Origin of the sequence: Serratia sp. (in: enterobacteria) (genome assembly GCF_051654945.1) — a bacterium.
GTDB lineage: Bacteria > Pseudomonadota > Gammaproteobacteria > Enterobacterales > Enterobacteriaceae > Chania.
In genome coordinates this window covers 57672-114287 of sequence record NZ_JBOFZA010000081.1, presented here as the reverse complement: position 1 = coordinate 114287, position 56616 = coordinate 57672, and the positions used below count along the sequence as shown (strand labels likewise).

Here is a 56616-nt window from a genome sequence, read left to right as displayed (position 1 = left end):
GAAGACGATGCCGAACAGTACGCCGCGCTGAGCGTCAATGCCAGCGACTACCTGCGCTCGGTGCTGGTGAAAGCCCTGGGTGAAGAACGGGCCAGCAGCCTGCTGGAGGATATTCTCGAATCACGGGAAGATACCTCCGGTATGGAAACGCTCAACTTTATGGAGCCACAGAGCGCTGCCGATCTGATCCGCGACGAACATCCGCAGATCATCGCCACCATCCTGGTGCACCTCAAACGCGGTCAGGCGGCGGATATCCTGGCGCAGTTCGACGAGCGCCTGCGCAACGATGTGATGCTGCGCATCGCCACCTTCGGCGGTGTCCAGCCGGACGCCTTGGCAGAACTGACCGAAGTGCTGAACAACCTGCTGGACGGCCAGAACCTCAAGCGCAGCAAAATGGGGGGCGTACGCACCGCAGCCGAGATTATCAACCTGATGAAATCACAACAGGAAGAAGCGGTTATCGATGCCATGCGCGAATACGACGGCGAGCTGGCACAGAAAATCATCGACGAGATGTTCCTGTTCGAAAACCTGGTCGAAGTGGACGATCGCAGCATCCAGCGTCTGTTGCAGGACGTGGAAAGCGAATCGCTGCTGATCGCGCTGAAAGGTGCCGAACAGCCGCTGCGCGAGAAGTTCCTCAAGAACATGTCGGCACGCGCCGCCGATATCCTGCGCGACGATCTGGCCAACCGTGGTCCAGTGCGCATGTCGCAGGTGGAGAACGAACAGAAGGCCATCCTGTTGGTAGTGCGCCGCCTGGCAGAAACCGGCGAAATGATCATCGGCGGTGGCGAGGACACTTATGTCTGATCGCCTTAACACCCTGCCCTGGCAACCCTGGGCGCTCAACGATCTGGCGGAGCCAAAACCGGTGCCAGCACCGGAAATCCCGCCGGAGGTGATCACGATCCCGCAGGACGACAACATCAACGAGCAGCAACGGCTGGAGATGTTACGTTTGCAAGCCCAGCAGCAAGGACAGCAACAAGGCTTCGCCGAAGGTCAACAAAAAGGCTATGACGCCGGTTTTCAGGCCGGGCTGGAGGAGGGCCGCCAGCAAGGCATTCTGGCGGGCCAACAGCAGCAGCAACCGATCACCGAACATTGGCAGCAGTTGGTGACCGAGTTCCAGCACACGCTGGACGCGCTCGACAGCGTGATTGCCTCACGCCTGATGCAACTGGCCCTGACGGCGGCCAAACAGGTGATCGGCCAAGCCCCGGTCTGCGACGGTACCGCCCTGCTCGGCCAGATCCAACAGTTGATCCAGCAGGAACCGATGTTCAGCGGCAAACCTCAGTTGCGTGTTCACCCGGATGATTATGAACGGGTGGAGCAACAGCTTGGCATGACCCTCAGCCTGCACGGTTGGCGGCTACTGGCCGACGGTCAGTTACACCCGGGTGGTTGCAAGGTCAGCGCAGAGGAAGGCGATCTGGATGCCAGCCTGGCCACCCGCTGGCATGAATTGTGCCGCCTGGCCGCCCCGGGAGAGCTGTGATGACCGTTCGTCTCGGCCGCTGGCTGAGCTCGCTGGACAGTCTGGAAAAACGCATTGCCCGTGCGCCCGCGGTGCGCCGCTATGGTCGCCTGACCCGCGCTACCGGGCTGGTGCTGGAAGCCACCGGTTTGCAGCTACCGTTAGGGGCAACCTGCCTGATCGAACGCCATGACAGCGGTGTGGTGCAGGAAGTCGAAAGTGAGGTGGTCGGATTCAACGGCCAGCGATTGTTCCTGATGCCGCTGGAAGAAGTTGACGGCATCGTGCCCGGAGCGCGTGTCTATGCTCGCGTCTCCCCCGAAGGGCAAAGCGCCAGCAAACAGTTACCGCTTGGCCCGGCGCTGCTTGGACGGGTACTCGACGGTGGTGCCAAACCGCTCGATGGTCTGCCAGCACCAGACACCGGCTATCGCGCACCGCTGATCACCGCCCCGTTCAACCCGTTGCAACGTACCCCGATCGAACAGGTACTCGACGTGGGGGTGCGCACCATTAACGGCTTGCTCACCGTGGGGCGTGGCCAGCGCATGGGGCTATTCGCCGGTTCCGGCGTCGGTAAAAGCGTGCTGCTCGGCATGATGGCTCGTTACACCCAAGCCGATGTGATCGTTGTCGGGCTGATCGGCGAACGTGGCCGCGAAGTGAAAGACTTTATCGAAAACATCCTCGGCCCCGAGGGACGCGCCCGCTCGGTGGTGATCGCCGCACCGGCAGACGTTTCCCCACTGCTGCGTATGCAGGGAGCCGCCTATGCCACCCGCATCGCCGAGGATTTCCGCGATCGCGGCCAGCACGTGTTGCTGATCATGGACTCCCTGACCCGCTACGCCATGGCACAGCGTGAAATCGCCCTGGCGATCGGTGAACCTCCGGCCACCAAAGGCTATCCGCCTTCAGTGTTCGCCAAGCTGCCTGCGCTGGTTGAACGTGCCGGTAACGGTATCAGCGGCGGTGGCTCCATCACCGCTTTCTATACGGTATTGACCGAGGGCGATGACCAGCAAGATCCGATTGCCGACTCGGCACGCGCCATTCTCGATGGCCATGTGGTGCTCTCCCGTCGGTTGGCGGAGGCAGGCCACTATCCGGCCATCGATATTGAAGCCTCAATCAGCCGCGCCATGACCTCGTTGATTGATGAAGAGCATTACCGCCGGGTACGAAACTTCAAACAGATGCTGGCCAGCTACCAGCGTAACCGCGATCTGATCAGTGTAGGTGCCTACGCCGCAGGCAGCGATCCGCTGCTGGACAAGGCCATGACGCTGTATCCGCAGATGGAAGCCTATCTGCAACAGGGCATTTTCGAGCGCAGCGGCTATGACGAAGCCTGCCAGCAATTACAGCAACTGATTGTTTAACCACGGAGCCTGAGCACCATGAAACCACAGTCACCGCTGATTATCCTGCGCGATCTGGCACAGGATGCCGTAGAACAGGCCGCACAACACCTCGGCCAGGCACGTCAGGCGCAACAGGCGGCAGAGCAGCAGCTTGCCATGCTGCTCAACTACCAGGATGAGTATCGGCAAAAGCTGAACAGCACCCTGTGTAGCGGGATGGGCTCCGCCAGTTGGCAAAACTACCAACAGTTTATCGGCACGCTCGAGCAGGCCATCAGCCAGCACCGCCAGCAATTGGTGCAGTGGAGCGAAAAAGTGGAACGGGCGGTCAAGCAGTGGCAAGACAAGCAGCAGCGGCTGAACGCGTTCGAAACGCTCAACACCCGCGCCCTCAGCGCCGAACTGATGCTGGAAAACAAGCGTGACCAAAAGCTGATGGATGAGTTCGCGCAACGCAGTTCACAAAGGAATCTGAATCCATGAATCTCAACGTTCTTTCTGGCCTGCCGCCGACCGCTGACGGTACGGAGACTGGCCTTGCCGCCTTGCCACTGGATGACGCCGGGCTGGCTGCCAGCTTTGCTCAACTGCTAGGCGAGCGCTTCATGCCCGACGGACAGCCGACTGGCAAGCCAAACGCGGCACAGTTACTGGCTGCGGATCCCAAAATCACGACCCTTGACCGTCAACGGCTTAATCAATTGCTGGCCTCATTTAGCGATCGTGAGCAGTTGCTGACCGCTCCGCAGGATCTGGACGTGGCAGAGGATAACCAGATCGATGACGAGCAATCCTTGCAGCCAGCCGACACTTTAGATGCGGCTACCTTGCAGGCCCTGTTTGCCATGCTGCCAGCCACCGTGATGCCGCCACAAGGGAATGGGAATGCCAGCACCGCTGAGTCAACCGGAGACGAAGCGCCGCTAGCCGCCACTTCATCACTGTTAGCCACCCTGAGCGACAAATCAGCGTTGCCAACCCCCAGCCTGACGGTTACCAAAGCATCGGCGAACATAGAAGACAAATCCACATCGACCGCTAAAGCGGACACGGCTGCGGTGTTGTCTTCTCAGACCGATGGCAGCCAGGACGACATCGCGACGCCACTGAAGCTGGCGGCGGAATCAGCACCATCGTCCTCGGTGCCACAACACACCGCCCCTGCCCCCGTTTCCAGCCCGGTTATCGCCAGCAACCCAATCAGCGCGACGGTGAGCGCACCGGCAACGCCGCAGTTGAACGCTCAGCTCGGCAGCCCGGAGTGGCAGCAGGCATTGAGTCAGCAGGTACTGATGTTCCAGCGCAACGGCCAACAGAGCGCCGAATTACGCCTGCACCCGCAGGAGTTAGGGGCTTTGCAAATCACGCTGAAGCTCGATGATAACCAGGCCCAGTTGCATATCGCTTCGGCACACAGCCAGGTCCGTGCTGCGGTCGAGGCGGCGCTGCCCCATCTGCGTCATGCACTGGCGGAAAGCGGTATCAACCTTGGCCAAAGCAGCGTTGGCGGCGAGTCGCTGCCCCAGCCGCAACAGTCACAGCAGCAGGCCTCTCACCAAGGTAGCCAACCTTCTTACCGCGAACAGCATGGCAGCGCCGAAACTGGCATTGAGGCCGTAACTGCGCCGGCAGCATTACAGGCGATGGCCCGCTCGGTTGATGGCGTTGATATTTTCGCCTGACGGCGTGCAAACGCCCAAGCTGGCACGCTTTTCCCCGCCTATTCTGGCTATTGCAGGCCGGAATACGCGGGATAATGGATTTACATGTAATGCGTGCAGCTTGTCAGCGCGCAGAGAACAGGATTTGGTTTAGCAATGTCTCAGAATTCCCTGCCAACAGCAGCAAAAAAGAAACGCCCGATACTGGTGATCCTGCTGGTACTGATCGCCCTGGGTGCCAGCGGTGCCGCAGGCTATAGCTGGTGGTTGATGCAACAACCTAAAGATGGTCAAGCCGCCGAGGCCAAACAACTGCCCCCTCCGGCACCGGTGTTTATGCCGTTGGATACCTTTACCGTCAATCTGGTGACGCCGGATAATAACCTCGATCGCGTACTGTATATCGGCCTGACGTTGCGCCTGCCCGATGAAGAGACGCGCCGCCGGCTGAACGATTTTCTGCCTGAGGTGCGTAGCCGTCTGCTAATGCTGCTTTCACGCCAGGAAGCCAGTCAACTGGCCAATGAGCAAGGCAAACAGCAACTGGTGACACAGATTAAAGATGTGCTCAGCCCACCGCTGGTGGCAGGACAACCGAAGCAAGTGGTCAGCGATGTGCTGTTCACCGCCTTCATACTGCGGTAATTAACCATGGGCGACAGTATTCTTTCACAGGCCGAGATCGACGCTTTGCTCAATGGCGACAGCGCGGCGGATGAACCCGCCGTCGTTGTCGGTCAGGAAAGCGAGGTCAAACCTTACGATCCCACGACCCAGCGTCGCGTGGTGCGTGAGCGCCTGCACGCGCTGGAAATCATTAACGAGCGTTTCGCCCGTCAGTTCCGCATGGGGCTGTTTAACCTGCTGCGCCGCAGCCCGGATATCACCGTAGGATCGATCAAGATCCAGCCTTACCATGAATTTGCCCGCAACCTGCCGGTGCCGACCAACCTGAACCTGGTGCATCTGAACCCGCTGCGCGGCACGGCATTGTTCGTGTTTGCCCCCAGCCTGGTGTTTATCGCCGTGGATAACCTGTTCGGCGGCGATGGCCGTTTCCCTACCAAGGTCGAAGGGCGGGAATTTACGCCGACCGAGCAACGGGTGATCAAACGCATGCTGCGGTTGGCGCTGGACGCCTACGGCGATGCCTGGAGTGCCATATACAAGATCAATGTGGAATACGTGCGCGCCGAAATGCAGGTCAAGTTCACCAATATCACCACCTCTCCCAACGATATCGTGGTGACCACGCCGTTCCAGGTGGAGATTGGTGCGCTGAGCGGCGAGTTCAATATCTGTATTCCGTTCGCCATGATCGAGCCACTACGTGAGCTGTTGACCAATCCGCCGCTGGAGAATGCCCGTCAGGAAGACAGCCAGTGGCGGGAAACGCTGGTGAAGCAGGTACAGCATTCCGAACTGGAATTGATCGCCAACTTTGTCGATATCCCGATGCGCCTGTCGAAAGTGCTGAAGCTACAGCCAGGCGACGTGTTACCGATTGATAAACCGGATCGCCTGATCGCCCACGTGGACGGCGTCCCGGTATTGACCAGCCAATACGGCACCTTGAACGGGCAGTACGCCCTGCGTGTTGAACATTTGATTAACCCTATTTTGAATGCCCTGAGTGAGGAACAGCCCAATGAGTGATCCTAAACAACCGTCTGGCGAAGAAGCGGGCTCCGTAGACGATCTGTGGGCTGATGCGTTTAACGAGCAACAGGCGAGCGAGAAATCCGCCTCTACCGAAGGCGTCTTCAAGACGCTGGAAGCTCAGGATGCGTTGGGTAGCCTGCAAGATATCGATCTGATCCTGGATATCCCGGTCAAGCTGACCGTGGAGTTGGGGCGCACCAAGATGACCATCAAAGAACTGCTGCGCCTGTCGCAGGGTTCGGTGGTGGCGTTGGACGGTCTGGCCGGTGAACCACTGGATATCCTGATCAATGGCTATCTGATTGCCCAAGGCGAAGTGGTAGTGGTCGGCGACAAATTTGGCGTACGTATCACCGATATCATCACCCCTTCCGAGCGCATGCGCCGCCTGAGCCGCTGATGAACCCCAACGCCAGCGTGCAGACACAAAGCATTCAGCAGCCCGCCGGTTCGCCGCTGCCCACCGGCTCGGTATTGATGCAGGTCAGCAGCGCGCTCGGCGCTATTTTGCTGCTGATCCTGCTCGCTGGCTGGCTGTTTCGTCGGCTGGGGCTGGCCCCGCAGGCCCGTGGCAATCAAAAATTGCTCAACCTGCGGGCCAGTTGCCAGGTTGGTCAACGCGAACGCGTGGTGGTCGTTGAAGTAGATAACACCTGGCTGGTGCTGGGCGTCACGGCTCAGCAGATCACCCCACTGCACACCCTGTCTGCGCCACCCGCGCAGGCGGCAACCGATACAAAATCACCGGCAGATTTCCGCCAGTTAATGCAAAACGTGTTAAAACGCCCGGATAAATCGGCATGAATTCATTTCCCCCTCGCCGGGCTATTGGCCCGCTGCTAGCCGCTGGCCTGCTACTACTCAGCCCAGCCGCTTTGGCTCAGTTGCCGGGGCTGATTAGCCAACCGACGGCCAACGGCGGCCAAAGCTGGACGCTGCCGGTACAAACGCTGGTCCTGATCACCTCACTCAGTTTCCTGCCCGCGATGCTGCTGATGATGACCAGTTTCACCCGCATCATCATCGTACTGGGGCTGCTGCGTAACGCCCTTGGCACCCCGTCGGCACCGCCCAATCAGGTGATGCTCGGGTTGGCGCTGTTTCTGACCTTCTTCATCATGTCACCGGTGTTCGACAAGGTGTATCAGGATGCCTACCTGCCGTTCAGCCAGGATAAGATCAGCATGGAGGTGGCGATCGACAAAGGTTCGCAACCGCTGCGCGAATTTATGCTGCGCCAAACGCGGGAAAGCGATCTCGCCCTGTACGCCAGGCTGGCTAACTTGCCCGCGTTGGAAGGCCCAGAGGCCGTGCCGATGCGTATTCTGTTGCCGGCCTATGTGACCAGTGAGCTGAAAACCGCCTTCCAGATTGGTTTTACCGTGTTTATTCCATTTCTGATCATCGATCTGGTAGTCGCCAGCGTGCTGATGGCGCTGGGGATGATGATGGTGCCACCTGCCACCATCTCGCTGCCGTTCAAACTGATGCTGTTTGTGTTGGTGGACGGCTGGCAACTGCTGCTGGGGTCGTTGGCACAGAGTTTTTATAGCTAGATCTTGAGTGGCCCCCTCACCCTAACCCCAAGGAGAGGAGACCTATCGAGTTTGCTGATGCTGTAGCGTTGTTGCCGAAGGCGCAGAGACTTATCAATAGCACCATTTAGCTCCCTCTCCCTTGGGAGAGGGTTGGGGTGAGGGGCTAAAAACTCCCCATATTGGAGAATAAAGATGACACCAGAATCGGTAATGGCGCTAGGTACGGAAGCGATGAAAGTGGCGCTGGCACTGGCCGCCCCACTGCTGCTGGCCGCGCTATTCAGCGGGCTGATCGTCAGCCTGTTGCAGGCCGCCACCCAGATCAACGAAATGACGCTGTCGTTTATTCCCAAAATTCTCTCCGTAGTCGCCACCCTGATTATCGCCGGGCCGTGGATGCTGAATCTGCTGCTGGACTATATGCGTATGCTGTTCAGCAACCTGCCAAACCTGATTGGCTAACCGTGCTGACCTTTGACAGTGCCCAGCTTACCGTCTGGCTCAGCCAGTTCTTCTGGCCACTCCTGCGCATACTGGCGCTGATTAGCACCGCCCCGCTGTTCAGCGAAAAACAGATCTCCAAGCGGGTGAAAATTGGCCTGGGCGGTCTGATCGTGTTGTTGATCGCCCCCACGCTGCCCACCAGCAATATCCCGCTGTTTTCCGCCACCGGCCTATGGCTGGCCGTGCAGCAGATCCTGATCGGCGTGGCGATCGGGTTGACCATGCAGTTCGCCTTTGCGGCGGTGCGCCTGGCGGGGGAAGTGATCGGCATGCAGATGGGGCTGTCCTTTGCCACCTTCTTCGATCCTTCCGGCGGCCCTAATACGCCGCTGCTGGCACGCCTGCTGAACCTGCTGGCGATGCTATTGTTCCTCAGCTTTGATGGTCACCTGTGGCTGATTTCACTGTTGGCAGACAGTTTCCATACATTGCCGATCCAGGCGCAACCGCTGAACGGCAACGGTTTCCTGGCGCTGACCCAGGCGGGCACGCTGATCTTCATTAACGGGATGATGCTGGCACTGCCGCTGATCTGCCTGCTGTTGACGCTGAACCTGGCGCTAGGCCTGCTTAACCGCGTCACGCCGCAGCTGTCGGTATTTGTTATCGGTTTTCCGGTAACCTTGACCATTGGAATGCTGACCCTCGGCATGATGATGCCGATGCTTGCCCCGTTCTGTGAACATCTGTTCGGTGAGTTTTTCGATCGGCTGGCGGTAGTGATCGGCGGCATGTCCCCGTAACGCCGGGGTGACCCGCAAGACAAACTAGCAGGGAACGATATTTTCCGAGATAAAAAGTTGAAAAAGGCAAATTAACCAGATTTAGCGGCGATTATCTGCCCGGGCTTGAATAATAAAATACCCACCTTAGAATGGCCTCATTAAATAAATCTCTCAGCGTCGCAATACGCTAAAAAAGCCATTGGTTTGGCTGGTGATTTATTGAAAACAACCAACAATCCGAAAAATAAAATACCGTGCCTGCGGGCAGCGGCATTTTATTTATCTCGCTTTTTCTACCTAAACTAGGCCAGGAGCATGGAATGAAGATGAAAAACAGGAAAGCACGCAGAGCCTTAGGCATGGCACATTGGGTCACCAATCGCATCCAGATCACGCCATCCGAGTGCGGTAAAATCTGGACCGTCGCCAAAAAGAAAAAATAACGCGCATTTAAGCGCGTAGTATTAAAAATAAAGGTCACTTATCCAGTCGGAATATCTTGACGTTTCCCGGCGTTAAATCAGGCTGTGTAAAAACGGCGCGGCGCTTTATATCCACTTTATAGAGCGCCGTGCCCTACTCAATGAATATAAGCCATCAAGAATTAATACCCTATGGATTTCAAGCTACAGCTAGGCGACAAGCTTGCTCATCCCCAGGAGCTTACGTTTTTGTAAGTGACTGGGGTGGGCAAGTGCAGGTAACAACGCTGTAGTTTGAAAGACGACGGGTATTAGCGGTTCATTTGGAACAGTGACATACCCTGCATATCGCTGAAGGTTTTATACGATGCCTGCAAGGCCGCCTGCTGCATGTAGTAGGACGAAATCGCCTCAACCACATCCGCATCCACCAGCGCGGTCAGTTGGTTTTGGTTCGCCGTATTATTTTCCACGCCGATGCTGTCCAATACATCCAACTCTTGCAACTGGGTCCCCAGTACCGCACTGGTGCTCAGCACGTTGTTGTAGCTGTTATCCAGCCCACGGCTTGCCTTGTCGAGATCGGCGGTAACCTGGGCGCGGGTAGCCTCATCGGCCCCCTGCAACGGGGTCTTCAACGCCTTCAACGCCAAGTCGATGCTTTTGAACACGTTGGTTTCCGAAGGGCTGCCATCTGGTTCCGGTTTCACGTTGCTGGTCAATGACATAAACACCGAGCTACCGGTGTGGCCCACGGTCATGGTGCGGTTGGCATCCACTTTTTGTTCAATGGCCGAATTGCTGCCCTGGTAAACCACCGTGCCGTTCTGATCGACAAACGGCGCTTTATCATTGGCAAAGCCAGCGAAAATAAACCGGCCGTTACCGTCGGTGCTGTTGGCCTGGCTAAGCAACTGATCTTTCAGCCCTTGCAGCTGAGTGGCCAAGGAGTCGCGGTCATTGTCGCTGATGGTGCCGTCACCGGCATTGACGATCAGCGTTTTCATGTCCTTGATACCGTCGGCAGCGCTACGCAGCACGGTTTCTTCCATCGAGATGTTTTGACGAGCGAAGGTGCGCGCCAACGCGTACTGGCTGTTTTCCGACATCGACTGCGAGATCATCACCGCCTGTGACGCCGCTAACGGATCGTCCGAAGGGTAAAGCACGCGCTTGCCGCTGGAAAGCTGCTGCCCGGACTGCATCCACAGAGACTGATTATTGGTGACCCCCGACAGATTCTGTTGGTAGATCATGCTGGTGCTCATGCGCATGGATTGGGTTCCTCAATAAGAGCTTCCACAGCCGGTATACCGGCTGCGATTAACGGTGATATCAACGGATATTCAGTATGGCGTCAAACAACGAGCTGGCGGTCTGGATCACCTGCGCATTGGCCATGTAATACTGCTGGAAACGCAACAGTTCGCCGTACTCTTCATCCAGGTTGACCCCGGAGATGGACTGCTGTTGGGTTTGCAACTGGGTCACAATATTGTTTTGTGAGGTGCTGTTGACCTTGGCGGTGGCGGTTTGGTTACCCACGCTGCTGACCAATCCGGCATAGGCTCCGCTCAAGGTTGCCTTGCCTTCCACCACTTTGGCAGTTTGCAGATCGAGCAGTTTCTTGACGTTGTCGTTATCGCCCTTACCACCATCCTCCGCCCCTGCGGCAGCAAACTTGGCCGAATCGCTGATGGCAACTTTCAGAGTGCCGGCCACATCGCTGACCGGTTTCACGGTAAAGCTGTCATTCTTATTCGCGCTGCCCGTTACTCCGACCTGTAGACCATCAAAGCTCAGCGTCGGTTTGCCATCCGCATCGGTGCCTGCGGTGGCGGGCACTTTGGCGTTGTCGGCCAGGCGCGTGACCTGCCAGTTGGCACCGTCAAACTCTACCCGATAATCACTGGCCTTGATCTTGCCGGTGTCGGTAAAGTCGACCGACAGCGAGGCGTTACCGGTGTTGTTGGTATTATTGACTGCGCGACCACCGGAAAAGCTGAAGAAATCCCCGCCCGCATCGCCGTTAATATCAAAACCTTCGCGATGCTGCTGGTTAAAGCTGTCGGCCAGCGCCAGGGCAAGTTGCCCTAACTGGTTACGTGCGCCATCCAATGATTCACTGCGGAATTTCAACACGCCACTGACGCTACCGCTGCCAATCTGGCTTTCCGGGATTTCGTTGGTGCCATTGCCGCGATCGTAACCAAGCGTCAGGCGGGACGGATCTTTGCTGGAAGGGATCGCCGCGACCTGATAGGAGGAATTGCCTTGTACCAGCGTCAAACCGTTGGCGAAGGTCACGGTATAAGCATCACCATCCTGCTGGGTGACCTGAACCCCCACCACCTTGTTAAGCTCCGTCACCAACTGATCGCGCTGATCCAGCAAGGCATTCGGCTCGCCGCCGCCGCTGCTGGCGCGCACCTGGGTGATTTCGTTATTCAAGCGGGCAATTTGCTGGCTGTAGGTATTGATCTGCGTGGCGCTGTCGCTCAGCTGCTGGTTGACGCCTGCATCCATATCGCGCAGATACTTATCCGCATTGTTGAACTGATTCACCAGGCCGTTGGCCTTGCCAAGCACGGTCTGACGGGCGGCATCATCCCCGGCATTGCTGACGACGTTTTGCAGGTTTTTGAAGAAATCTTCCATGCCCGACGCCAGGGTGTTGGTTTTCGACGCCAGCAGGTTGTCGATCTGGGAGACTTTCTCAAAGTAGCTGCTTTGGGCCGCAGCCTCGCTTTGCGCCCCGCGCAGCTGGGTCATGATGAACTGGTTATACTCGCGATTGACCGTAGTCACGGTGGCTCCGTTGCCGATAAAGCCGTTCATGGTACCCAGGCCGCCGTTTTGCGCCAGGATCGCGGTCTGGCGGTTATAGCCCGCCACGTTATAGTTGGAAATGTTGTTACTGACGGTGCTAAGCGCGACCTGCGCCGCATTCAGGCCACTCATCGCGGTATTGATTAAGCTGTTGGACATAGAGGTTCCTTATGCTGCGGTGCCATCGGCCCACAGAGGTCAAATAGTGTGCCGGGCGTTGCCATCCGGCCTGTTTGGGTTATCGGCCACGGCGGAAAAAGCTTGAGGGTGGGCATGAATGTTTTCCCCTCACCCCAACCCTCTGCCTGTACAGTGGGAGAGAGCTAGGGTGAGGGGTAACCTCAAAACAGATCCTGCAAATCGTGGGTATAGGCCTTGCTCACCTGCTCCCCGGCGTTTTTCATCTGCTGGATCATGCTGACCAGCTTTTTGGCATACAGCGGATCGGTCGCATAACCGGCCTTTTGCAGGGCGTGTGCTGCCTGCTCAGGGCTGGCGGCATTGGCAACGTTGGCATAGCGCGGGTTGTTGGTCAGCAGTTTGACGTAATCCCCAATCGCTTCCATATAGGAGCCATACACCCGGAAGCGAGCCTTGATCTTCTTCGCCACGCCTTCCTCAAATTCAGTGGTGGTGATTTCCGTTACCGGGCCATCCCAACTGCTACCCGCCTTGATGCCAAACAGGTTGTAACTGCGTGAGCCATCCGCTGCCGGGATCTCGCGTTGCCCCCAGCCGGACTCCAGCGCGGCCTGCGCCATAATCAGTTGGTGTGGAATACCGCTTCGCTGGCTGGCAACCCGTGCCGGAACAGACAACTGCGCGACAAAGTTGCCGTTGCTCAGCGGCAAAGAAGCTACTGGCGGCATTTTTGGCACCGCCCGGCGTACCATCTGTTCCAATGCCTGACGCGGTAAGGTTTGCAACACCTCGTTGTCCAGCGCCATGGGCACCGTCCCTGCGGTTTCGCTTGGGCGGCTGTTCCCGGCGGAGAGCTGTTTGACCATCATGTCCGCCAACCCCAGGCCTTTCTGCGACATCTGTTGGGCGATCTGCTGATCGTACATTGAGGTATACAGCCGCGTCTGGTCGCTGCTCAACACGCCATCCTGCGGCAACGCCGCACGCATGCTTTTCAGCATCATCTGCACGAACACTCCCTCCACCTGCTGGGCCACCTGCTTGATATTGCCCTGAGGATCGGCGGCGACGTCGCGCTTCAAACCGTTCAACGACTGGGTGTCATAGGCCGCCCCAGACATGGCCATCAGATCGCTGCTCATCAGATAATTTCCAACTTGGCGCGCAGGCAGCCTGCACTCTGCATGGCTTGCAGGATCGACATCAGGTCAATCGGCGTCGCCCCCAGTGCATTCAGCGCACGCACCACGTTATTGAGGTTGGCACTGGCATTCACTTTTTGCAGCGAACCGCCCTGCTGTTGCACGGAAATCTGGGTGTTCGGTGTCACCACGGTCTGGCCACCGCCGAATGGCGTATCCGGCTGGCTGACGGTGTTTTGCCGATCGACCACTACCGACAGGTTGCCTTGCGCCACCGCGCAGGAATCCAGCACCACATCGCGGTTCATCACCACCGAGCCGGTACGGGAGTTGATGATCACTTTGGCATCCATCGCCCCAACGTTAATGCTGATATTCTGAATATCCGCCAGGAAGCGCACCTGCGAGCTATTGCCACGCGGCACCAGCACCTGAACGGTACGGGAATCGAGCGGTGAGGCGGTACCGCCGCCTCGCTGGCGGTTGATGGCGTCGCTGATCTGCTGCGCCAACGTGAAATCATCGTCGTTCAGTTGCAGGTTGATCACGCCGTCCTGGCCGAAGGTAGTCGGCAACTCGCGTTCAATGGAAGCCCCGTTGCTGATGCGTCCACCGGCCAGCTGGTTGACCTGCACGCTACTGCCACCGGAGGAAGCACCGGCCCCGCCAACCAGCACGTTACCCTGCGCCAGTGCATACACCTGATTATCGACGCCCTTAAGCGGCGTCATCAGTAATGTCCCACCACGCAGGCTCTTGGCGTTACCCATCGAGGACACCACCACGTCAATATTCTGCCCCGCCCGTGAGAACGGTGGCAACTTGGCCGTCACCATCACCGCCGCCACGTTTTTCAACTGCATGTTGGTGCCCGGCGGTACGGTGATCCCCAGTTGCGACAGCATGTTGCTCAAGCTCTGAGTGGTAAAAGGGGTTTGCATGGTCTGGTCGCCGGAACCGTCCAGCCCCACCACCAGGCCGTAGCCAATCAAGGCGTTGTCACGCACGCCCTGTACCGTCACCAGGTCGCGGATGCGTTCCGCCGACGCCGGGAAACAAACCAGCATCATGGACAGTGTGAGAAATAACTTTTTCAGCATCGGTCAATCCTTAGAACGGTGAAACATTTAAGAAGAAGCGCTGTAGCCACCCCATGGTCTGCGCCTCATTGATATAGCCGTTACCGACGTATTCAATGCGTGCATCCGCCACCTGGGTGGACGTGACCGAGTTATTGCCACTGATGGTGCGGGGGTTAACCACACCGGAGAAACGAATGAATTCGGTACCCTGATTGATGGCGATCTGCTTTTCGCCCACCACGTGCAGGTTGCCGTTGGCCAGCACCTGATTGACCGTGACGGTGATGGTGCCGTTAAAGGTGTTGTTGGCGTTGGCCCCGCCTTTGCCACCAAAGGTGCTATCACCGGAGATATCCATGTCGGCTCGCGCATTACCAAGTAAACCATCGAGGTAACGTGGTGACGTGGCTACGCCGAACTTGCTGGCCCCGTTGCGGCTGGCGTTGGCAGATGAACTCTTACTGGCACTGACGTTTTCTTGCAGCACGATGGTCAACGTGTCGCCGATATTGCGCGGGCGACGATCCTCAAACAGCGGCTGATAGCCGTAGTTCATCGGCTGCACCGTCTGGAAAATTGAACCGTTCGGCACCGGGGCGCCTGCCGGTGCTGGCTGAGCCGTGGTAGCCCCGTCAACCAAAGGGGTATGCGGAATATAGGCACAGCCGCTGACTGTCAGCATCAGCATCCCGGCCAGGACGCGCTTGCCTTGCTGCGGCACGCTGGCCGCTAAAAAGGTGGTTACCACGGGTATCGCCTTTGTTGCTCTGGATAAGGATTACGGGCGCAGCAGGCTGCGCCCGTCGATTACAGTTGTGTCAGCTTTTGCAGCATCTGATCGGACGTTGATACCGCTTTGCTGTTGATCTCATAGGCACGCTGGGTCTGGATCATGTTGACCAGCTCTTCCGCCACGTTGACGTTAGAGGTTTCAACATAACCCTGATACAACAGCCCCGCCCCGTTGAGGCCTGGGGTACTTTCGTTCGGTGCACCGGAGCTTTCGGTTTCCTGATACAGGTTTTCACCCATACTCTCCAGGCCGCTGTCGTTGATAAAGGTGGTCAACGTCAACTGCCCGACCTGCTGCGCCGCCGTCTGGCCCTGTTGGGTCACGCTGACGATGCCATCACGGCCCACGGTAATGCTCAAGGCGTTGGCCGGAATGGTGATCGCCGGTTGCACCTGATAGCCGCTGGCGGTCACCAGTTGGCCGTTCTGGTCGATCTGGAACGAACCGTCGCGGGTATAGGCCTGGGTGCCATCTGGCAACACCACCTGGAAATAGCCCTGCCCCTTGATCGCCACGTCTTTGCTGTTGTTGGTCTGCGACAGGTTGCCCTGGCTGTGGATACGTTCGGTCGCGACCGGACGCACGCCGGTACCAATCTGCAAACCGGAAGGCAGCGTGGTCTGCTCGGAAGACTGAGCGCCAGGCTGGCGCATGGTCTGATACAACAGATCTTCAAATACCGCACGCTGGCGTTTAAAACCGTTGGTGCTGACGTTCGCCAGGTTGTTGGCGATCACGTCCATATTGGTCTGCTGCGCATCCAGACCGGTTTTGGCAATCCATAAGGATGGGATCATGATTTATTCCTCTGCACTCAGCTCATTGACAGCAATGAGTTGGCGCGCTGTGCGTTTTCATCCACGCTGTGGATGACCTTCATTTGCATTTCAAACCGACGGGCGTTGGCGATCATATCGACCATGGTTTCCAGCGGTTTGACGTTGCTGCCCTCCAGCACTCCCGGCATGATCCGCACATCGGGATCGTTCGGCAGTTGGTTGCCACGCTGCTGCTGAGCCGCCGCCGTCAGATGGAACAGGCCGTCATCGCCGCGTACCACTTCCCGCGCATCGGCCTTCACCAGCTTCAGACGGCCAATCTGGGAAATGGTATTGGGCGGATCGCCCGCGCTCAGCGCCGAGATGGTGCCGTCCGCCGCCAGCGTCAATTCTGCCTGCGGAGGCGCTTCGATCGGCCCGCCATCGCCCATCAGCGGCACGCCCTGCACCGTCAACTGCCCGGTGGAGGAGATCTGGATGCTGCCGTTACGGCTGTAGGCTTCGGTACCGTCCGGCAGCCGTAGCGCCAGAAAACCATCCTGTTGCAACGCCACGTCCAGCGGCCGCCCGGTGTAGTTCAGCGGCCCCTGGCTCATGTCGGCCCCTGGCGTAGAAGCAGCGACCAGCGTACGTGTCTGCATGCTTGGCCCGTCAACCGGCACCGCACGCAGCGCCGACAATTGTGCACGGAACCCCGGCGTTGAGGCGTTGGCCAGGTTATTGGCCGTCACCGACTGCTGCTCCAGCGTTTGCCGGGCACCACCCATCGCGGTATAAATCGCGTGATCCATAAAGCAATCCTATTAGCGCAGGCTGACCAGCGTTTGCAGGATCGAGTCCTGGGTTTTGATGGTTTGCGCGTTCGACTGGTAGTTACGCTGCGCCACAATCATGTTCACCAGTTCCTGACTCAAATCGACGTTGGAAGACTCCAGCGCGCCGCTGGTCAGTGAACCAAAACCGCCGCCACCCGCCAGGCCCACACGTGGCTGGCCTGAAGCACCGGTCTCCTTCCAGACGTTATCACCTTGCGCTGCCAGCCCTTCCGGGTTGGAGAAGTTGGTCAACACGATCTGCCCCAACAGTTGGGTTTGCTGGTTGTTGTATACCCCGACCACGGTGCCGTCTTTGTTGATCTGGAAGCCCTGGTATTCCCCGGTGGCATAGCCGTCCTGGGCCAGCTTGCTGACGGAGTCGCTACCGACGTTCTGTTGCAGGCTACCGGCAAAGCTCAGATTGAAGGTTTGCCCCAGCGCGCCGTCTTTCGGCGACATTGGCACGACCAGGTTGAACGGCGTAGCGCTCGGCTGGCCCTGCGCATCCAACGTGCCGGTGAGCGCACCGCTGGTATCAAAGTTCAGGCTACCCGCTTTGGCTGACGGAGCGCCGGTCACGCTGCCATCCTGGGTGTAAACGTCCCATTTGTTATCGGCGGTTTTCACAAAGTAGGCGTTGATGTTGTGAGCATTGCCCAGGGTGTCGTAGGTAGTAATGGTGTTGACGTAGTTGAACGAATCGGTCTTGTTGGGATCGAACGGCTTCACCTCTGGCGGCTGATGGGTCGATTTCAGGTTGGCCACCATATTGCCGTTGGTGCTGGCTTTGGCGTTCATCATGCCTTCAGGAATGCTCAGCGGAACCGGATCGGCCCCCTGCTGGATGGTGGGTGGCGAACCGGCTGCCGGGTAGCCGGTCAGGCTCAGCCCCTGCATGTTGGTGATGTTACGGTTGGCATCCATGATGAACTGACCGTTACGGGTATAGAAGATGCCGCCATCGGCGTCCTGCATACGGAAAAAACCATTCTGGCTGATGGCGATATCCATGGCCCGGTTGGTGTTGGTGGTGGTGCCGCCGTTGAAGTTTTGGGTGATCCCCGCCACTTTTACGCCCAACCCGACCTGCGAACCGGCAAACATATCGGCAAAGGAAACGCTGCCGGATTTGAAGCCGTAGGTGGCGGAGTTGGCGATGTTGTTACCGATCACATCCAGGTTGGTTGCTGCCGCGTTTAAACCGCTGACCGCTTGTGAAAAAGCCATGTCGTTCTCCGAAATAGGTCATTTAAAAAAGTGTCTTCAGGATCGGTGCTGCGATCCCTTGCCGACGTGGAAAATCACTACGCTTAGTTGGACGAACTCAGTTTGGACAGGATCAGGCGCACGTCATCCAGCGTAGAGGTTCCCGCCACTCCCAGATCCAGTTTTGCACCGTCCGTACCGCGCGTAACGCCGTTAACCATGGCAAAACGCAGCGGCTGTGCCACCAGTTGCTCACCGCCGTTCCTGGCGTTAATCGCCACGGTGTAAGCACCATCAGGCGCATTAGTGCCATCTTCCAGCGAACCGTCCCAAGAGAAGGAATGCACGCCCGCGGTCAGCCCGCCCAGATCGATGGTGCGTACCACTTTGCCGGTGGCATCACTGATGGTGGCCGTCACCGCATCGGCGGTGCGTTCCAGCTCGACGCCAAACGGCGTGGTGCTCACCTTGCCCGCATCATTGCCCACCAGGATCTCTTTGCCCGGTACCATCACACCGTGACCGATCAGCGAGCTGGCCTGAATGGACTGGTTGCCGCTGATCTGGCCGGAAATCGATCCCAGCGTGGTGTTGAGCTTCTCAATCCCGCTCACCGTATTGATCTGAGCCAGTTGAGTGGTCAGTTCGTTGTTTTGCATTGGGTTGGTGGGATCCTGGTTTTTCAACTGGGCCACCAGCAACGTCAGGAAGTTGTTGCTCAGATCCTGACTGGTATTGCCATTCGCACCGCTTTTGGCACTGGTGCCGGCAATGCTGTTGTCGAGTGATTCATTGGTCGTGGCGGCAATGGCCATAAATAAAAGCTCCGGTTACTGACCCAACGTCAGGGTTTTCATCAACATGGATTTGGTGGTATTCAACACTTCGACGTTGGCCTGATAGCTGCGCGAGGCCGAGATGGTATTGACCATTTCGCCAACCACATCGACGTTGGGCATCCGCACATAGCCTTTGGCATCCGCCAGCGGGTTGCCCGGCTGAAATACCAGGCGCTCCGGTGAGGGATCGTCAACCACCTGCGCGACGCGTACGCCGCCGGTCGACTGGCCCGCTGCGGCCGCAACCTGAAAAACCACCTGTTTGGCCCGATAAGGCTGACCATCCGGTCCGGTGGCGCTGTCGGCGTTGGCCATGTTGCTGGCGCTGACGTTCATACGTTGGGATTGCGCGGACAGGGCCGAGCCGGAAATATCAAAAATGTTCAATAACGACATGGGGATTACCCTCCTTGCAGCACGGACATCATGCCCTTGATTTGCCCGTTCAACAGCGTCAGGTCGGTTTGATATTTCAGGCTGTTATCGGCAAAGTTGGTTCGCTCACGATCCATATCTACCGTGTTACCGTCCATCGAAGGCTGATCCGGCACGCGGAACAGCAGATCCAGCGACGGTGGCTGCATGTTCTGCGCCGGGATATGGCGCGCTGAAGTCAGATTCAAGGCAATACCGCTGCCGCTGACGCGCCCCTGATCCATGACTTTGTTCAATTGGCTGGCGAAATCGATATCACGAGCCTGATAGCCCGGCGTATCTGCGTTGGCGATGTTGGCCGCCAGAATTTCCTGCCGCTGGGCGCGTAAGTTCAGCGCCTCCTGGCCAAAACGCAGAGCAGCGTCCAATTTATCGAGCATGCTCCCTCCGCGAGGTTAGAATTTGGAGCCGACAGCATAAACGCCCTGCCTGTCAGCCTATCGTGGGAATAAGGGCAAAATGCGTCGCTATTTGTCTGCTTAGCCTGCGCGCGTAACGGTTACACTGGTCGCTCTGTCGTCGCTGCGTCTGTTGAGGCAAAATATGAAAAGCATCCTGCTATTGGTCTGTTTGTTGATCGGCCTGAACGCGCACGCCGAGGGCCTGGCTGGACAGGTGAAGAGCTTTATTGAGGCGCAATTTGCCGATAATGCCAACGTGACCGACGTCAAGGTACAACTGCGAACGCCAGCAAGCCGTTGGCCACAGTGCGAATTGCCACAGCTTTCGTTACCGCAAAACGCTCGCCGCTGGGGCAACATCAGTATCTCGGCCCGTTGTGGTCAGGAGCGGCGTTTTATTCAGGCACAGGTGCAGGTGATGGGCCATTATCTGGTAGCAGCTCGGGGGATTAGCGCGGGCAGTAAGCTGGCCGCAGAGGATCTCAAACTGAAGACTGGCCGATTGGATACCTTACCTGCACGCACCCTGACCGACAGCGGCAAAGCGATCGGTGCCGTCAGCCTGCGCAATATCAGCCCAGGTCAACCGTTGAATCCGGTCATGTTACGTCGAGCCTGGGCGATCAAGGCCGGGCAAGCGGTACAGGTGATGGCTCAGGGCAACGGATTCAATATCAGCGGAGCCGGTAAGGCGATGAACAACGCCGCCGCCGAAGATAGCGTTCGTGTACGCATGGCCTCGGGGCAGATTGTTAGTGGCATTGCCAATAGCGATGGCACAATTCGTATTACTTTATAAAAAAATAAAGCTTTGCCACAGCTTGCCGATAAGAAAGTCATAGCAGCATTTTCCGGCCACCAGAGCCACAGACTTTACTCCTCCGTTGCCTAGGCTGCGGAGGTATAGATGGAGATTGAACATGAGTATCGATCGTACCCAGCGGTTGCAACCCGTCCCGACGGTACAGCCGCGAGACACGCAAACCGACAGCGCAGTGCAAGCGCGCAAAAAAATATCAGCGGAAACTGCGGTCAGCGGCACCCAGGTTAAGCTGAGCGACGCACAGGCGCGCCTGATGCAGCCGGGCACTCAGGATATCAATCTGGAGCGGGTGGAAACCATCAAGCAGGCCATCCGCAACGGCGAGTTAAAGATGGATACCGGCAAAATTGCCGACGCCTTGTTACAAGACGTGCAAAGCGAATGGATGTCCAGCGACGATCGGGGTTAACACCAAGGGTGAGTCATTGATATGGAAAACCTGGCACAACTGCTGGATAAGCTGCTGGAAACCTTGCATGCGTTAGGCACGGTACAAACGGAAGAGCATACATTGCTATGCTCAAAAACCTTGGTTGGCGTGGCTTTGCAACGCGTGACCGACGCTAAAAGCCAACTGCTGGCGACGGTCAATTATCTCGACCAACAGAGGCTGGAGCAGGAACGATTGCAACACTGTCAGGCGCCTTATGATGGCCAGCCGCAGTTGGCAGCCAAATGGCAGCAGGTTCAACAGTTGAGTTTGCAACTGCGTGAGCAAAACAACCATAACGGTATGCTGCTCAATCACCATATTGCGCACAATACGCAGGCGCTGGCGGTGTTGAACAAACAGAATAAATCGCTGTATGGCCCCGATGGCCAGTCCCGCGCCGGTAGCCTGTTAGGCCGCAAGATTGGGGTTTGACCGCTCTTAACCCGCCAACACCGGTTATTTCCAGCACAGATTAGTGGCAAATTAGTGCCAGATCGTCTGCGGAAAGACCGGTTAATTTCATCACAGTGGCACGATCGAAGCCATCCGCCAGCATCGCGCTGGCAATGTTCAGGATGCTTGCCCGTGCCTGCTCCATGCCCTTCTCAATCCCTTGTTCCATACCTTTCTTGAAGCCTTGCCAGCCTTTTCACCTCACCCCAACCCGATTTACAGACAGGAGATATCATGAACACTTATTTAGGGAGAGGGAGTGAGTCCTGAGCCGCAATCAGGTACAGGAGTCAAACTGTAGCACGTTCAGTCCCCTCTCCATTTGGGAGAGGGCTAGGGTGAGGGGGCAACGCTTAGCTGGTGGCATTATATCGCCGCCCTGATGCTGGATCCGACTCGCAACTCACTGGTAATTCACAATCACCTGATTGGAGATCGCCCGCAGCGGGGGATTTAACGCGCCGCGCGACTGCACGTAATAAATGAAACGGAATTCGCTGTCTGCCGCAATCCCGTTGAAAGCCTCACTGCGGCCACTGCCCGTGCCGAGCGGCACGCAGCGTGACGAGGAGCAAAGTTGCACCTGCAATCCAGCGGGGGCACCCGCTAACAGCTGATAACGCCAGCTTACGCTGGTTACCCTGGCGGTAGCCGCCGGTGGATTAGCCGCCCGCAGGCTGGGGGACACGTCCTGCACGCCCCCCGTTTCCAGCGTTACGCCAGTGGCATCGGCGGCCCAGGACCCCGACACCGCCTGCGCCGCCAGCGGTGCTAACAATACCAATAGAGGCAGGAAAGTTTTCATCAGGCGGCTCCAATGGTTGAGGTCATACGGATCTGTCGCTCGTCGTTGATTTCCAGATTCGACAGTACCACCAACTGCGGCAAGGTACGGCGCAGGAAGCGCGCCAACAGAGCCCGTAACGCGTGGTTTACCAACAGTACCGGCGGCGCACTGAGCATTTCCTGGCGTTGTAATGCCTGTTTAGCCTGATCCAGCAACCGATCCGCCAAACCTGGCTCAAGCCCCCCACCGCCTTGCAGAGCCTGCAACAGCAGGCGCTCAAGCGGCGTATCCAAGCCGATAACCTGGATTTCACCGTTACCCGGGAACCACTGCTGGGTTATCGCCCGCCCAAGGGCCACGCGCACCACGGTGGTCAGTTCAAAAGGATCGCTTTGCGTTGGCGCATGTTCCGCCAGCGTTTCAATAATGGTACGCATATCGCGGATCGATACCCGCTCGGACAGCAAATTCTGTAGCACCTTGTGCAAGGTCGTCAGCGAAACCACGCCCGGCACCAAGTCTTCTGTCAGCTTCGGCATCTCCTGCGAGACACGATCCAACAGTTGCTGAGTTTCCTGGCGGCCAAACAGCTCGCTGGCAAACTGACCGAGCAAATGGTTAAGATGGGTGGCGACCACGGTGCTGGCTTCCACTACCGTGTAACCTTGGATCTGCGCCTGTTCACGCAGCGCGCTGTCGATCCACACCGCCTCCAGACCAAAGGCCGGATCGACGGTTTTATCCCCGGTCAAATCACCCACGGCATTACCTGGGTTAATTGCCAGCCAGCGGCCCGGATGGGCTTCACCGCTGCCGATTTCCACCCCTTTCATCAGAATGCGGTAGCTGGCGGCCGACAGTTCGAGATTGTCGCGAATATGCACTACTGGTGGCAGATAGCCCGTATCCTGAGCGAATTTTTTACGGATGCCACGGATACGTCCCAACAATTCGCCGTTCTGTTGAAAGTCCACCATGGGGATCAGACGATAACCAACCTCCATACCCAAGGGATCTTCCAACTGCACGTCAGACCAACTGGCCTCCACCGCCTGGGTGTTTTCCTGCGGTAACGGCTGTTCCTGGACTTTCGGTGATTGCTGTTCACGCCCGCGCAACCGCCAGGCCAACGCCAGCAGCGCCGCCGTAAACAGCAGGAAGACCAGGTTAGGCATGCCGGGAACCATTCCCAACAGCCCCAACACCGCGGCACTCAATACCATCACCCGCGGGTTGTTGAACAACTGGCCTACCATCTGCTCACCAACGTCCTCATCGGTGGCAACACGGGTGACGATCACGCCCGCCGCCGTCGAGATCACCAATGCCGGGATCTGTGCGACCAGGCCATCACCGATGGTCAGCAAGGTATAGGTTTCCGCTGCGGTCCCCAGTTCCATACCGTGCTGGATCACCCCCACCAGCAGGCCGCCCACCACGTTAATCACCATGATCATCAAGCCCGCCACGGCATCACCACGTACAAACTTGCTGGCACCGTCCATCGAACCGTAGAAGTCCGCCTCCTGCGTTACTTCGGAGCGGCGCTTTTTAGCCTCATCTTCGCCGATCAAACCGGCGTTCAGATCGGCATCGATCGCCATCTGTTTACCCGGCATCCCGTCGAGAACAAAGCGGGCGCCAACTTCAGCAATACGCCCGGCCCCCTTGGTGATCACCATAAAGTTGATCAGCACCAGGATGATAAACACCACGATACCGATGGCAAAGTTGCCCCCCACCAGGAAGTGACCGAATGCCTCGACGACCCGCCCCGCCGCCGCCGAACCGGTATGCCCCTCCATCAGGATGATCCTGGTGGAGGCCACGTTCAGCGACAGGCGCAACAGGGTTGAAAACAGCAGGATGGTCGGGAAGGCCGCGAACTCCAGCGTACGCTGGGTAAACATCGCCACCAGCAACACCATGATCGACAGCGCGATATTGAAGGTAAACAGCAAGTCGAGGATAAATGCCGGCAACGGCAGCACCATCATCGACAGGATCATCAGGATCAGTATCGGGCCAGCCAGCACCTGCCACTGCGTGTCTTTAAAATTACCCGGCAAACGAAGCAGGGCGGCCAAATTAGCCATCTGAGTTACTCTCTCCAGCAAAGTCCAGTGCTTCCGGCACCGGTAAACGTTGAGGTTTTTTCGGGATCAGACCGCCTTCACGCTGCCAACGGCGCAGCTGGTAGACCCAGGCCAGGACTTCGGCCACGGCGGCATACAAGGTCGTAGGAATGTGTTGCCCAATCTCACTGTGTCGGTATAGCGCCCGCGCCAACGGCGGTGCTTCCAGCGTTGGAATACGGTGCTCGTTCGCCAGTTCGCGGATACGCAAAGCGATCTCACCGGCCCCTTTAGCCAATACTTTTGGCGCACTCATGTTCTTGTCGTTGTATTGCAGTGCCACGGCGTAATGCGTCGGGTTGGTGACGATCACGTCCGCCTTCGGTACGTCAGACATCATGCGACGACGAGAGATGGCACGCTGTTGCTGACGGATCCGCCCTTTAACATGGGGATCGCCTTCCTGCTGTTTATGTTCGTCGCGAATATCCTGCTTGGTCATCTTCAGTTTCTTGAAGTGGCTCCATAGCTGATAAAACACGTCAAAGGCCACCATCGGCACCAATCCAAGCACGATCAGCATGCCGCAGAGGATCACGATCTGGAGCGCGTTTTTCAGCGCGTCCTGCGGCTGCTGCGTAACCAAGTGCAGCATCGCCGCCCAGTTATGCCACAGATAAAGACCGGCCACCCAGCCTACCAGGGTTGCTTTGAGGATCGCCTTCAGTAGCTCTGCCAGCACCTGGGTGGAGAACATACGCTTCAATCCGGCGATCGGATCCATGCGCTTGGCGTCAAACTTAAGGCTGAAGGCCACACCGCCCAGCAGCATTGGAGCTGCCAATGCCACCAGCACCAAACCGGCAAGGATCGGCATCAGCGCCCACACCGCCTGACGCAACAGCATGGCAAACTGACGCAGCATCTGCTTATCGTTGCTGACCATGTTGTGATCGAAATGCAGGCCGTCTGCCAGCATCCTCGCCAACTGTTGCGCGATATGGCCGCCTGCGACCCACAAGATCGACAACCCGGCGATCAACATCAGGATCGAAGTCAGTTCGCGCGAACGCGCAATCTGCCCCTCTTCACGAGCTTTCTCCAACCGGTGGGGTGTGGGGGCCTCGGTTTTTTCCTGATCGCTGTCTTCAGCCAAGGAGACGGCTCCCGTCGCATGCAAGGAATAGAATTGCCGTCAGCATGCCAAAAAAATGCGAATTTCATTGCGGGAACAACGAAGGAAAAGGCGGGTTATTTAGCGGATGGGCTGGCAAAAAGAGTTAGGGCGCAACAATGCGCCCTAAATGGTCATCAAAAACCTAAGCTGTCGAGCAGATCGTCTACCTGGGCCTGATTGGCAATCACGCCAGCCCCGTTCTGATCGAGCTGCGGGCCATTGAGCAGGCTGTCGTTGGGCTTTTTCTCTTTGGCTGGCTGATCCGGGATGTTCTCCATCAATACCATCAGCAGCTGCTTTTCAATCTCCTGTACCACGTCCATCATACGCTTGATCACCTGGCCGGTGAGATCCTGGAAATCCTGCGCCATCATGATTTCCAGCAACTGGGCGTTGGTGAATGCGGTGTGCTCCGGTACCCGATCCAGATACTGACGGGTATCCGTCACCAGCGAGCGGGCATCCGCCAACTCGATCGGGTTGGCAAACCACTCGTCCCAGCGCCCTTTAAGCGTATTGGCCTGCGACTCCAACTCCGCCTGGCGAGGCTGTGCCGCCTCTACGCAGTTGAGCGCCCGTTCCGCCGCCTGCGCCGTCATGGTGACGACATAATCAAGACGGTCGCGTGCATCCGGGATCGCTTCGGCCGCCTGAGCGATGGCCTGATCTAGCCCCAGCTCACGCATGCTGTCACGCAGCATGCGGGTCAGTTGACCGATGCGGGAGATGATCTCGCCCGCTGTCGCTGCATCGCTGGCAGGCATTGGAATATCTCTCATCGCCCTCTCCTTTTTTACATGCCCAGTTTTTCAAAAATCTTGTTGAGCTTCTCTTCCAGCGTTGCCGCCGTGAAGGGTTTTACCACGTAACCGCTGGCACCCGCCTGAGCAGCAGCAATGATGTTTTCTTTCTTGGCTTCCGCCGTCACCATCAGTACCGGCATTGACGCCAGCGCGCCATCGGCGCGGATGGTTTGCAACAGCTCCAGGCCGTCCATGTTCGGCATGTTCCAGTCCGATACCACGAAATCGAAGCCGCCAGCGCGCAGCTTGTTCAACGCATCCGCTCCGTCTTCCGCCTCTTCGACGTTGTTAAAACCCAATTCTTTCAGCAAATTTCTGACGATGCGGCGCATGGTGGAAAAATCATCCACCACCAGAAATTTAAGGTTTTTGTCTGCCATTATTACTCCTAAGGTTAATCGTCTTTCCCCCGTAATTCGGGGTATCACATCAAATACGCAGCGCCTGACCACCCGCGATCTGCGCCAACATGCGTTGGCTCATGCGCTCCAACTCCACTATTTCATTCACTCCGCCGGTAGCAATGGCCTCCCGAGGCATGCCAAACACCACACAGCTGGCTTCGTTTTGCGCCAGGGTGTACGCCCCGGCCCGGTGCATTTCCAGCATTCCTGCCGCACCATCATTCCCCATACCGGTGAGGATCACCCCCACCGCGTTACGCCCGGCAAACTGGGCCACCGACCGGAACAGCACATCAACCGAAGGACGATGCCGGTTGACCGGCGGGCCGTCGTGTAACCGAATCTGATAGTTGGCGCCGCTGCGCGTCAGTTCCAGATGACGGTCTCCCGGCGCGATGTAGGCATGGCCTGGCAAGACGCGCTCGCCATCTTCCGCTTCTTTCACCGTGATCTGGCACAGCTTGTTGAGCCGTTCGGCAAATGAGCGGGTAAACCCTGGTGGCATATGTTGGGTGATCAATAACGCCGGGCTATTGGCCGGTAACGGCTGCAACACATGACGGATCGCCTCGGTGCCTCCAGTAGACGCGCCAATCGCGATCAGCTTTTCACTGCTCAACAATGGCGTATGGCTGAGGATCGCCGGAGCCGGCCCCGTTGAACGCTGTGACAGACGCGCCTTGGCCGCCGTGCGGATCTTCTCGGCAATCAGCTCGCTGTAGGCCAGCATGCCTTCGCGGATCCCCAGTTGCGGTTTGGTGACAAAGTCCACTGCACCCAGCTCCAACGCTCGCAGAGTGATCTCCGATCCCTGTCCCGTCAGCGATGACACCATCACCACCGGCATCGGCCGCAGGCGCATCAGTTTTTCCAGAAAATCCAGCCCGTCCATACGCGGCATTTCGACGTCCAGCGTCAGCACCTGCGGGTTGAATTTTTTGATCAGATCGCGCGCCACCAGCGGATCGGGAGCGGTGGCCACCATCTCCATATCGGGATGGCTGTTAACAATTTCGGTCATCAGCTGCCGCATCAGGGCAGAGTCGTCCACGCTTAATACGCTGATTTTATTCATTACCTCTCCTTGGTCAGGCCATACACGGTCTGCCCACGCAAGTAGAAATCCCGGCTGAGCTGGCTGAAGTTCTCGGAATGGCCAGCAAACATCAGGCCCCCTGGTTTAAGCAGCGGCACAAAGCGCCGTAAAATGCGCTCTTGGGTTTCTTTGTCAAAATAGATCATGACGTTACGGCAAAATATCGCATCAAATTGCCCCGGCAATGCCCATTCGGGTGCCAGCAGATTGAGCGGCTGGAAATGGACCTGTGCCGCCAATTCTGGCCGTACCCGCACCAGCCCCTGGTGAGGCCCGGTGCCACGCAGGAAATAACGCTGCATCTGTGCCGGTGTCAGGGTGCGCAGATCTTCCTGGCGATAGACTCCCGCTTCGGCTTTTTCCAATACCTGAGTATCAATATCGCTGGCCCAAACCTGAGTCCCCGCAGCCTTCTGCCCCAGCGCCTCACTCAACGTAATGGCGATCGAGTAAGGCTCTTCGCCGGTCGAGGCGGCGGTGCTCCATACGCAGTAACCGTTTGGCCGTGAGCGCGCATGTTCCGCCAGAATGGGGAAATGGTGCGCCTCACGGAAAAACGCCGTCAGGTTAGTGGTCAGGGCATTGACGAATGCCTGCCACTCGGCGCTGTTGATGTCACTTTCCAACAGCACCAGATAGCTGCCAAAATCGGGTATGCCAAGCAGGCGCAAACGACGCACCAGACGGTTGTAAACCATCTCGCGTTTGTGCTCGGCCAGCACAATCCCGGCACGCTGGTAGATCAACTGGCTGATACGTCGGAAATGCACATCCGACAAAGGCAGCCGTTGTACCATCTGTGTCAGTAGAGACGCAGACTCTTTGTTGGTGGGTGAGGATGATCCGCTCATACCCTGCCACCAGGATGGTTATTTACTGTACAATTCGACACTAGTTGCTTCCTTAGCCACTGATAAAACTCCGTTGTTAGGGCTTTCCGATAATGTGATGTTATCGTCCGCCAGGCGGAATACCGCTACCGCATCCGCCAGGGTAATCGCTTGTTCTTCCAATACCGCAGCAGCAGAGGCCGCCTGTTCGACCAGCGCGGCGTTCTGTTGCGTCACCTGATCCATTTGTGTCACCGCCTGAGTCACCTGCTCGATACCACGGCTTTGCTCATCAGACGCCGAGGAGATCTCCCCCATAATGTCGGTGACCCGGGTCACCGAACGCACGATATCCTGCATAGTGGCACCGGAGTCTTCCACCAGTAACGACCCCTGCTTGACGCGGCCGACCGACTCATCGATCAGCACTTTGATTTCTTTGGCCGCCTGGGCGCTACGCTGCGCCAGATTGCGTACCTCTGAGGCCACGACGGCGAAACCGCGCCCTTGTTCACCCGCTCGCGCCGCTTCAACCGCCGCATTCAAGGCCAGGATATTGGTCTGGAAGGCGATACCGTCGATCACGCTGGTAATCGCACCAATTTTCTGCGAACTGCTGGCAATATCGTGCATGGTCGTGACCACATCGTCGGCCAGTTCCCCACCTTTGGCGGCGGTAGCCGAGGCATCACGTGCCAGCTTGGAGGCCTGACGGGCATTGTCAGCGTTCTGTTTCACCGTGGCGGTCAACTGCTCCATGCTGGCGGCGGTTTCTTCCAGCGAGGCCGCCTGCTGTTCGGTGCGGGAAGAGAGATCGTTATTACCTTCCGAGATCTCCTGTAGCCCGATCAGGATCGACTCGGCACCTTCGCGCACCGCACCCACGGTGCCAATCAGCGAGTTCTGCATACGCTGCAGGCTGGCAAACAGCTGGCTGATCTCGTTACGGCCATACACCTGGATTGGCGTAGCCAGATTGCCATCGGCGATGCGGTCAAAGTGGCTGCGCATGATATTCAGCGGCTGAACCAGCATATTGCGCAGCCACCACATAGCGCTGGCTGTCACCAGGATCAGCATCAGGACTGCACCACACACCAGCCAACCGGCCAGGGTGAAGGAGCGCTGATTGGCCGCATTGGCCTGGGCAATATTTTCGTTGACCAATTGCAGGTACTGGACGAAGTCGGCTTCGAACAGGTCCTGCATTTTCTGCGTGGGTTGATCCATAAAGCCTTGCAGGTTGCCGCCCTCCAGGAAGACGACCAGTTCACGCAAGGCGCCCCGTAGCCGCTCATAGCTGGCTTGGGTAGTTTCTGTCAGTTGCTGCTCCTGCTCGCTGTTACGCGCAACGGCCAGAAACTGATTAAAATAGAGGTCGGCTTTCTGCAACGAACTGCGGGCGTTGCCCATCAAGGCATCGACCTGTTCTTGCGGTACTTTCAGCGCCGCCCGGGTGCCGGCCCGGTTCAAGGTGTTACGTGCCTGTAGCAGAGAAACCCAGCTCAGGCTAAGGGCATCTCGTTGCTGGCTACCCAGACTAATCAGATTAAGATTATGGTTATCGGAGCGGGAAGCGGTATACGACAAGCCGGTGCTGACCAATTGCATCAGGCAAAAGGTCAGCAGTAATAAAAACAGACTGGTAGAGATACGGACTCGGTTAAACACGATAAACCTCCAGGTAGCCGTGGGTTAATACGGCTGAGGACGGAAAAAAGGGCCACGCCCTCGCGGGAGTGACGCAGCCCAATGCCGGTTAGAACGTTTCCCAGTTTTCCTGCGGATCGCTGGCGTTCATTTTTTTATGATGGATTACCGGGGTAATAACTTTACTGTTGGCTGATGACTTGAACTCCTGCTGGCCTTCCGCTTTCAGTCGGAATACCGCCACGGACTGGGTCAAGCGGCTGGCCTGCTCTTCCAGAGCGGCCGCCGCAGAGGCCGATTCTTCGACCAAAGAGGCGTTCTGTTGGGTAACGCGATCCATTTCGGCGACCGCCTGGCCAACCTGATCGATACCACGGCTCTGCTCGTCGGAGGCCGACGCGATTTCACCCATGATGTCGGTGACACGGGTGACGGCATTGACAATATCGCCCATGGTTTCACCGGCGCTTTCCACCAGCACCGAGCCCATATCAACGCGGCTCACCGAATCTTCAATCAGACCTTTGATCTCTTTAGCCGCCTGCGCGCTGCGGCTTGCCAGGTTACGGACCTCACCGGCCACCACGGCGAACCCACGGCCCTGTTCACCGGCACGTGCGGCTTCTACCGCCGCATTCAGCGCCAGGATGTTGGTCTGGAACGCAATGCCGTCGATTACGCTGGTGATATCAGCAATTTTCTGCGAGCTGCCGGCGATGTCGTGCATGGTTTGCACCACGTTGGCGACCACTTTGCCGCCTTTTTGCGCGGTTTCTGAGGCGCTCAACGCCAGTTGGCTGGCCTGACGGGCGTTTTCGGCGTTCTGTTTCACCGTGGCCGTCAACTGCTCCATGCTGGCAGCGGTTTCTTCCAGCGAAGCAGCTTGCTGTTCGGTACGTGAAGAGAGATCGTTATTGCCTGCGGCAATCTCGGAAGCGCCGCTGTAGATGGCATCGGCCCCCTGTCGCACACCGCTGACGGTATCGATCAGTTCGCCCTGCATATGCTTGAGGCTGGCTGCCAGTACGCCCATTTCGTTGCGGCTGTTGACGTCGATCGGGTGGGTCAGATCGCCGGCGGCGATCAGTTTGATGTGTTCGATCATGCGGTTGAGCGGACGCACCAGAATATGGTGGATGCCGAGCCAAACCAGAACGATCACCGCAACCACCAAGACCAGCACCACGCCCAGCGTCCAGACGGCAAACTCAAAAGAGCTGTCGCCGTCTTCGACCGCGATCTGGTATAGCTTGTCGTTCTGGGTCAGATAGCGGTTATAGACCTGTTCAAATTCGGTCTGATAACGCTGGGTTGGCTGTTCAAAGAAGGCGTCCAGCTTGCCGTCACCCAGCAGCGGGATCAGTTCCGACAGCGCGGTGTGCAAAGTGGTATAGCGCTGTTTGAGTTCTTGCGCCGCATCGGCATCCTGGCGAGCATCCAGAGGGATTTTTTCATAGGCCGCGTAGTGTTGTTCCGCCATGCTCAGCGTGTTTTTCGCCGAGGTCAGCAGTTCAGCCACGGTGGCACCGGTGCCTGCTTTATTGAGATCCATCATATAGCGGATCCCGGCGCGATTGAGGGTATTACGGGTTTGCAGCAGGTTGACCCAGCTTTCATTCAGTTCTGACTGCTGCTGTCGGATAGTTTGCAGTACGGTAAAATTTTCTTTGTTATCTTTCAGCGAAGTGAAAAACAGCCCCCCGGAAACCAGCTGCAAGGCACCGAATAACACCAGCACCAGCAATAAGCTGGTGACCACCTTCATACGATTAAACATGTTGACCCTTCTTGGAAGCCCGCACAGACAAGCTCTGTGTACGTTAACTGACTGAGTTATCGGCGTGGCAGAAGAGAACTTTATGGTTAGCTGATAAGATTTTTCTTAAGTTTGCGTAAGACTGTGATCTGGCTCGGTACCGGTGATACTCCCCTCACCCTAACTCTCTCCCAAAGGGCGAGGGGACCGAATGTGCCATCCATTGGCTCCCGGGACATGGGCGCAGCATGCAGCCCCCCTACGTAGCGCCACTAAGGTGTTTAATACCGCAACACCCTAGCCTGAGTCAGATGGGGATGGTGCAGGTTAGCCGACCGTTGAGCGCAGGGATGCGCGATTGCGAGCCCCCATGGACGGGTTTACGGCGTGTCGGCGTTCTGCATCATCTCCATCTGTTACACCTTTACGTGCAACTGCTGATCCCGAATAATCAGGCGCTTTTTGCTACGTTGTCGACCAGCGACATTTCTTCGCTGCTCAGCAGCTTTTCGATATCCACCAGGATCAGCATACGTTCGCCAAGTGACCCCAGGCCGGTGAGATATTCCGTAGCCAGCGTAACCGCAAACTCAGGGGCCGGGCGGATCTGATCGGTCGTTAATGACAGCACGTCAGAAACGCCATCAACCACGATCCCCACCACGCGCTGGCCAAAGTTCAGCACGATCACCACGGTGTTTTCATCATAAGAGACGTCCTGCTGGGCAAACTTCACGCGCAGATCGATGATCGGCACAATCACCCCCCGCAAATTGGTGACGCCCTTGATAAACGCCGGGGTGTTAGCGATGCGCGTTACCTGATCGTAACCGCGGATCTCCTGAACCTTGAGGATATCAATGCCATACTCTTCGTTACCCAAGGTAAAAATCAGGAATTCCTGACCAACCGTTTCGCCAGCCAATTTGCTGACGGATGCAAGTCCTGCCATTTCGATCACCTTTAAATCAGTCGGTTAATAATTATGCGGCAGCGTCCGTCAGACGCTTTTCCCGGTTCAGCGTTTGCAGCGCCGACACATCCACAATCAGCGCCACGCTGCCATCCCCCAGAATGGTGGCAGCGGAAATGCCCGGTACCTTGCGGTAGTTGCTTTCCAGATTTTTCACCACCACCTGGTGCTGACCGATCAACTGATCGACCAACAGTGCATAACGACGGCCTGCACTTTGCAGGATCACCACGATGCCCTGGGTGGCTTCGGTTTTGGCTCCGTCAACCTCAAAGACCCGGAACAACTCCACCAACGGCAGATATTCGCCACGCACCTGCAACACTCGCTCGCCACCGGCCAGTGGATGCAAATCCTCGGCCTGCGGTTGCAATGATTCCATCACGGCATTCAGTGGCAGAATGAAGACTTCCTCATTCACCTTGACCGACATGCCGTCAAGAATAGCCAGCGTCAGCGGCAGTAAAATGCGGATAGCGGTGCCTTTCCCCGCCTGGAAATGAATTTCAACATGCCCACCCATCTCCTGAATATTTCGCTTCACCACGTCCATCCCCACGCCACGCCCGGAAACGTCGGTCACCTGCTCGGCGGTGGAGAACCCTGGGGCAAAGATCAACATGCCGACCTCTTCATCGCTCATGCTGTCACTCACCGGCAACCCCTGCGAGGCGGCCTTGGCAAGGATTTTCTGGCGATTGAGTCCTGCACCGTCATCGGTGACTTCAATACAGATATTGCCGCCCTGATGTTCAGCGGACAGGATCAGATTACCAACTTCAGGCTTACCGGCAGCCAGGCGTGCGGCAGGCTCTTCAATGCCGTGATCCAGACTGTTGCGCACCAGGTGTGTCAACGGATCGATAATGCGTTCGATCAGACTCTTGTCCAGCTCGGTTGAGCTACCGCGTAGCGTCAACTCCACCTGCTTGTCCAGCTTGCTGGCCAGATCGCGCACCAGACGAGGGAAGCGGCTGAAAACGTACTCCATCGGCATCATGCGGATCGACATGACCGATTCTTGCAGGTCGCGGGCGTTACGCTCCAACTGGCTCATGCTGTTGAGCAAATCGCCATGATTGACCGGGTCCAGCGTACCTGAGCGTTGGGCCAGCATCGACTGAGTGATCACCAACTCCCCCACCAGGTTGATCAGTTGATCGACCTTTTCCACCGCCACGCGGATACTGGTGGATTCGCTGGCCTTGGCTTTCGGCTTCGGTGCTTCAGCCAGCGCAACGGGTGCAGCTGGTGCGGCTACGGCAACGGGTTCCGGCGTGCTGACCTTTGCCACGGCCTTCGGCGGCGTGGAAAAGGCAATCTGTTCCGGCTCCAGCACAAAACACAGCACCGCGCTGATATCGTCTTCACTGGCCGAGGTCAGCAGGGTGACCTCCAGGCTGGTCTCGGTCTGCTGCGGATTTTCCACTTCGCCCAGATTGCCCAGCTCTTCCAGCATCAGCGGAATTTCATTCGGCTTCAGGCCGCTCAGGCAGATCCGCATCCCGCCCTCGATCGCGGCCGGAGCAGCGGCATGCGCCACCGGTAAGGTTACCGCCGCCGCAGGCGCATCCTGCTGTTGTGCTTCCAAAGCCAACTGTCGCAGCGCCTGACAAATATACTCAAAGCTCTCGGCATCAGGCTGTTGCGACGTTTTATAAGCGTCCAGTTGCTCCTGCATAATGTCTTTGGTTTCCAGAAACAGGTTGATAATTTCGGTGCTCAGGCTCATTTCCTGACGCCGGGCACCATCCAGCAAATTCTCCAGCAGGTGGGTTGTTTCCTGCAGTACGCTAAAGCCGAAAGTGGCGGCGCCCCCCTTGATCGAGTGGGCCGCGCGGAAAATCGCGTTCAGGGGTTCAATATCCGGGGCCAGCGGATCCAGCTCCAACAGATGTTGCTCCATATCGGCCAGCAGCTCGTCTGCCTCATCAAAAAAGGTCTGATAAAAAGCGCTTATGTCCATGCTCACGGGATCACCTCTACTGTGAGTCGCTGTTAGTCGGTGTAAGTGGCGGAGGGTGCCGCCGGAATAGCCGCTGTCGGCCCGGTGTCTGCGGCTTGCACCGCTGCCGGGGGTTGCTCTGACCTGCTCTGTGCTGCCGGCGGTTCGGCGGTTGGGGCAGGTGCCGGCAATTCCGGTATCGCTGGAGCTTGCGGAGCCAACTGCTTCAAACCGTCTGGATTATCGATTTCCGTCGCATTGCCCTCCGCATTCTCGTGTTCTATCCCCTGCTGGGTTGCTCGGTTCAATACCAGAATGGTGATACGCCGGTTAATCGCGTCATCTCCGCCGTGCGGTTTCAGGTTCATGGTCGAGGCCATGCCAACCACCCGCAACACCTTGCCCTCGGCCAGGCCACCGGCGATCAGTTCACGTCGGGAGGCATTGGCACGATCGGCGGACAGCTCCCAGTTGCTGTAATAGCGCTCACCGGTGGCATAAGGCAGATCGTCGGTATGGCCCGACAGGCTGATTTTGTTGGTCAACCCGTTGAGGATCGGCGCTATCCCACGCAGGATATCGCGCATATAGCTTTCCACCTGTGCGCTACCGGTCTTGAACATCGGCCGGTTCTGGCTGTCGATAATTTGAATGCGCAACCCTTCGTCCATCATCTTGATCAGCAAATGCGGCCGCAGCGCTCTCAGGCGCGGATCCGACTCAATCAGCTCATCGAGCTTTTCCCGCAGCTTGTTCAGGCGCAACTCTTCGGCACGTTTTTCCGGTGAATCCATCTGTTTTTTGACCAACCCTTGCTGCTGGGTTGGATCGTCCCCACCGCCCGGAATTGGGCTGCTTTCCGAGCTGCTTTTGTCGCCGCCGGTCAGCGCCACCTTCAGCGGGGTGCGGAAATATTCGGCTATCTGCGTCAACTCCTGCGGACTGGCAATCGCCAGCAGCCACATCACCAGAAAAAACGCCATCATCGCCGTCATAAAATCGGCATAGGCAATTTTCCAGGAGCCGCCATGATGACCGGCATGATGGGATTTACGTTTTCTGACCAGAATGACCGGGTGATTCTGTTTCATGCGTCCTGCTCTTCCGTCGCCTGCTGTGCCGGGGCTTTCACCTTGCGCACATGCTCTTCCAGCTCAACGAAGGAAGGGCGCTCCGTGGTGTACAACGTTTTACGACCGAATTCGACCGCGATCTGCGGGGCATAACCATTTAAACTCGACAGCAGGGTGACCTTGATGCACTGCATCATCTTGGTGGTTTCGGCGCTTTTCTGTCGCAGCACGGTAGACAGCGGCGAGATAAAGCCGTAGGCCAGCAGAATACCAAGAAAGGTTCCCACCATCGCATTGGCGATCATGGCCCCCAATTCCGCCGCAGGCCGATCGGCTGACGCCAGCGCATGTACCACGCCCATCACCGCAGCCACGATACCAAACGCCGGTAACGAATCACCGACCATCGCCAAGCTGCTCGCAGGAACCTCGCTCTCCTGTTCGAAGGTTTCGATCTCTTCATCCATCAACGCTTCGATTTCAAAGGCGTTCATATTGCCGCTCACCATCAGTCGCAAGTAGTCGGTAATAAATTCCACCAAATGGTTATCGGCAAGAATGCGTGGATAATTAGAGAAAATTTCGCTTTCCTGCGGATTATCGATATCGAACTCCAGCGACAACATGCCCTGCTGGCGGGATTTGGCCATCAGCCGATACAGCAACGCCATCAGATCCATATACAGCTCTTTGTTGTATTTTGAGCGGCGCATCAGCTTGGGAAGCGCGCGGATCGTGGACTTAATCGCCTTACCGTTGTTGCCGACGATAAAGGCCCCCACGCCAGCACCGCCGATGATCAGAAATTCGGCTGGCTGATACAGCGCGCCCAGGTGCCCGCCGACGATCATATAGCCGCCAAACACCGTACCCAGTACCACGAGATAACCCAAAATAACTAGCACACGTATTCCTTAAATTCACAATGTGGATGGAAGGTGAGTCAGCGCGGGTGAAATTCGGCTACAGCCGGGCCGTACCTGAGGGCCCGGAGTACCGAGCCCTTGAGTTTCACCAGTCTGTGTTTTGTATAGCCTGCAAACGGGCTCAGACCGCGCGTTTTACCTGCTCGTCCAGCAGTTGTGGAATAATATCGGCCAGTTGCGGCGAAAGTTTACGTTTTTTTACTGCGCGGGATGGGGGTTGGCATAAACTGCAGACAAAACTGTTTAGCGGCTGGTGCGCATGGGTGATGAAAGTCCCGCCACAGCAGCTGCAGGCGGAGAGCTGCAACATGCCGCTGTCGACAAAGCGCACCAGCGTCCAGGCTCGTGTCAGCGCCAGCAGCGGTGGCTCACCGGGCTGCTGCGGACACTGCTCCAAATACAGCCGATAGGCTTTGACCACGGCTTCGACCCCATGGCACTGGCCGCATTTGAGCAGGAACTGGTAAGCATTGAAAAACATCGACGAGTGGATGTTCTGTTCCCAGGTCATGAACCAGTCCGTCGAGAATGGCAACATGCCTTTGGGCGGCGGGCTGCCGCGCAATTCTTTATACAGCTTGATTAATCGCCCACGGCTAAGCTGCGTTTCGCTCTCTAACATCTGCAAGCGTGCGCCCAGCGTGATCAATTCCATGGCAAGTTGAATGTCCTTGGCTTCCTGAACAATACTTTTCTCAGTCATTATCAGGCTCTTTTCTTCGTCACACTACCGCCTTTACCCGATAGTTCTTGCAGTAAATGGCTCGATAGCAAAATGCCGGTGTGGATCTGTTGCAGATCGTCGATGCGGGATTCTTTCGTCAGGCGCTCGATGGTATTGTGGTCATTAAAGCGGAAATGGCAAACCAGCTGATTGGTTTCTGCCAATTTTACCATTTGCGGCAATGTGAGTTGCGACAGCGCATCCGCCATCGAGTTATCAATCCCCAGACGGAACATTGCAGACGCTTTCTCATCGTTAATCAGGCGCTGTGCCAGAAGCAAATATGACAGATTAATGTCATAAATATGTTTAAGTAGTTCAGACGTACCCATATTCCCATCCCGACAGACTATGTTTAAAAACATACGCTGGGTGATAAATTATCGCCCATCACTTGGGTTCATTCCCAAAGTTGGCAAACAAATCCTTGTACGCCAGCCGCGATAACTGCGCGACTATACACAATTCGGGTTGTTACTCAGTATTTGGTATACATGTAATTACGTGTATGGATATACAGCATCCTGCTTCAAAAGTGTGTTTTGTGTGAGACTATTTTTACAAAAATAATAAGATTAATCTTAATTGCAGCGCAACTCTACCCCCGAACCCTTGGCACACACAACGTGATGGACGCGCAATTTTGAGCGCAATGTGACATTGATCACAAAAATAAAAAATATCCAGCTAAAATCGGGTAAATTCAGCCTACTTATTAACCACTTACCTGTTCAATAAATGTACCAAAGTAAGAAAAGGTCTTAAAAACCAGCTTTTACAGCCTAAAAACAGCCGTTTTTAGATCAATTCGAACAAAAGCTTAACCAAAGCCAAATCACAGAACAAAAATCTGCAAACACGCCGTAAACTTAGTTTAAATGACTGTTTATCATCTTCAACCAGTGCGTTATGGGCAAAATTACCGGGTTGGAACGCCTGCCGTTGCAAAGTCAGAATTAACTATAGTGGCAGTTCCAATTTTCGACAGGCCGGATCCCGGTGTTAACAGAGGCAGGATTAAGGGGTGAACAAGTAAGCAGAGGTAACGATCTGTTTCATAGCGAGATAATCGAGCAATGCGGGTAGTGATAACGCTCCCAAAAAAATACTACCCAGGCTTTATCGGCCGTAAAAGCAGGAAATTGCATTTTACTTAGCATTTTAATTATTATTTATGATATCTGATTACTCGTAGGGAAAATTCCTAATACTTTCGGCGAGCGCAAGAAAATGCATTTGATCATTAGCATTTTATTGTCTACCAGGTTTTCACGTTGAGGTGGATAATGTTTGAACTTTACCCATCTTAAGCAAAATTTTTGAATATTCATCGGAACAATACCCTAACTGACTACTTTCCCTCATTACCACCAAAAACCGATCCCGTTATCTTTTGCTTTGCCATGAGCAAAGAAATGCAGACTTATCCTGCAAAATTTTCCCTATGCACCTCACAAGCTAAGATTCTCCCTAATTGAAGGTTTATCTGTGAAGGTATATTGCCGATATGCTCATCACATATTATCATTCCAGGGTGCCCACACACCTATCAAGGGTATTTCGGCACAGCGCGTTCCCTTTGCTCACTTTTGTTTTATTTTGCCTGGCGACACATCTTCATCTTATGGCGATTTTTGCGAACATGTGAGGCTTTCCTTTCCGCTCTAATACTATTAACAGGCTATATTTTAACTATGACAAGTACCATCGACTACCTGATGACGTTTCGCAAATGTTCCAGCTTGGACAGTCTGGAAAAAGTTTATGACAAGCTCAATTATTCTCTGACCGATGACAACGAAATGAGCAACATGTACCGTGCCGCAGACCATCGCCGTGCGGAACTGGTTTCTGGCAAACTGTTCGATCTGGGCAAAGTGCCAAAGTCACTCTGGGCCCAGGTGCTTTAATCCCTCACGCTTATGCGCGCATCTTTTATCTTTTATGGCGGAATTTCTTGCCCGCCCTGGGATTTAACGTTGCGCGTGATGTAAACCACATTTATTGCGCAGGCATTGCTCTACCCTTTTAGCAATTAAACAGGCTGGGGAGTAGCACATGGGATATCGCAACGTTCTGGTTACGGTGGCCGTCGCAGCAGATAGCCACCGCCTGGTAGAGAAAGCGGTCTCTATCGTACGCCCCTGCAATGGGCATATCACGCTGATCAGTAGCATTGCCAATAGCGAGATTTTCCCCGCCCCCATGCTGGGCGATCTGCGTGCGTTGATGGAGGAAGAAACGCTGCTGTTTATGGAAGAACTTTGCCTGAGGGCAGACTATCCCAACATCGCGACCCGGATCGTGCATGGCGAGTTGGGGGACTGCCTGACCTACGCTAACCAACGGCAACCTTTTGATCTGGTCATCTGTGGCAACCATAGCGACAGCATGATGAATAAACTGGCCTGCTCCGCCGCACGCTTTATCAATACCAGCAGTATAGACGTGCTGATCGTCCCGCTATAGCGCACCTTCCCCCCACCCGGCTTGCTATTCAAGGTGAACACACTTTTTTCCTGAAGGAAATTAAGTGAGCCACAAGAAATAGCTATTGGCCGCTATGGCATCACTGAAACGCCGAAATTAAATCAATATCATAACCCCAATCAATATATCAACTCAGAATAATCGCAAGAACGGCAAAATATCGGCATTTGCTATCACTGATATTTGTTGTTAACCCGCCGATTTCCGCCGTTATTTTTCTTCACGAGATAAGCACTGCAACTCACATTTCCCCACTGCGAGCATTGCGCAATATTTTTCAACAAGCTGGTTAGCCATACTTATTACATCCGTGCATAAGTGCGCACATAACGCTATTTCCCGTTGCGCCATATTCACTAGACTAGTGGGTACCTGAACGCCATCCGTTCACACCGCCGCCAAGGAGTTATCGATGTCTCAGCAAGCGCATCACCGCCGTTTTTTGTTAGCTTCACGCCCGCACGGGGAACCGCAAGCAGACAATTTCCGTCTGGAAACCAGCGCCATTGCGCAACCCGCCACCGGACAGTTGTTACTGCGCACGGTTTATCTTTCATTAGATCCCTATATGCGTGGCCGTATGAGCGATGCCCCCTCTTATGCGCCACCGGTACAGATTGGCGAGGTGATGGTCGGAGGTACAGTATCCCGGGTGCAGGCCTCACAACATCCAGACTTTAAGGTTGGGGATTGGGTCTTGGGCTACGACGGTTGGCAAAGCCATGCGTTATCGGACGGCAGCGGCCTACGTAATCTGGGAGCCAAACTGGAACACCCTTCCCGCTACCTTGGCGTATTAGGGATGCCCGGTTTTACCGCCTATATGGGGCTGCTGGATATCGGCCAGCCACAGGCGGGCGAAACGCTGGTAGTCGCAGCAGCCAGCGGAGCCGTGGGTTCCGTGGTCGGTCAGATTGCCAAACTGAAAGGATGCCGCGTAGTGGGCGTAGCGGGTGGCGCAGAGAAGTGCCGCTATGTGGTAGAAGAACTGGGATTTGATGCCTGTATCGATCATCGTGCGGCCGACTTTGCCGCCCAACTGGCCGCGGCCTGCCCACAGGGCATCGATATTTACTACGAAAACGTCGGCGGCGCGGTATTCGATGCGGTCATTCCTTTGCTCAATACCAAGGCAAGAATCCCCGTCTGTGGCGTGATCGCGCAGTACAACGCTACCGAGTTGCCCAACGGCCCGGATCGGTTGCCGCTACTACAAGGCCTGATCCTGCGTAAGCGCATCAAGATGCAGGGTTTTATCATCTTTGATGATTACGCCGAAAAATTCCCAGAGTTTTTACAACAGATGGGGGAATGGGTAAGCCAAGGCAAAATCAAATTCCGCGAGGACGTGGTCGACGGGCTGGAAAATGCCCCTCAGGCCATTTTCGGCCTGCTGAAAGGCAAAAATTTCGGCAAACTTATTATCCGCGCCGCCGAGGAGTGATCTGCTGTTCAGGGCGCCATGCGCCCTGAACTAGCGGGTTGATCTACGCCCCGATTTCGGTTCGTACATCGAGCAGTTCCGGGAAGAAAGTCAATTCCAACGCCTTTTTCAAAAAACTGACGCCGCTGGAGCCACCGGTACCTGATTTAAAACCGATGATCCGCTCAACCGTTTTCATATGGCGAAAACGCCAGAGATGGAAACTTTCCTCGATGTCCACCAGCTTCTCGGCCATTTCGTAGGCCGCCCAGTAGGTTTGCGGATTATCGTATATCAGTTTGAACACCGGCAACAGTTGTGGATTACGCTGGTAAGGCTGGGTCCAGTCTCGTTCAATACATGCCTGAGGCACCGCGAGACCGTGGCGAGACAGATAGCGCAAGAATTCGTCATACAAGCTTGGTGCCTCAAGGATCGCTTTCAGCGCGGCGTATTTTTCCTCATCGGCACTGAACACGGCCAGCATGGCGGCATTTTTGTTACCCAGTAAGAACTCGATCGAGCGATATTGATGCGATTGGAAACCCGACGAATTACCCAGCACACCCCGGAACTCGACATATTCGGATGGAGTCAGCGTTTCCAGCACCGCCCACTGCTCAAACAGCAGGCGCTGGATTTGCTTCACCCTGGCCAGGATTTTGAAACAGTGGCTAAGTTTATCCTGCTGCACCAACACTCTGGCCGCTTGCAGTTCATGCAGCATCAGTTTCATCCACAGTTCCGAGGTCTGGTGTTGCACTACAAACAACATCTCATCATGATGCTGCGGATTGGAAAGTGGCTGCTGACAATCCAGCAGCCGGTCCAGGCACAGGTAATCACCGTAGCTCATGCGCTTGGAAAAATCGGTAACGATGGCGCTTTCTAGTTCCCGCTGATTCATAGTCTCTCCGTGTCCCTCACGCCTTTGACAAGCGTGAGTTAGCAAGTGAAGAGAAGACAATAGTCCATCTCGGCAACATTAACGCAACAATTAACGAGAGCTGTATCGCAGATCCTGTGTAGTTATCAATGACCGGACGCGGCATGCGGCGTCCCTACAGCACATCCAGCAGCCATTTCTGTGCCGGAGTCAATCGGCTGGCGGTTGCTTCCTTCAGCCAACGGCGCTGATCCTGCTGAGCGGTATCTGCACGGTCGATATAGAGTGAGTGCAGAACACGCCGCCGGGTGCCGATCTGGTTCTGTGTACCGCCATGCCAAGTATGTGCGTTGTAGATCATTACGCTGCCGGCCGGGGCCGCAAAGACAATCTCATCGGGATGTGCCAAATCAGGATCGGCCAACACGTCCTCCGGCAGTTCCGGCCGCAAGTGCGTTCCGGCAATGATGCGTGGTGCGCCATTCTCCGCACTTAAATCGTCAATCGCCCATATCGCATTGACCAGATGTACCTTGGGAAAATCGGGGCGCGGCTTTTTCCAATCGGCGTGCAAAGGCTGATGGCCACCGCCGTGTAAGGCTTCGCGGGCATTCAGGCTAGAGACTTTAAACTCACCGTTGAAAATGTAGCGGCAGGCAGACAGGATCAGCGGGTGTGACCAGACTTTTTCCCACACCACACCTTTATTTACCATGTTGGCAATCCGCGTTGCCGTCGCTTCCTGATGGTGCTCAATGGCCAGGTTATCCCCTTCTTTCTCCACCAGTTGGTCGATAAGATCGCGCATCGCCACCAACCAGTCAGGATCCGCCACGTTGTGCACCACGGTATAGCCTAACGTATCAAGCTCCTGCTTCATCTGCGCCGTTAACTCAATGTTGGCCCCTAAAGCCTCCAGGTAGATCTCGGATTGACGCTGCATCATGATTTCTCCATTTACTTTTTGATAACATGACGGCAAATTTACTGGAAGCCTCGGCCAAAAACAGGGGGCTTTTACTACGAAATACTGGACACAGATGCACGCAGGCCAAAAATGTGACCTTGGTCAAAATACGCAAAACCGGTGTCACCGACAGCATTGCTGGATCAAACCTACGACTAACGAGCACCACTAATAAAAAATCTATCGTTAACCGCCGAAGAGCACTGGAGATCGCGATGTCTGAATCCCTTGTTACCCTGCTTAATCAGTTGATTGCCCATCAGGATGCGATCCAGGTACGCTTCCCCGATCCCACGTTCCCCGCACCACCGTTAGCCTTCTGCGTGGCTTTTCCTCGCCTTGAGATCGTGCTCGAAGGGGAAGTTGAAGAGCAGTGTCTGCCGTTGGCGAATAACACGCTCTCGCGCTATCAGGTGCTCTATGTCCCTGCCGGTAAATGGAGTTTTCCGCAATGGACCCGGCCAGCGACCACGCTGAGCATCCTGTTCAGCAAGCAAAGGCTGGGTTTCAGCCTGCAACGCTGGGACGGAGTAACGCTGTGCGAGAGTCACAAACAGCACGTTGCGCGACGCGGGCCCAGAGTCGGCTCCTACCTGCTGTTGGCGATGAATGAGGTGTTACTGCAACCCGATGCGTTAACCTCGCAGCTGATCTTTACCGGGTTGATAAGCCATTGCCTGGAACAGCTCGCCAGCCAGGGCCAAACCGTCAGTAAAAGCCAGGAACTGCTGCTGGCCATCCAGGATTATCTTGATGACCACGCCGGGCTGCCGTTAACACGGGAAGGCGTCGCCAAACGATTTCATATTACCCCTAACTACCTGTCCCACCTGTTTCAAAAAGCGGGTCCGGTCGGCTTCAATGAGTACATCACCGCGGTGCGCCTGGAGCGGGCGAAAAATCTGCTGCGTGGCTACGATCTCAAAATCAAAGAGGTCGCCCATAACTGCGGGTTCGACGACAGCAACTATTTTTGCCGAATATTCAAAAAGCATACCGATCGCTCCCCGTCGGAATATCGCAGGCATTGCCGCAGCCTGTAGGGGAGTTAAGTTTCGGCTATTGATTCTATACACCAAAGCCACTGTCTATTATCTGCTCGCCCCCTACAATCAGTAGTAATGACAATGCTTATTCCATCGGGGGCACCATGTACAATTTTTCACGCTATCAAGCCAAAGAGCTGGCGCTGGCCTATATGAGCGGTAAAAAACACGATCTGTCTCCCCAGGAGTTTTTGCAACAGCTGAAAAGCTGCGAGAAATCCTTCGACCATCTGCTAAAACATGGCACAGAACTGCCGCGTGAAGTTCTGGTAAAAAGTTTCTGAACCGCAGCATTAGCAAAACGCCGGGCTTGACGCCCGGCGCGAACCTAGTTTAGAACCACTTGCCAAAGCGACGGATGTAGAAACGCTTCATCAATTGCGCCACTACACAGTAGCTGACCAGCGTCGCCACCAACCAAGGGAAATACTCCCACGGCAACGGTTGCAGCCCTACCCATGCCCCGAGCGGTGAGAACGGAATATAGATGCCGAGAGCCATAATCACCCCGGTGGTCAACAGCACCGGCAACGCCGCCGTACTCTGAATAAACGGGATCTTCTGGGTACGCAGCATATGCACCACCAGCGTTTGTGACAGCAAGCCCTCAATAAACCAGCCGGATTGGAACAGCGCCTGATGTTCTACGCTATTGGCGGCGAACACGAACCACATCAGTGCATAGGTAGTGATATCGAAAATCGAAGACGTCGGCCCAATCCACAGCATAAAGCGACCAATATTCTTGGCATCCCACTTACGGGGTTTACGCAGGAACTCTTTGTCCATCTTGTCCCACGGCAGGGAAAGCTGGGAGATATCGTACATCAGGTTCTGTAACAGCAGATGGATCGCCAACATCGGCAGGAACGGGATAAACGCACTGGCCACCAGCACCGAGAACACGTTACCGAAGTTGGAGCTGGCGGTCATGTTCAGATACTTGATGATATTACCGAAGGTTTCACGCCCCTTGATCACCCCTTCTTCCAGCACCATCAGGTTCTTTTCCAACAGGATGATGTCGGCAGATTCCTTGGCAATATCGGTGCCGGTATCAACCGAAATACCCACATCGGCATCGCGTAACGCCGGGGCGTCGTTGATGCCATCACCCAGGAAGCCCACGGTGTGGCCGTTAGCCTGCAACATTTTCAGCACGCGTGATTTTTGCAGCGGCGTCAACTTGGTGAATACCGTTCGCAGCTCAACCTCACGCATCAGTTGGGCATCATCCATCTGCTCGATCTCCAGACCGGAGAGCGGCTGTCCCGGTTCCAGGCCGACATCACGGCAGATTTTGCAGGTGATCACCGGGTTGTCGCCGGTCAGCACTTTCACCGCCACGCCATTTTCCTGCAAGGCTGCAATTGCTTCACGTGCGCTTTCTTTCGGTGGATCGAGGAAGGTCAATACCCCCTCGATCACCAGATCGCGTTCATCCGCCATGCTGAGTGGCAAAGTACAGCCCTCCTGGCCCAGATCTCGCGTTGCCAGCACCAGTACGCGGAAACCATCTTCATTATACTGGCAGGCCAAGGCCTGCAAATCGGCACGGCGCGCCTCGTCTAGCACCAATACCTGCTGCCCGACGCGGATGTGAGTGGCGATCTCCAGCATCTCTTCAACCGCACCTTTGCAAATCAGCAGTTGGCGCTGCTGTTCATCCTGCACCACAATCGACAGGCGGCGGCGTACGAAGTCAAATGGCAGTTCATCAACCTTGCTATAGCGTCCCAGCGCCTCAACCCCAGGCTGCCCCTGGCCAAAACGGATCACCGCCTGATCCATCAGGTTTTTCATACCGCCCTGATGGAAGCTGTTCAACCAGGCCAAATGCAGCACGTGGTTATCCTTGCTGCCGTTGACGTCCAGATGGTGCTCCAGAATGATGCGATCCTGCGTCAGGGTGCCGGTTTTATCGGTACACAGCACGTCCATCGCGCCAAAATTCTGGATCGCATTCAGGCGTTTGACCACCACCTTGCGCCGTGCCATGGCAATAGCCCCCTTCGCCAGGTTTGAGCTCACGATCATCGGCAACATTTCCGGCGTCAGACCTACGGCAACCGCCAGAGCAAACAAGGCCGCCTCTGTCCAGTCACCCTTGGTGAAACCGTTAATCAGCAACACGATCGGCACCATCACCAACATAAAGCGGATCAGCAGCCAGCTAACGCTGTTTACCCCACGGTCAAACGCGGTTTGCGAACGGGTGCCGACAATCGACTTGGCCAAAGAGCCAAAGTAGGTGCGGCCACCGGTCGCGACCACCACCGCCGTCGCCGTGCCGCTGGCCACGTTGGTGCCCATCAGGCAGATATTGGCCAGCTCGAGCAGTTCGCTTTCGCTGGAGGCATCGATCTCGCTGGACTTTTGGCTGACGCTGGCCAGGGCATCATATTTCTCGATCGGAATAGCTTCACCGGTCAAGATGGCCTGGCTGATAAACAGATCGCGTGAATGGAGCAAGCGCAGATCCGCGGGAACCATGTCCCCGGCCGAGAGTTGAATAATATCGCCCGGAACCAACTCACGGATGGGTATTTCCATCGCTAGCGGCTGGGAACTGAAATTACTGCGGCGCAGCACCGTTGCCGTGGTGCGCACCATCGACTTCAGCGATTCAGCCGCTTTATTGGTGCGATATTCCTGCCAGAAACGCAGCAAACCGCTCAACGCCACCATGATCAGGATAATGATGACGCCGGTAAGATCGGTTTCCTCACCATGCTGAATGGGCAACCAGTAGTCGGTAAAGAAACTGATCCCGGCCAATACCATCAGCACAAAGATAAACGGATTGTTAAACGCGCTGACTAACTGCACCAGCGCATGCGGTGCCTTCTCATGAGCAACCTGATTGGTACCAAAATGCTGCAAACGCTCCTGGGCATCTTCTTGGGTCAGGCCGATACGATTACAATTCAAATTAGCCAACGTTTGATCGAGACTGTTCTTTGCCTCGAGAGCAATGGCATACGGCTCGCGATGTTTATCACGGCGACGGTTATTTTCTTTAATATGGGTCATCACGCTATTCTCTTTTTTTTACTTTGCACTCAGGGTTACCCCGCCCGTAATAACGGGTGAACATACGCAAAGTGGAATTTAGTTTGCTGGCGTAATTAAGGTAACGCTGTTTACCTTAATTACCCAGGGTAGTCATATCTCTGGGGGGAGTTTGCATAACACCTCCTTATCACCATTGAGGCGAGGATTAATTATCGTTAAACGGGTAATTCTGACGCGACACGCCAATGCACGGCACTCACGCTGCGTTCTAAACTAATACGGCAGACAATGCCCTCAATCTCTTTTTGCGCAGCCGGATTGGCCAGGATTTCTGCACAGACTTCCAGCTGGCCCGGAATGGCAATATCGGCGCTACGCAGTGATTGCAGACGTAATGCCACGCCGTTCAATGCCTGTAGGATCAGGGTGCGAACCAGGATTTCATCCTGTTCTCCACAGGTCACCTGGACACGATAACGCAGTTCCAGATCCACCGCCTGCTGCTGCGGTTGCAGGTTAATGCGCTGCGCCGCTTCGCGTAGCAGAATGTTGGCACACAGGATCACCAGGGTGGCCGAAACGGCCTCCCAGTGTTGTCCCAGGCCGCATAGCACGCCGATGGCAGCCGAGCACCACAAGGTGGCGGCCGTGTTCAAGCCGCGGATATTCAGCCCTTCCCGCATAATCACACCCGCACCGAGAAAACCGATACCGGAGACGATCTGCGCCGCAATACGTCCCGCGCTGGACGGTTCGGTGGTAACGGAACTCAGGATAAAAACGGCAGCCCCGGTCGCCACCAAAGAATTGGTACGCAGGCCCGCCATACGCTGACGCCATTGACGTTCGGCACCGATAACGGCACCCAGGCCCATCGCCAGGAATAAATTCAGGATAAAAGGAGTCATAGCCATGATCTTCCCCTTAATTAATCATTGAGGTTGAATCATGTGCCGTTAAGCACACGCGAATTCGCGCCGAAAATCAATCAGCGGGTTAGCGTATGAGTGCCTGGAGGGAACAAGCCGTAATGATGGTTAAATACCATAATAATATCCGAATCAATACACCCAATGCGCGAACGCCTCGGGAACAACAATCATATTCGGGTTTGCACAGCTCGGAATAACTAGAGAGGGGTGCTGCCCGCCGTGTTCGGCAAGCAACAAATCACAGGAGATTGGTCAACTTGCCTTTATTATTTCGCTACTACTGCAACTGTCCAATGGGTTTTCTCCTCGGTAATTTTGGCTGGAGTATAGTTACCTGCAGTAATGAAGTAAAGGTTAAAATAGTAAACGAAAGATAAACCGAGCATGTCCCTTATTTAAATATTGTTTTAAATCGCAACAATATAAGGCAGCGGTTTAGCTGAGCTGTTGCTGTAACCAATTCAATAACGCGTTCACTTCAGGCGTTAATCCGCCAGCTTGCGGCCAGACCAGATAGACATCGCTATCGCCCAAATGCTGCGCCGCCGCCAGTGGCTCCAGCCGTCCGGCGGTAATCGCATCCTGCGCCAGCACGGTTTTGACCAGCGCAATACCAAACCCCTGCTCGGCGGCGCGCAGCAGTAACCCGGCATCGTTGAACAATGCCAATTGTTGCCCGCCGCTATTTTGTCCCGCGGCAGCAAACCAGCTGCGCCAGGGAGTGACGTCATGTTCAAGCAGCGGCACCTGCGGATCTCCAGCATCAAATGCTTTCTGCCATTGCCTGACCAGCGCCGGGGTTGCTACCGGCTGTACCTCACCCGTTGCGATGCGCTGTGCCTGAACGCCTGACCATTGGCCATCACCAATGCGGATCGCGGCATCGAATCCCTTTCGGCCCAGGTCTTGTATCGCCAGCGAGGCATCAATGTCCAAACGGAGTCCAGGACAGGCACGGTGAAACTCTGCCAACCTGGGCAACAGCCAGCAATGGGCAAAGGAAGGCAGCACGCTGATGCGCAACCTCTGGCTTACCGCTACCCTTCTGGCTCGGTCAACGCCCTGTTGCAAAGCGAGTAAGGCAGGCTCGGTGGCTGCCAGCAGTTCACGCCCGGCGGCATTTAGCCGAACCCCGCGCCCAGAGCGATCAAAGAGTGGGTAACCAATAGCCTGCTCGAGCTGCTGAATTTGTTGGCTGACGGCACCGTGAGTCAGGCTGAGGCGCTGTGCCGTGGCACGCAAATTCTCCAACCGGGCGGCAATCACAAAGGTTGGCAAGATTTGCAGAGGGATCCGTTCAGTCATTACTGGTTAACCTTGCTATCCAAAAGGGTCATTTTTTATCGATATTAGCACCAATCAGGATCACCTATAGTGCAAACATACAGGCCATCAACCAAAGGAACGCCCATGCATCCACGTTTGCAGCAGGATCTTGACGATTTACCCCGCATACTTGACTACACCAACCAACTGGCACAAGGTTTTCTTGCCAGTTTAACCCAACGGCCGGTCTGCCCTCCCCTGGACGCACAGCAGTTGCAACCCGGTGACGATCGGCTGGCCGAAGAAGGTTGCGGTGCGTTAGCGGCGTTAGCGGATTTTTGGCAACGCTACCAGCAAGGGCTTTCCGGCAGTGCCGGGCCACGTTACTTTGGTTTTGTCACCGGCGGTAGCACTCCGGCCGCGCTGGCTGCCGACTGGTTGGTTAGCACTGCCGACCAGAATAGCCAATTGAGCCATGATACCGTGGCGGCGGCTATTGAATTGGCAACGATTGATCAATTGAAAACGCTGCTGCAACTGCCCGCCGACTTCAGCGGTAGCTTTGTCAGCGGAGCCACCATGGCCAACTTCACCGGGATCGCCATCGGCCGCCAGTGGCTGGGGCAACAGCGTGGGATCGACGTAGCACAGCTTGGCATGACCGCACTGGGGCCGATTCAGGTGCTTTCCGCCAACGCTCATGCCAGCAGCGTAAAAGCGCTCAGCATGTTGGGTATTGGGCGTGATGCGTTAAAAATCATCTCCAGCCGGGCAGATTCTGAAGTTATCGATATCGAGGCGCTGGAGCGCCAGCTTGCCGCCACGCCAGAGGTTCCCACCATGGTGCTCGCCAGCGCGGGCACGGTAAACACGGGCGTTTTCGACGATCTTCCTCGCCTGCTGGCACTCCGTGCACGTTATCCATTCTGGTTGCACGTTGATGCCGCTTTCGGAGGTATCGCGGCCTGCTCTCCTCGTCTGGCGCATCTGCTGGCAGGCTGGCATCAGGCGGATTCAATCACCGTTGATGCCCATAAATGGCTGAATGTGCCGTATGACAGCGCCATCCAATTTACTCGTCATCTGGCATTACAGATGCAGGTATTTCAGAACCATTCGGCCTATCTGGAGGCCCCCGCGCTGCGTCCGGACAACTATTTGCACCTCACGCCTGAGAACTCGCGGCGCTTTCGTGCACTTCCCCTGTGGATGGCATTGAAAGCCTACGGCAGCAGCGGTATGCGGGAAGTCGTCGAACGTAATGTGACGCTGGCGCGCCTATTGGGCGATGGGCTAGCAGCCAGTGAAGGCTTTCGCCTGCTGGCTCCGGTGGATCTCAACATCGTGTGTTTTGCGCTACAGGGCATTACCGGCGATGCCACCGCCGTACGCAATCGCTTTATTGAGCGCCTGGACCGACACGGCATGGTGCGCTGCACACCAACCAGCTACGCAGGCCAACCGGGTATTCGGGCCGCCCTGGTGAACTGGATGACCGAAGAACAGGATATTACTCTGGCGCTGGCATCGATGCAGGCTTGTCGGGCCGAGTCTTGAACGTTGCGAGGCGTTGCTTCTGCTGGCCGTCGGTTGTGATATTCAGCGGCGACAGCCAGGCGGTAAACGCCTCACGCAATAACGGCCATTCACCGTCGATGATGGAGAGCCAGTCGGTGTCACGGTTGCGTCCCTTTCTGGTCATCGCCTGACGAAAGGTGCCCTCAAAAGTGAAACCCAGGCGTAGGGCTGCCTCACGGGAGGGGGCATTCAGACTATCGCATTTCCACTCGCAGCGGCGGAACCCCAGGTCGTCAAAAGCATGTCTGAGCATCAGAAAGATGGCTTCACTGCCCATCGCCCGCCGCTGCATCAACGGTGACCAGTTGATCATCCCCAGTTCAACCACTCCGTTGAGCTGGTCGATACTCAAGAAAGCGCAGGTACCGACCGCTTTCCCGGTAGTCGCATCAATCACCGCCATGGTGTTTCTGCTCTGGGTGGCCAGTTGTCGTTGCAAGTATTGTTGGAAATCAGCCAGCTCGGTGGGGCGTTCGCAGGAAAGATAGGTCCAGTCACGCCCATCTTCTGCCAGTTGGTAAGCGTGAAACAGTTCACCGGCACGGCGTGCGATATCCATCGGCTGCAAACAGCAGAAGCGCCCCTGGAGGCTCTGTTTTCCCGGTTCACCCGCAGGTTGCCAACCTTCAAGCACCGCACCAATGGGTTGCCCAAACTGATTGTGATCCACCCGGCCTCCTGATCGTAATGTCGTTATTGAGGGTATTTGGCAGCACTTCGTTCTGTCCGTTCCCCAAGATACGACAGGAATACCGATAAGTCGCCCGATAAGTTCACCGACAATGAATAGTTAACAACAAAATAATTTAGATAAGTTATCTCATTTAACGCAACTTCGTTAGCGGAGCTACTTATTGTTGCTTGGTTTGGGTAATAAACACGCTCCTCAAGTACGCCAAAACAACCAAGAATCGTTACCATTTGTTTCAATACATTGATACAATCAATTGAATAAGCGTACTTAATGGAAGTTGGTGATGAAAGGGCAGCCACAAAATCAGTCAAAAAACCGCCAATTCTGGCACTACAGCCAGTTATTAGACAAACTTAAGAATCATCCCATTAACAAAAAATAGTATCACGCTGAAAATACCGGACCTTAGTCACAAATTTAACGCTGATAACCTGGAGTCCGCTGATATTTCTAGCGGCAAGCGAGCCAGCGAGTAGAATAAGTCGACATAAGCCAAATTAATGGTTCGGGTAAACGACAAAATATAATTTGAAAATACGTTGAGTCATACCGGTTTTATTGATAGAAAGTTGCCTTCATAAGATGTGGTTTTTTTGTAACTTTTAGCCTATCTCTTCAGGCTTATCTTTTTATAATCGCGTGGAAACGGACTTGAGTGGGGGAGCGACATGCCAATAATCATTATGGATTCATGCAGTTACACCAGATTAGGGTTAACTGATTACCTGGCATCGCACGGGGTGAAAAAACGTCAGATCAACGCTGTCAGTCATATCGATGGTCTGCATGAAAAATGCACCAGACTTAAGCCAAATATGGTATTCCTGAATGAAGACTGCTTCATACATGAAGCGGACGCGACAGAACGAATAAAACGCGTAATTTCTCTGCATCCCGATACTTTATTCTTTATTTTCATGGCGATCACCAACGTACATTTCGATGATTATTTATACGTGCGCAAAAACGTTATCATTTCATCAAAATCGATTAAACCGCAAACCATGAGCCAGTTGCTGAGCTACTACCTCGAAAGAAAGCCGATCCGCCCGGAAAAAAGCTCGCTGGATCAAACACCTGTCACTCTGAGCCAAACCGAATCAAACATGCTGCGCATGTGGATGTCCGGCCAAGGCACTATCCAGATCTCGGACCAGATGCAGATCAAGGTGAAAACCGTCTCTTCCCACAAGGGAAATATCAAAAGAAAGATCAAAACCCACAACAAGCAGATCATCTACCATGTTGTGCGTCTGACCGACACGCTCACCAGCGGCATTTTCGTCAACAGCCGTTGATAGCCACCGTGGCCGAACCCATGGCCAAGCAAAACAACAGCGCTACGAAGTGACTTGGCGTACGACAAAAAATACCCATGTCCAGCATCGTTGCGGCTGCAACGGGTGTTTTTGCTGATTGCCAGCAGCGCATGACTCGGCGGTCAGTTCAGCCCACCAGCCAGACCGGTAGCGAGCTGCTTTGATGACCGGGAAAAGTCTACTCCTGTGCAGCGCTGCGCAACTCCACAAAAGTGCCATCACGGCTATCGATCTCATTGAAGAACCACACGCCTGCCGGGTAATCCTCTAATGACACCAGATACATGGTGCCTTCACTAAACGCTTCAACTTCCAGCACTACTCCTTCCCGACGTGGGCCGCCGTCGGTCTTTACCGTCACCAGATCGTTAACCTTCATGCTCTACCTCGTTGTTTATCACGGATGTCAGTCTATTACAGTTGATGAAGAGAACCCATTGCTACGTAATACGTCTCAGTTAACAAAAAACGCATAATGCCTTGTTACAGCCCCGTAGGCCTCATCGGTGCTACAGATTAACACTAATGCTGACTACGCCACTGCACACCTCCCTTTCTTCGGGGAGATGGCTGGGTGAGGGAAAAATAACCGCCCTATTATGTGGCCATGATCAGTAAAGCTTAGCAGAACACAGCACTACCCTGGCTTGCCACGGCGAACGCTTTTAGCCCCCCCACCCTGCCCAAATCGCAGACACAAAAAAACCCGCCTTGGCGGGTTTTTGTTAATCAGCGAGAGGCCGATTAGATAGCGGTAACGTTAGCCGCTGACGGACCTTTAGCACCGTTCTCGATAGAGAACTGTACGTTCTGGCCTTCAGCCAGGGTCTTGAAGCCTTGATCCTGAATTGCAGAGAAGTGTACGAACACGTCTTTGCTGCCGTCTGCAGGAGTGATGAAACCAAAACCTTTAGACTCGTTGAACCACTTCACTTGACCTTTGATCATGTTAGACATGTTGAATTCCTTCAATAAAAATGTAAGCCACCATGGGCATGAAATAGCCGGTCATCAGTTACTTATGGAGGCACTAGAAAGGAAATTCGTCAGTGAAGAGCTATCAAGGATAACGCTTTAAATTTGAACTACTTTACTCAAAATGTCGTGCATAAATAGGTCTGTACCACAGGCCGAGAATCATTAACTCATGTCGGGCGTTTAATAGCAACTCTTTTTAGCTCGTGAAGCTGGAAAGGGGGAGCGAACGCACAGAATTTGCTCCCCTCTGGCGAAATTATCGACGTTATCTTGTGGATTTCACTGATAATGGTGGTAACGCCGCCCCGCAAAATTTACAAAACTTCGCCTCGGTTTCATGCCCGCCACGTTCGCATTGCACACAATGGCGCTGTTCCCGATTGCGTTGCATCTCCTGCGACATGTAGGCGGTGAGGATGCCGGTAGGCACCGCAATAATTGAATACCCGACCAGGATCAGTACCGCAGCCAGCATCCGCCCTAATGGCGTATGGGGCACAATATCACCATAGCCAACGGTGGTTAGCGTGACGACAGCCCAGTACATCGAAGCGCCAAGGCTGGTAAATCCGCCGCTGCCCCCTTCCACCGCGTACATCAACCCGCCAAACACGCACAGCATTACGCCGACAAAGCTAAAGAACATAGCCAGCTTATGGCGCGCCAGCTTGATGCTGCGCCAGACAATGCCCATTTCACTCATGTAACGCAGCAGCTTCAACGCCCGCAATACACGCAGGATCCGCAACACGCGCAGCAGAACGATATACTCCACCGCTATGTGGGGGAATATCCAGATGATGTACATCGGCAACATTGTCAGCAGATCGACGATACCGAAAAAGCTGATGGCGTAGCGCTCCTTGCTGGGCGTACACCAAAGCCGCAACAGATATTCCACCGTAAAAATGCTGGTGAACAAGAGCTCAGCCAAAAACAGCTGATGAAGCACCTGAGAATCGGGGGTATACAGCGAACTGCCACCGGGTTCGAGAAACAGCAACAGCACGCTGAGCAGCGCCGTGCTCAACCAGAATAGCTGCATCCTGCGCCCGATCCGGGTTTGGTTACCAAACAACAGCTGATAGCTCCGCTGACGCAGAGTTGGTTTACGCACTTGATTGGTCATAATCCCGGTCTGGTAAAAAGATTTACGCCCATACTAGATCCGAACCTGCATGCCGCCAACTCTAACCCATGACAAAAAAACGCCCCACCCCCATCACTGCGAATTTGCTACGAGCGCCCCTTGTTTACCCTGCGCCAAGCCACAGAATGGCCCAACGTCATATTTCCATCACAAAAATGTCATAATCCAGCCATATGATAATTAGCGATTATCCGCACCGGGTTAACACCAAGGATTTCGTTATGAACACCGTAAAAGCCATTAATCACCAGCAGGCAGAGACGCTGATCCGCTCAGGAACGGCGAAAAAGATTGAGTTGGCCTATGACATTGACAGCGATGACTTCTTCCAACTCGCCAGCCTATGGTGCGACCAAGGCGCAAAGATTTCCAAAGGCAAAAAGCACTTTATCGTCTCACTGAAAGGTTTTCGCATTCCGCCCAACGACTGATGTTAAATCTCCCTTCCGATCTCGATTTGCAAAACCGCTCTATCAAGCACATGCCCGCTGAAATATTTCGCTAAGATGGTGTTCCGCATAGGCAGAAAGATTGAAGGAGTAGGCATGCCAGCCAATACACCACTACCTGATAGCATGAAAGTTATCGAAATCAGCCAACCGGGTGAACCTGAAGTGCTGATACCGGCACAGCGCCCACTGCCAGTATTGGCTCAGGGTGAAATACTGGTGAAAGTTGCAGCCGCAGGCGTCAACCGCCCAGATGTTATGCAACGCCGTGGGCAATATGCCCCGCCTCCTGGCGCTTCGGATATCCCGGGATTGGAAATTGCCGGCACGGTGGTAGCCGTTGGCGTTGGAGTGCAACGTTACGCGCCCGGTGACGCCGTGTGCGCTCTGATCGCCGGTGGAGGTTATGCCGAGTACTGCAAAGTCCATGAAAGCAACGCGCTACCGGTGCCTGAAGGTTTTAGCATGCTGGAAGCCGCCGCCATACCCGAGACTTTCTTCACCGTTTGGGTCAACGTGTTTCAGCGCGGCCATCTCAAGGCCGGGGAAACCGTGCTGATCCACGGGGGTACTTCCGGGATTGGCACCGTCGCCACTCTGTTGGCAAAAGCCTTTTGTGCTTATGTCATCACTACCGTCGGCTCGGAAGAGAAGCGGCAAGCCAGCCT

The 56616-nt window shown here is 55.5% G+C and carries 61 protein-coding genes (2 of these 61 running past the window's edge); 25 read left to right on the top strand and 36 right to left on the bottom strand.

All coding sequences use genetic code 11. The features are described from left to right. The 13 genes from fliG to sra form a co-directional block, all read left to right on the top strand. On the top strand, positions 1–819 hold the 3' portion of the coding sequence (gene fliG / locus ACRDCA_RS16920; protein WP_438690579.1) for a flagellar motor switch protein FliG. The gene continues 174 nt to the left of window position 1, outside the view; only the last 819 of its 993 coding nucleotides appear in the window; its start codon lies off the left edge, out of view; the stop codon is at positions 817–819. Further along, a complete protein-coding gene (fliH, locus tag ACRDCA_RS16915; protein ID WP_438690578.1) occupies positions 812–1510 on the top strand; it encodes a flagellar assembly protein FliH in 699 nt (232 codons plus the stop codon). The genes fliG and fliH overlap by 8 nt, the downstream gene beginning before the upstream one ends. Then, a complete protein-coding gene (fliI, locus tag ACRDCA_RS16910) occupies positions 1510–2871 on the top strand; it encodes a flagellar protein export ATPase FliI (RefSeq protein WP_438690577.1) in 1362 nt (453 codons plus the stop codon). Before fliH ends, fliI begins: the two co-directional genes overlap by 1 nt. Before the next feature lie 18 nt (positions 2872–2889). Then, positions 2890–3336, top strand: a complete 447-nt coding sequence (fliJ, locus tag ACRDCA_RS16905; RefSeq protein WP_438690576.1) for a flagellar export protein FliJ — start codon at positions 2890–2892, stop codon at positions 3334–3336. Beyond that, entirely contained in the window at positions 3333–4535 is a 1203-nt protein-coding gene (locus tag ACRDCA_RS16900) for a flagellar hook-length control protein FliK (protein WP_438690575.1), read from the top strand. The genes fliJ and ACRDCA_RS16900 overlap by 4 nt, the downstream gene beginning before the upstream one ends. A 135-nt stretch (positions 4536–4670) precedes the next feature. Continuing rightward, positions 4671–5159, top strand: coding sequence for a flagellar basal body-associated protein FliL (fliL, locus tag ACRDCA_RS16895; protein ID WP_438690574.1), 489 nt, complete (start codon positions 4671–4673; stop codon positions 5157–5159). A 6-nt stretch (positions 5160–5165) separates the two neighbouring features. Continuing rightward, positions 5166–6170, top strand: coding sequence for a flagellar motor switch protein FliM (gene fliM / locus ACRDCA_RS16890; RefSeq protein ID WP_438690573.1), 1005 nt, complete (start codon positions 5166–5168; stop codon positions 6168–6170). Continuing rightward, positions 6163–6576, top strand: coding sequence for a flagellar motor switch protein FliN (gene fliN, locus ACRDCA_RS16885; protein WP_438690572.1), 414 nt, complete (start codon positions 6163–6165; stop codon positions 6574–6576). The genes fliM and fliN overlap by 8 nt, the downstream gene beginning before the upstream one ends. Further along, complete coding sequence (gene fliO / locus ACRDCA_RS16880) at positions 6576–6980, top strand: flagellar biosynthetic protein FliO (RefSeq protein ID WP_438690571.1); 405 nt, start codon at positions 6576–6578, stop codon at positions 6978–6980. Before fliN ends, fliO begins: the two co-directional genes overlap by 1 nt. Beyond that, the gene (gene fliP, locus ACRDCA_RS16875) at positions 6977–7732 is read left to right on the top strand and encodes a flagellar type III secretion system pore protein FliP (protein WP_438690570.1); all 756 of its coding nucleotides are present in this window, start codon (positions 6977–6979) and stop codon (positions 7730–7732) included. The genes fliO and fliP overlap by 4 nt, the downstream gene beginning before the upstream one ends. Before the next feature lie 174 nt (positions 7733–7906). Then, complete coding sequence (gene fliQ, locus ACRDCA_RS16870; RefSeq protein WP_025121519.1) at positions 7907–8176, top strand: flagellar biosynthesis protein FliQ; 270 nt, start codon at positions 7907–7909, stop codon at positions 8174–8176. A gap of 2 nt (positions 8177–8178) precedes the next feature. Further along, positions 8179–8961: a flagellar biosynthetic protein FliR gene (gene fliR / locus ACRDCA_RS16865; RefSeq protein ID WP_438690569.1), complete on the top strand. Its 783-nt coding sequence runs from the start codon at positions 8179–8181 to the stop codon at positions 8959–8961. A 302-nt stretch (positions 8962–9263) separates the two neighbouring features. Further along, complete coding sequence (gene sra, locus ACRDCA_RS16860) at positions 9264–9386, top strand: stationary-phase-induced ribosome-associated protein (RefSeq protein ID WP_438690568.1); 123 nt, start codon at positions 9264–9266, stop codon at positions 9384–9386. A gap of 290 nt (positions 9387–9676) precedes the next feature. On the opposite strand, the gene flgL is transcribed toward sra, so the two are convergent. The 11 genes from flgL to flgB form a co-directional block, all read right to left on the bottom strand. Further along, a complete protein-coding gene (gene flgL, locus ACRDCA_RS16855) occupies positions 9677–10639 on the bottom strand; it encodes a flagellar hook-associated protein FlgL (RefSeq protein ID WP_438690567.1) in 963 nt (320 codons plus the stop codon). 61 nt (positions 10640–10700) lie between these two features. Further along, a complete protein-coding gene (flgK, locus tag ACRDCA_RS16850) occupies positions 10701–12353 on the bottom strand; it encodes a flagellar hook-associated protein FlgK (RefSeq protein ID WP_438690566.1) in 1653 nt (550 codons plus the stop codon). Between the two features lie 182 nt (positions 12354–12535). Then, a complete protein-coding gene (gene flgJ, locus ACRDCA_RS16845; RefSeq protein ID WP_438690565.1) occupies positions 12536–13477 on the bottom strand; it encodes a flagellar assembly peptidoglycan hydrolase FlgJ in 942 nt (313 codons plus the stop codon). After that, positions 13477–14577 carry a flagellar basal body P-ring protein FlgI gene (locus ACRDCA_RS16840; protein ID WP_438690564.1) on the bottom strand — a complete coding sequence of 367 codons (1101 nt, stop codon included), beginning with the start codon at positions 14575–14577 and terminating at the stop codon, positions 13477–13479. Before ACRDCA_RS16840 ends, flgJ begins: the two co-directional genes overlap by 1 nt. A 10-nt stretch (positions 14578–14587) precedes the next feature. Further along, a complete protein-coding gene (gene flgH, locus ACRDCA_RS16835) occupies positions 14588–15247 on the bottom strand; it encodes a flagellar basal body L-ring protein FlgH (RefSeq protein ID WP_051588670.1) in 660 nt (219 codons plus the stop codon). Positions 15248–15366: 119 nt separating this feature from the next. Further along, positions 15367–16149, bottom strand: a complete 783-nt coding sequence (gene flgG / locus ACRDCA_RS16830; RefSeq protein ID WP_025121512.1) for a flagellar basal-body rod protein FlgG — start codon at positions 16147–16149, stop codon at positions 15367–15369. 17 nt (positions 16150–16166) lie between these two features. Then, positions 16167–16922 (bottom strand): flagellar basal body rod protein FlgF, encoded by a 756-nt coding sequence (locus ACRDCA_RS16825; protein ID WP_438690563.1) that lies wholly within the window; start codon positions 16920–16922, stop codon positions 16167–16169. A 12-nt stretch (positions 16923–16934) separates the two neighbouring features. Next, positions 16935–18173: a flagellar hook protein FlgE gene (gene flgE / locus ACRDCA_RS16820; protein ID WP_438690562.1), complete on the bottom strand. Its 1239-nt coding sequence runs from the start codon at positions 18171–18173 to the stop codon at positions 16935–16937. 83 nt (positions 18174–18256) lie between these two features. Beyond that, positions 18257–18967 (bottom strand): flagellar hook assembly protein FlgD, encoded by a 711-nt coding sequence (flgD, locus tag ACRDCA_RS16815; protein WP_438690561.1) that lies wholly within the window; start codon positions 18965–18967, stop codon positions 18257–18259. A 15-nt stretch (positions 18968–18982) separates the two neighbouring features. Further along, on the bottom strand, positions 18983–19387 hold the full coding sequence (gene flgC, locus ACRDCA_RS16810; protein ID WP_025121508.1) for a flagellar basal body rod protein FlgC: 405 nt from the start codon (positions 19385–19387) through the stop codon (positions 18983–18985). A gap of 5 nt (positions 19388–19392) precedes the next feature. Further along, entirely contained in the window at positions 19393–19806 is a 414-nt protein-coding gene (gene flgB / locus ACRDCA_RS16805; RefSeq protein WP_438690560.1) for a flagellar basal body rod protein FlgB, read from the bottom strand. A 163-nt stretch (positions 19807–19969) separates the two neighbouring features. Between flgB and flgA the strand changes: the two genes are divergently transcribed. The 3 genes from flgA (at position 19970) to ACRDCA_RS16790 (ending at position 21515) form a co-directional block, all read left to right on the top strand. Continuing rightward, complete coding sequence (gene flgA, locus ACRDCA_RS16800) at positions 19970–20626, top strand: flagellar basal body P-ring formation chaperone FlgA (RefSeq protein ID WP_438690559.1); 657 nt, start codon at positions 19970–19972, stop codon at positions 20624–20626. A gap of 121 nt (positions 20627–20747) precedes the next feature. Next, positions 20748–21059 carry a flagellar biosynthesis anti-sigma factor FlgM gene (gene flgM / locus ACRDCA_RS16795; RefSeq protein WP_438690558.1) on the top strand — a complete coding sequence of 104 codons (312 nt, stop codon included), beginning with the start codon at positions 20748–20750 and terminating at the stop codon, positions 21057–21059. Positions 21060–21080: 21 nt separating this feature from the next. Continuing rightward, positions 21081–21515: a flagella synthesis protein FlgN gene (locus ACRDCA_RS16790; RefSeq protein WP_438690557.1), complete on the top strand. Its 435-nt coding sequence runs from the start codon at positions 21081–21083 to the stop codon at positions 21513–21515. Positions 21516–21555: 40 nt separating this feature from the next. Here the strand turns inward: ACRDCA_RS16790 and ACRDCA_RS16785 are convergent, their stop codons facing one another. The 16 genes from ACRDCA_RS16785 to flhD form a co-directional block, all read right to left on the bottom strand. Next, a complete protein-coding gene (locus ACRDCA_RS16785; protein ID WP_438690556.1) occupies positions 21556–21705 on the bottom strand; it encodes a hypothetical protein in 150 nt (49 codons plus the stop codon). Between the two features lie 234 nt (positions 21706–21939). Then, on the bottom strand, positions 21940–22341 hold the full coding sequence (locus tag ACRDCA_RS16780) for a flagellar protein FlhE (protein WP_438690555.1): 402 nt from the start codon (positions 22339–22341) through the stop codon (positions 21940–21942). Further along, complete coding sequence (gene flhA, locus ACRDCA_RS16775; RefSeq protein WP_438690554.1) at positions 22341–24419, bottom strand: flagellar biosynthesis protein FlhA; 2079 nt, start codon at positions 24417–24419, stop codon at positions 22341–22343. Before flhA ends, ACRDCA_RS16780 begins: the two co-directional genes overlap by 1 nt. Next, on the bottom strand, positions 24412–25554 hold the full coding sequence (gene flhB / locus ACRDCA_RS16770; RefSeq protein WP_438690553.1) for a flagellar biosynthesis protein FlhB: 1143 nt from the start codon (positions 25552–25554) through the stop codon (positions 24412–24414). The genes flhA and flhB overlap by 8 nt, the downstream gene beginning before the upstream one ends. Before the next feature lie 155 nt (positions 25555–25709). After that, positions 25710–26354, bottom strand: coding sequence for a protein phosphatase CheZ (cheZ, locus tag ACRDCA_RS16765; RefSeq protein WP_438690552.1), 645 nt, complete (start codon positions 26352–26354; stop codon positions 25710–25712). Between the two features lie 14 nt (positions 26355–26368). After that, positions 26369–26758: a chemotaxis response regulator CheY gene (gene cheY / locus ACRDCA_RS16760; RefSeq protein WP_025121497.1), complete on the bottom strand. Its 390-nt coding sequence runs from the start codon at positions 26756–26758 to the stop codon at positions 26369–26371. A 49-nt stretch (positions 26759–26807) separates the two neighbouring features. Then, positions 26808–27857 carry a protein-glutamate methylesterase/protein-glutamine glutaminase gene (locus ACRDCA_RS16755; RefSeq protein WP_438690551.1) on the bottom strand — a complete coding sequence of 350 codons (1050 nt, stop codon included), beginning with the start codon at positions 27855–27857 and terminating at the stop codon, positions 26808–26810. Next, on the bottom strand, positions 27857–28729 hold the full coding sequence (gene cheR / locus ACRDCA_RS16750; RefSeq protein ID WP_438690550.1) for a protein-glutamate O-methyltransferase CheR: 873 nt from the start codon (positions 28727–28729) through the stop codon (positions 27857–27859). Before cheR ends, ACRDCA_RS16755 begins: the two co-directional genes overlap by 1 nt. 18 nt (positions 28730–28747) lie before the next feature. Continuing rightward, positions 28748–30379: a methyl-accepting chemotaxis protein gene (locus ACRDCA_RS16745; protein ID WP_438690549.1), complete on the bottom strand. Its 1632-nt coding sequence runs from the start codon at positions 30377–30379 to the stop codon at positions 28748–28750. Positions 30380–30467: 88 nt separating this feature from the next. Beyond that, positions 30468–32135, bottom strand: coding sequence for a methyl-accepting chemotaxis protein (tsr, locus tag ACRDCA_RS16740; protein ID WP_438690548.1), 1668 nt, complete (start codon positions 32133–32135; stop codon positions 30468–30470). Positions 32136–32565: 430 nt separating this feature from the next. Beyond that, positions 32566–33066 (bottom strand): chemotaxis protein CheW, encoded by a 501-nt coding sequence (gene cheW, locus ACRDCA_RS16735; RefSeq protein ID WP_025121492.1) that lies wholly within the window; start codon positions 33064–33066, stop codon positions 32566–32568. A gap of 31 nt (positions 33067–33097) precedes the next feature. Beyond that, positions 33098–35059: a chemotaxis protein CheA gene (gene cheA, locus ACRDCA_RS16730; RefSeq protein WP_438690547.1), complete on the bottom strand. Its 1962-nt coding sequence runs from the start codon at positions 35057–35059 to the stop codon at positions 33098–33100. A gap of 26 nt (positions 35060–35085) precedes the next feature. After that, positions 35086–36123 carry a flagellar motor protein MotB gene (gene motB, locus ACRDCA_RS16725; RefSeq protein WP_438690546.1) on the bottom strand — a complete coding sequence of 346 codons (1038 nt, stop codon included), beginning with the start codon at positions 36121–36123 and terminating at the stop codon, positions 35086–35088. Further along, a complete protein-coding gene (gene motA, locus ACRDCA_RS16720; RefSeq protein ID WP_438690545.1) occupies positions 36120–37010 on the bottom strand; it encodes a flagellar motor stator protein MotA in 891 nt (296 codons plus the stop codon). Before motA ends, motB begins: the two co-directional genes overlap by 4 nt. Positions 37011–37152: 142 nt before the next feature. Next, positions 37153–37734: a flagellar transcriptional regulator FlhC gene (flhC, locus tag ACRDCA_RS16715; protein ID WP_025121489.1), complete on the bottom strand. Its 582-nt coding sequence runs from the start codon at positions 37732–37734 to the stop codon at positions 37153–37155. 2 nt (positions 37735–37736) lie between these two features. Continuing rightward, positions 37737–38087: a flagellar transcriptional regulator FlhD gene (gene flhD / locus ACRDCA_RS16710; RefSeq protein ID WP_438690544.1), complete on the bottom strand. Its 351-nt coding sequence runs from the start codon at positions 38085–38087 to the stop codon at positions 37737–37739. 1362 nt (positions 38088–39449) lie between these two features. On the opposite strand from flhD, the gene ydgT reads away from it, so the two are divergent. From ydgT to ACRDCA_RS16695, 3 genes are all read left to right on the top strand, one after another. After that, positions 39450–39665: a transcription modulator YdgT gene (ydgT, locus tag ACRDCA_RS16705; protein WP_021180917.1), complete on the top strand. Its 216-nt coding sequence runs from the start codon at positions 39450–39452 to the stop codon at positions 39663–39665. 148 nt (positions 39666–39813) lie between these two features. Then, positions 39814–40224, top strand: a complete 411-nt coding sequence (gene uspC / locus ACRDCA_RS16700; RefSeq protein ID WP_438690543.1) for a universal stress protein UspC — start codon at positions 39814–39816, stop codon at positions 40222–40224. Positions 40225–40657: 433 nt separating this feature from the next. After that, positions 40658–41689, top strand: coding sequence for an NADP-dependent oxidoreductase (locus tag ACRDCA_RS16695; RefSeq protein WP_438690542.1), 1032 nt, complete (start codon positions 40658–40660; stop codon positions 41687–41689). Between the two features lie 43 nt (positions 41690–41732). On the opposite strand, the gene kynA is transcribed toward ACRDCA_RS16695, so the two are convergent. Beyond that, complete coding sequence (kynA, locus tag ACRDCA_RS16690) at positions 41733–42575, bottom strand: tryptophan 2,3-dioxygenase (protein WP_438690541.1); 843 nt, start codon at positions 42573–42575, stop codon at positions 41733–41735. A gap of 154 nt (positions 42576–42729) precedes the next feature. Next, entirely contained in the window at positions 42730–43497 is a 768-nt protein-coding gene (locus ACRDCA_RS16685) for a phytanoyl-CoA dioxygenase family protein (RefSeq protein ID WP_438690995.1), read from the bottom strand. Positions 43498–43736: 239 nt separating this feature from the next. Here ACRDCA_RS16685 and ACRDCA_RS16680 point away from each other — a divergent pair, with 239 nt between their 5' ends. Continuing rightward, positions 43737–44564: a helix-turn-helix transcriptional regulator gene (locus ACRDCA_RS16680; protein WP_438690540.1), complete on the top strand. Its 828-nt coding sequence runs from the start codon at positions 43737–43739 to the stop codon at positions 44562–44564. 107 nt (positions 44565–44671) lie between these two features. Then, positions 44672–44851, top strand: coding sequence for a hypothetical protein (locus ACRDCA_RS16675; protein ID WP_438690539.1), 180 nt, complete (start codon positions 44672–44674; stop codon positions 44849–44851). A gap of 49 nt (positions 44852–44900) precedes the next feature. On the opposite strand, the gene mgtA is transcribed toward ACRDCA_RS16675, so the two are convergent. The 3 genes from mgtA to ACRDCA_RS16660 form a co-directional block, all read right to left on the bottom strand. Beyond that, the gene (gene mgtA, locus ACRDCA_RS16670; RefSeq protein WP_438690538.1) at positions 44901–47600 is read right to left on the bottom strand and encodes a magnesium-translocating P-type ATPase; all 2700 of its coding nucleotides are present in this window, start codon (positions 47598–47600) and stop codon (positions 44901–44903) included. A 197-nt stretch (positions 47601–47797) separates the two neighbouring features. Further along, complete coding sequence (locus tag ACRDCA_RS16665; protein WP_438690537.1) at positions 47798–48496, bottom strand: MgtC family protein; 699 nt, start codon at positions 48494–48496, stop codon at positions 47798–47800. 453 nt (positions 48497–48949) lie between these two features. Then, a complete protein-coding gene (locus ACRDCA_RS16660) occupies positions 48950–49819 on the bottom strand; it encodes a LysR substrate-binding domain-containing protein (RefSeq protein WP_438690536.1) in 870 nt (289 codons plus the stop codon). 105 nt (positions 49820–49924) lie between these two features. On the opposite strand from ACRDCA_RS16660, the gene ACRDCA_RS16655 reads away from it, so the two are divergent. Next, entirely contained in the window at positions 49925–51337 is a 1413-nt protein-coding gene (locus tag ACRDCA_RS16655) for a pyridoxal phosphate-dependent decarboxylase family protein (protein ID WP_438690535.1), read from the top strand. On the opposite strand, the gene ACRDCA_RS16650 is transcribed toward ACRDCA_RS16655, so the two are convergent. Beyond that, on the bottom strand, positions 51291–52028 hold the full coding sequence (locus ACRDCA_RS16650) for a GNAT family N-acetyltransferase (RefSeq protein WP_438690534.1): 738 nt from the start codon (positions 52026–52028) through the stop codon (positions 51291–51293). The two genes, ACRDCA_RS16655 and ACRDCA_RS16650, sit on opposite strands and share 47 nt — an antisense overlap. Positions 52029–52720: 692 nt before the next feature. Here ACRDCA_RS16650 and rcsA point away from each other — a divergent pair. Next, a complete protein-coding gene (gene rcsA, locus ACRDCA_RS16645) occupies positions 52721–53350 on the top strand; it encodes a transcriptional regulator RcsA (protein ID WP_438690533.1) in 630 nt (209 codons plus the stop codon). Between the two features lie 199 nt (positions 53351–53549). Here rcsA and dsrB read toward each other — a convergent pair whose 3' ends face one another. From dsrB to ACRDCA_RS16630, 3 genes are all read right to left on the bottom strand, one after another. Further along, complete coding sequence (gene dsrB, locus ACRDCA_RS16640; protein WP_438690532.1) at positions 53550–53750, bottom strand: protein DsrB; 201 nt, start codon at positions 53748–53750, stop codon at positions 53550–53552. Positions 53751–54115: 365 nt separating this feature from the next. Next, positions 54116–54328 carry a transcription antiterminator/RNA stability regulator CspE gene (cspE, locus tag ACRDCA_RS16635; RefSeq protein WP_004946278.1) on the bottom strand — a complete coding sequence of 71 codons (213 nt, stop codon included), beginning with the start codon at positions 54326–54328 and terminating at the stop codon, positions 54116–54118. Positions 54329–54614: 286 nt separating this feature from the next. Further along, entirely contained in the window at positions 54615–55478 is an 864-nt protein-coding gene (locus ACRDCA_RS16630; protein ID WP_438690531.1) for an ion transporter, read from the bottom strand. A 242-nt stretch (positions 55479–55720) separates the two neighbouring features. On the opposite strand from ACRDCA_RS16630, the gene ACRDCA_RS16625 reads away from it, so the two are divergent. Both ACRDCA_RS16625 and ACRDCA_RS16620 read left to right on the top strand, forming a co-directional pair. After that, entirely contained in the window at positions 55721–55930 is a 210-nt protein-coding gene (locus tag ACRDCA_RS16625; protein ID WP_438690530.1) for a hypothetical protein, read from the top strand. Positions 55931–56044: 114 nt separating this feature from the next. Then, positions 56045–56616, top strand: partial view of an NAD(P)H-quinone oxidoreductase gene (locus ACRDCA_RS16620; RefSeq protein ID WP_438690529.1) — the 5' portion only. It continues 436 nt past the right edge of the window; 572 of the gene's 1008 nt are visible here — the first part of the coding sequence; it begins with the start codon at positions 56045–56047; its stop codon lies off the right edge, out of view.

Coding starts and splice junctions, on each gene's coding strand:
- tsr (WP_438690548.1), bottom strand. CDS start 32,135: ATGTTTAATCGTATGAAGGTGGTCACCAGCTTATTGCTGGTGCTGGTG.
- flgE (WP_438690562.1), bottom strand. CDS start 18,173: ATGGCTTTTTCACAAGCGGTCAGCGGTTTAAACGCGGCAGCAACCAAC.
- flgB (WP_438690560.1), bottom strand. CDS start 19,806: ATGCTCGATAAATTGGACGCTGCTCTGCGTTTTGGCCAGGAGGCGCTG.
- flgH (WP_051588670.1), bottom strand. CDS start 15,247: ATGCTGATGCTGACAGTCAGCGGCTGTGCCTATATTCCGCATACCCCT.
- ACRDCA_RS16660 (WP_438690536.1), bottom strand. CDS start 49,819: ATGACTGAACGGATCCCTCTGCAAATCTTGCCAACCTTTGTGATTGCC.
- ACRDCA_RS16630 (WP_438690531.1), bottom strand. CDS start 55,478: ATGACCAATCAAGTGCGTAAACCAACTCTGCGTCAGCGGAGCTATCAG.
- rcsA (WP_438690533.1), top strand. CDS start 52,721: ATGCCAATAATCATTATGGATTCATGCAGTTACACCAGATTAGGGTTA.
- fliO (WP_438690571.1), top strand. CDS start 6,576: ATGAACCCCAACGCCAGCGTGCAGACACAAAGCATTCAGCAGCCCGCC.
- ACRDCA_RS16625 (WP_438690530.1), top strand. CDS start 55,721: ATGAACACCGTAAAAGCCATTAATCACCAGCAGGCAGAGACGCTGATC.
- motB (WP_438690546.1), bottom strand. CDS start 36,123: ATGAAACAGAATCACCCGGTCATTCTGGTCAGAAAACGTAAATCCCAT.
- cheY (WP_025121497.1), bottom strand. CDS start 26,758: ATGGCAGACAAAAACCTTAAATTTCTGGTGGTGGATGATTTTTCCACC.
- flhD (WP_438690544.1), bottom strand. CDS start 38,087: ATGGGTACGTCTGAACTACTTAAACATATTTATGACATTAATCTGTCA.
- sra (WP_438690568.1), top strand. CDS start 9,264: ATGAAGATGAAAAACAGGAAAGCACGCAGAGCCTTAGGCATGGCACAT.
- ACRDCA_RS16695 (WP_438690542.1), top strand. CDS start 40,658: ATGTCTCAGCAAGCGCATCACCGCCGTTTTTTGTTAGCTTCACGCCCG.
- fliL (WP_438690574.1), top strand. CDS start 4,671: ATGTCTCAGAATTCCCTGCCAACAGCAGCAAAAAAGAAACGCCCGATA.
- flgM (WP_438690558.1), top strand. CDS start 20,748: ATGAGTATCGATCGTACCCAGCGGTTGCAACCCGTCCCGACGGTACAG.
- mgtA (WP_438690538.1), bottom strand. CDS start 47,600: ATGACCCATATTAAAGAAAATAACCGTCGCCGTGATAAACATCGCGAG.
- fliI (WP_438690577.1), top strand. CDS start 1,510: ATGACCGTTCGTCTCGGCCGCTGGCTGAGCTCGCTGGACAGTCTGGAA.
- fliH (WP_438690578.1), top strand. CDS start 812: ATGTCTGATCGCCTTAACACCCTGCCCTGGCAACCCTGGGCGCTCAAC.
- ACRDCA_RS16665 (WP_438690537.1), bottom strand. CDS start 48,496: ATGGCTATGACTCCTTTTATCCTGAATTTATTCCTGGCGATGGGCCTG.
- cheZ (WP_438690552.1), bottom strand. CDS start 26,354: ATGAGAGATATTCCAATGCCTGCCAGCGATGCAGCGACAGCGGGCGAG.
- cspE (WP_004946278.1), bottom strand. CDS start 54,328: ATGTCTAACATGATCAAAGGTCAAGTGAAGTGGTTCAACGAGTCTAAA.
- ACRDCA_RS16755 (WP_438690551.1), bottom strand. CDS start 27,857: ATGAATAAAATCAGCGTATTAAGCGTGGACGACTCTGCCCTGATGCGG.
- ydgT (WP_021180917.1), top strand. CDS start 39,450: ATGACAAGTACCATCGACTACCTGATGACGTTTCGCAAATGTTCCAGC.
- ACRDCA_RS16780 (WP_438690555.1), bottom strand. CDS start 22,341: ATGAAAACTTTCCTGCCTCTATTGGTATTGTTAGCACCGCTGGCGGCG.
- flgL (WP_438690567.1), bottom strand. CDS start 10,639: ATGCGCATGAGCACCAGCATGATCTACCAACAGAATCTGTCGGGGGTC.
- flgA (WP_438690559.1), top strand. CDS start 19,970: ATGAAAAGCATCCTGCTATTGGTCTGTTTGTTGATCGGCCTGAACGCG.
- ACRDCA_RS16655 (WP_438690535.1), top strand. CDS start 49,925: ATGCATCCACGTTTGCAGCAGGATCTTGACGATTTACCCCGCATACTT.
- uspC (WP_438690543.1), top strand. CDS start 39,814: ATGGGATATCGCAACGTTCTGGTTACGGTGGCCGTCGCAGCAGATAGC.
- ACRDCA_RS16785 (WP_438690556.1), bottom strand. CDS start 21,705: ATGGAACAAGGGATTGAGAAGGGCATGGAGCAGGCACGGGCAAGCATC.
- ACRDCA_RS16825 (WP_438690563.1), bottom strand. CDS start 16,922: ATGGATCACGCGATTTATACCGCGATGGGTGGTGCCCGGCAAACGCTG.
- ACRDCA_RS16675 (WP_438690539.1), top strand. CDS start 44,672: ATGTACAATTTTTCACGCTATCAAGCCAAAGAGCTGGCGCTGGCCTAT.
- ACRDCA_RS16840 (WP_438690564.1), bottom strand. CDS start 14,577: ATGCTGAAAAAGTTATTTCTCACACTGTCCATGATGCTGGTTTGTTTC.
- cheR (WP_438690550.1), bottom strand. CDS start 28,729: ATGAGCGGATCATCCTCACCCACCAACAAAGAGTCTGCGTCTCTACTG.
- flgJ (WP_438690565.1), bottom strand. CDS start 13,477: ATGAGCAGCGATCTGATGGCCATGTCTGGGGCGGCCTATGACACCCAG.
- fliQ (WP_025121519.1), top strand. CDS start 7,907: ATGACACCAGAATCGGTAATGGCGCTAGGTACGGAAGCGATGAAAGTG.
- ACRDCA_RS16900 (WP_438690575.1), top strand. CDS start 3,333: ATGAATCTCAACGTTCTTTCTGGCCTGCCGCCGACCGCTGACGGTACG.
- ACRDCA_RS16685 (WP_438690995.1), bottom strand. CDS start 43,497: ATGCAGCGTCAATCCGAGATCTACCTGGAGGCTTTAGGGGCCAACATT.
- flhA (WP_438690554.1), bottom strand. CDS start 24,419: ATGGCTAATTTGGCCGCCCTGCTTCGTTTGCCGGGTAATTTTAAAGAC.
- dsrB (WP_438690532.1), bottom strand. CDS start 53,750: ATGAAGGTTAACGATCTGGTGACGGTAAAGACCGACGGCGGCCCACGT.
- kynA (WP_438690541.1), bottom strand. CDS start 42,575: ATGAATCAGCGGGAACTAGAAAGCGCCATCGTTACCGATTTTTCCAAG.
- flgK (WP_438690566.1), bottom strand. CDS start 12,353: ATGTCCAACAGCTTAATCAATACCGCGATGAGTGGCCTGAATGCGGCG.
- cheW (WP_025121492.1), bottom strand. CDS start 33,066: ATGGCAGGACTTGCATCCGTCAGCAAATTGGCTGGCGAAACGGTTGGT.
- flgC (WP_025121508.1), bottom strand. CDS start 19,387: ATGTCGTTATTGAACATTTTTGATATTTCCGGCTCGGCCCTGTCCGCG.
- fliM (WP_438690573.1), top strand. CDS start 5,166: ATGGGCGACAGTATTCTTTCACAGGCCGAGATCGACGCTTTGCTCAAT.
- ACRDCA_RS16790 (WP_438690557.1), top strand. CDS start 21,081: ATGGAAAACCTGGCACAACTGCTGGATAAGCTGCTGGAAACCTTGCAT.
- flgD (WP_438690561.1), bottom strand. CDS start 18,967: ATGGCCATTGCCGCCACGACCAATGAATCACTCGACAACAGCATTGCC.
- flgG (WP_025121512.1), bottom strand. CDS start 16,149: ATGATCCCATCCTTATGGATTGCCAAAACCGGTCTGGATGCGCAGCAG.
- fliJ (WP_438690576.1), top strand. CDS start 2,890: ATGAAACCACAGTCACCGCTGATTATCCTGCGCGATCTGGCACAGGAT.
- fliP (WP_438690570.1), top strand. CDS start 6,977: ATGAATTCATTTCCCCCTCGCCGGGCTATTGGCCCGCTGCTAGCCGCT.
- fliN (WP_438690572.1), top strand. CDS start 6,163: ATGAGTGATCCTAAACAACCGTCTGGCGAAGAAGCGGGCTCCGTAGAC.
- flhC (WP_025121489.1), bottom strand. CDS start 37,734: ATGACTGAGAAAAGTATTGTTCAGGAAGCCAAGGACATTCAACTTGCC.
- ACRDCA_RS16680 (WP_438690540.1), top strand. CDS start 43,737: ATGTCTGAATCCCTTGTTACCCTGCTTAATCAGTTGATTGCCCATCAG.